The sequence below is a fragment of the Roseospira goensis genome (assembly GCF_014197795.1).
Classification (GTDB): domain Bacteria; phylum Pseudomonadota; class Alphaproteobacteria; order Rhodospirillales; family Rhodospirillaceae; genus Rhodospira; species Rhodospira goensis.
On record NZ_JACIGI010000016.1, the window covers coordinates 1 to 57,671 of the forward strand.

The 57,671-nt window shown below is 71.7% G+C and carries 47 protein-coding genes and 1 tRNA gene (1 of these 48 running past the window's edge); 30 read left to right on the top strand and 18 right to left on the bottom strand.

From position 1 onward, the window contains the following. Positions 1-463: 463 nt before the first annotated feature. Positions 464-3,145, top strand: a complete 2,682-nt coding sequence (locus GGD88_RS10490; protein WP_184435226.1) for a DEAD/DEAH box helicase — start codon at positions 464-466, stop codon at positions 3,143-3,145. A 168-nt stretch (positions 3,146-3,313) separates the two neighbouring features. On the opposite strand, the gene GGD88_RS10495 is transcribed toward GGD88_RS10490, so the two are convergent. Then, positions 3,314-3,577 carry a hypothetical protein gene (locus tag GGD88_RS10495; RefSeq protein WP_184435228.1) on the bottom strand — a complete coding sequence of 88 codons (264 nt, stop codon included), beginning with the start codon at positions 3,575-3,577 and terminating at the stop codon, positions 3,314-3,316. Between the two features lie 167 nt (positions 3,578-3,744). On the opposite strand from GGD88_RS10495, the gene GGD88_RS10500 reads away from it, so the two are divergent. The 3 genes from GGD88_RS10500 to GGD88_RS10510 all read left to right on the top strand — a co-directional run bounded on the left by GGD88_RS10500 (position 3,745) and on the right by GGD88_RS10510 (position 6,841). Next, positions 3,745-4,020, top strand: a complete 276-nt coding sequence (locus tag GGD88_RS10500; protein ID WP_184435230.1) for a hypothetical protein — start codon at positions 3,745-3,747, stop codon at positions 4,018-4,020. Positions 4,021-4,053: 33 nt separating this feature from the next. Further along, positions 4,054-6,015, top strand: coding sequence for a cyclic nucleotide-binding domain-containing protein (locus tag GGD88_RS10505; RefSeq protein ID WP_184435232.1), 1,962 nt, complete (start codon positions 4,054-4,056; stop codon positions 6,013-6,015). Between the two features lie 355 nt (positions 6,016-6,370). Beyond that, entirely contained in the window at positions 6,371-6,841 is a 471-nt protein-coding gene (locus tag GGD88_RS10510; RefSeq protein ID WP_184435352.1) for a cold-shock protein, read from the top strand. A gap of 274 nt (positions 6,842-7,115) precedes the next feature. On the opposite strand, the gene GGD88_RS10515 is transcribed toward GGD88_RS10510, so the two are convergent. Next, complete coding sequence (locus tag GGD88_RS10515; protein WP_184435234.1) at positions 7,116-8,531, bottom strand: FAD-linked oxidase C-terminal domain-containing protein; 1,416 nt, start codon at positions 8,529-8,531, stop codon at positions 7,116-7,118. Positions 8,532-9,160: 629 nt separating this feature from the next. Between GGD88_RS10515 and GGD88_RS10520 the strand changes: the two genes are divergently transcribed. Then, positions 9,161-11,116, top strand: a complete 1,956-nt coding sequence (locus GGD88_RS10520) for a methyl-accepting chemotaxis protein (RefSeq protein ID WP_184435236.1) — start codon at positions 9,161-9,163, stop codon at positions 11,114-11,116. A 114-nt stretch (positions 11,117-11,230) separates the two neighbouring features. Here the strand turns inward: GGD88_RS10520 and GGD88_RS10525 are convergent, their stop codons facing one another. The 7 genes from GGD88_RS10525 to GGD88_RS10555 form a co-directional block, all read right to left on the bottom strand. After that, positions 11,231-13,441 carry a YgiQ family radical SAM protein gene (locus GGD88_RS10525; RefSeq protein ID WP_184435238.1) on the bottom strand — a complete coding sequence of 737 codons (2,211 nt, stop codon included), beginning with the start codon at positions 13,439-13,441 and terminating at the stop codon, positions 11,231-11,233. A 196-nt stretch (positions 13,442-13,637) separates the two neighbouring features. Then, on the bottom strand, positions 13,638-14,993 hold the full coding sequence (locus GGD88_RS10530) for a TRAP transporter large permease subunit (protein WP_184435240.1): 1,356 nt from the start codon (positions 14,991-14,993) through the stop codon (positions 13,638-13,640). Between the two features lie 135 nt (positions 14,994-15,128). Beyond that, a complete protein-coding gene (locus GGD88_RS10535; protein WP_184435242.1) occupies positions 15,129-15,725 on the bottom strand; it encodes a TRAP transporter small permease subunit in 597 nt (198 codons plus the stop codon). 152 nt (positions 15,726-15,877) lie between these two features. Next, positions 15,878-16,975: a TRAP transporter substrate-binding protein gene (locus GGD88_RS10540; RefSeq protein WP_184435244.1), complete on the bottom strand. Its 1,098-nt coding sequence runs from the start codon at positions 16,973-16,975 to the stop codon at positions 15,878-15,880. A 288-nt stretch (positions 16,976-17,263) separates the two neighbouring features. Then, entirely contained in the window at positions 17,264-18,067 is an 804-nt protein-coding gene (trpC, locus tag GGD88_RS10545) for an indole-3-glycerol phosphate synthase TrpC (RefSeq protein WP_343056339.1), read from the bottom strand. Next, entirely contained in the window at positions 18,064-19,110 is a 1,047-nt protein-coding gene (gene trpD, locus GGD88_RS10550; protein ID WP_184435246.1) for an anthranilate phosphoribosyltransferase, read from the bottom strand. Before trpD ends, trpC begins: the two co-directional genes overlap by 4 nt. Continuing rightward, positions 19,110-19,727, bottom strand: coding sequence for an anthranilate synthase component II (locus tag GGD88_RS10555; protein WP_184435247.1), 618 nt, complete (start codon positions 19,725-19,727; stop codon positions 19,110-19,112). The genes trpD and GGD88_RS10555 overlap by 1 nt, the downstream gene beginning before the upstream one ends. 200 nt (positions 19,728-19,927) lie before the next feature. Here GGD88_RS10555 and GGD88_RS10560 point away from each other — a divergent pair, with 200 nt between their 5' ends. From GGD88_RS10560 to GGD88_RS10570, 3 genes are all read left to right on the top strand, one after another. Further along, positions 19,928-22,147, top strand: a complete 2,220-nt coding sequence (locus GGD88_RS10560) for a heavy metal translocating P-type ATPase (RefSeq protein WP_246423700.1) — start codon at positions 19,928-19,930, stop codon at positions 22,145-22,147. A gap of 94 nt (positions 22,148-22,241) precedes the next feature. Beyond that, positions 22,242-22,772, top strand: a complete 531-nt coding sequence (purE, locus tag GGD88_RS10565) for a 5-(carboxyamino)imidazole ribonucleotide mutase (protein WP_184435251.1) — start codon at positions 22,242-22,244, stop codon at positions 22,770-22,772. After that, positions 22,769-23,845: a 5-(carboxyamino)imidazole ribonucleotide synthase gene (locus tag GGD88_RS10570; protein WP_184435252.1), complete on the top strand. Its 1,077-nt coding sequence runs from the start codon at positions 22,769-22,771 to the stop codon at positions 23,843-23,845. The genes purE and GGD88_RS10570 overlap by 4 nt, the downstream gene beginning before the upstream one ends. A gap of 27 nt (positions 23,846-23,872) precedes the next feature. On the opposite strand, the gene GGD88_RS10575 is transcribed toward GGD88_RS10570, so the two are convergent. From GGD88_RS10575 to GGD88_RS10590, 4 genes are all read right to left on the bottom strand, one after another. After that, the gene (locus GGD88_RS10575; protein WP_184435254.1) at positions 23,873-24,586 is read right to left on the bottom strand and encodes a Crp/Fnr family transcriptional regulator; all 714 of its coding nucleotides are present in this window, start codon (positions 24,584-24,586) and stop codon (positions 23,873-23,875) included. Positions 24,587-24,926: 340 nt separating this feature from the next. Beyond that, positions 24,927-26,729 (bottom strand): O-acetylhomoserine aminocarboxypropyltransferase, encoded by a 1,803-nt coding sequence (locus GGD88_RS10580; protein WP_184435256.1) that lies wholly within the window; start codon positions 26,727-26,729, stop codon positions 24,927-24,929. 97 nt (positions 26,730-26,826) lie between these two features. Beyond that, complete coding sequence (gene mltA, locus GGD88_RS10585; RefSeq protein ID WP_246423701.1) at positions 26,827-28,113, bottom strand: murein transglycosylase A; 1,287 nt, start codon at positions 28,111-28,113, stop codon at positions 26,827-26,829. Positions 28,114-28,171: 58 nt separating this feature from the next. Beyond that, positions 28,172-28,885 carry a Tim44/TimA family putative adaptor protein gene (locus GGD88_RS10590; protein WP_184435257.1) on the bottom strand — a complete coding sequence of 238 codons (714 nt, stop codon included), beginning with the start codon at positions 28,883-28,885 and terminating at the stop codon, positions 28,172-28,174. A gap of 440 nt (positions 28,886-29,325) precedes the next feature. On the opposite strand from GGD88_RS10590, the gene GGD88_RS10595 reads away from it, so the two are divergent. From GGD88_RS10595 to GGD88_RS10645, 11 genes are all read left to right on the top strand, one after another. Beyond that, positions 29,326-29,937 carry an FxsA family protein gene (locus GGD88_RS10595; RefSeq protein WP_184435259.1) on the top strand — a complete coding sequence of 204 codons (612 nt, stop codon included), beginning with the start codon at positions 29,326-29,328 and terminating at the stop codon, positions 29,935-29,937. Positions 29,938-30,072: 135 nt separating this feature from the next. Beyond that, positions 30,073-30,582, top strand: coding sequence for a protein-export chaperone SecB (secB, locus tag GGD88_RS10600; protein ID WP_184435260.1), 510 nt, complete (start codon positions 30,073-30,075; stop codon positions 30,580-30,582). A gap of 95 nt (positions 30,583-30,677) precedes the next feature. After that, positions 30,678-30,764, top strand: a tRNA-Leu gene (locus GGD88_RS10605). 229 nt (positions 30,765-30,993) lie between these two features. Continuing rightward, the gene (locus GGD88_RS10610) at positions 30,994-31,605 is read left to right on the top strand and encodes a ribonuclease D (protein WP_184435262.1); all 612 of its coding nucleotides are present in this window, start codon (positions 30,994-30,996) and stop codon (positions 31,603-31,605) included. Positions 31,606-31,681: 76 nt separating this feature from the next. Then, positions 31,682-32,701, top strand: a complete 1,020-nt coding sequence (locus tag GGD88_RS10615) for a KpsF/GutQ family sugar-phosphate isomerase (protein WP_184435264.1) — start codon at positions 31,682-31,684, stop codon at positions 32,699-32,701. A 263-nt stretch (positions 32,702-32,964) separates the two neighbouring features. Beyond that, the gene (lptC, locus tag GGD88_RS10620; RefSeq protein WP_221237103.1) at positions 32,965-33,687 is read left to right on the top strand and encodes an LPS export ABC transporter periplasmic protein LptC; all 723 of its coding nucleotides are present in this window, start codon (positions 32,965-32,967) and stop codon (positions 33,685-33,687) included. Continuing rightward, positions 33,684-34,637: an LptA/OstA family protein gene (locus GGD88_RS10625; protein ID WP_184435267.1), complete on the top strand. Its 954-nt coding sequence runs from the start codon at positions 33,684-33,686 to the stop codon at positions 34,635-34,637. The genes lptC and GGD88_RS10625 overlap by 4 nt, the downstream gene beginning before the upstream one ends. Positions 34,638-34,767: 130 nt before the next feature. Then, positions 34,768-35,481, top strand: coding sequence for an LPS export ABC transporter ATP-binding protein (gene lptB, locus GGD88_RS10630; protein ID WP_246423703.1), 714 nt, complete (start codon positions 34,768-34,770; stop codon positions 35,479-35,481). 95 nt (positions 35,482-35,576) lie between these two features. Then, positions 35,577-37,112 (top strand): RNA polymerase factor sigma-54, encoded by a 1,536-nt coding sequence (gene rpoN, locus GGD88_RS10635; protein ID WP_184435269.1) that lies wholly within the window; start codon positions 35,577-35,579, stop codon positions 37,110-37,112. Between the two features lie 118 nt (positions 37,113-37,230). Next, entirely contained in the window at positions 37,231-38,184 is a 954-nt protein-coding gene (locus GGD88_RS10640) for an MBL fold metallo-hydrolase (protein ID WP_184435271.1), read from the top strand. A gap of 90 nt (positions 38,185-38,274) precedes the next feature. After that, the gene (locus GGD88_RS10645; protein WP_184435272.1) at positions 38,275-39,081 is read left to right on the top strand and encodes a hypothetical protein; all 807 of its coding nucleotides are present in this window, start codon (positions 38,275-38,277) and stop codon (positions 39,079-39,081) included. A 21-nt stretch (positions 39,082-39,102) separates the two neighbouring features. Here the strand turns inward: GGD88_RS10645 and GGD88_RS10650 are convergent, their stop codons facing one another. Beyond that, positions 39,103-39,312 (bottom strand): YdcH family protein, encoded by a 210-nt coding sequence (locus GGD88_RS10650; RefSeq protein ID WP_184435273.1) that lies wholly within the window; start codon positions 39,310-39,312, stop codon positions 39,103-39,105. 292 nt (positions 39,313-39,604) lie between these two features. On the opposite strand from GGD88_RS10650, the gene GGD88_RS10655 reads away from it, so the two are divergent. Further along, on the top strand, positions 39,605-40,714 hold the full coding sequence (locus GGD88_RS10655) for an ATP-dependent 6-phosphofructokinase (RefSeq protein WP_184435275.1): 1,110 nt from the start codon (positions 39,605-39,607) through the stop codon (positions 40,712-40,714). Positions 40,715-40,953: 239 nt separating this feature from the next. Here the strand turns inward: GGD88_RS10655 and GGD88_RS10660 are convergent, their stop codons facing one another. Continuing rightward, positions 40,954-41,550, bottom strand: a complete 597-nt coding sequence (locus tag GGD88_RS10660; RefSeq protein WP_184435276.1) for a UbiX family flavin prenyltransferase — start codon at positions 41,548-41,550, stop codon at positions 40,954-40,956. 148 nt (positions 41,551-41,698) lie between these two features. On the opposite strand from GGD88_RS10660, the gene GGD88_RS10665 reads away from it, so the two are divergent. The 3 genes from GGD88_RS10665 (at position 41,699) to GGD88_RS10675 (ending at position 45,218) form a co-directional block, all read left to right on the top strand. After that, positions 41,699-41,869 carry a YdcH family protein gene (locus tag GGD88_RS10665; RefSeq protein ID WP_184435278.1) on the top strand — a complete coding sequence of 57 codons (171 nt, stop codon included), beginning with the start codon at positions 41,699-41,701 and terminating at the stop codon, positions 41,867-41,869. 641 nt (positions 41,870-42,510) lie between these two features. Beyond that, positions 42,511-44,406, top strand: a complete 1,896-nt coding sequence (locus GGD88_RS10670; protein ID WP_184435280.1) for a propionyl-CoA synthetase — start codon at positions 42,511-42,513, stop codon at positions 44,404-44,406. A 65-nt stretch (positions 44,407-44,471) separates the two neighbouring features. Beyond that, positions 44,472-45,218, top strand: a complete 747-nt coding sequence (locus tag GGD88_RS10675) for a TIGR00266 family protein (RefSeq protein WP_184435282.1) — start codon at positions 44,472-44,474, stop codon at positions 45,216-45,218. 66 nt (positions 45,219-45,284) lie between these two features. On the opposite strand, the gene purD is transcribed toward GGD88_RS10675, so the two are convergent. Next, a complete protein-coding gene (gene purD / locus GGD88_RS10680) occupies positions 45,285-46,580 on the bottom strand; it encodes a phosphoribosylamine--glycine ligase (protein ID WP_184435284.1) in 1,296 nt (431 codons plus the stop codon). A gap of 65 nt (positions 46,581-46,645) precedes the next feature. Here purD and xseA point away from each other — a divergent pair, with 65 nt between their 5' ends. The 5 genes from xseA (at position 46,646) to sseA (ending at position 54,723) form a co-directional block, all read left to right on the top strand. Then, on the top strand, positions 46,646-48,280 hold the full coding sequence (xseA, locus tag GGD88_RS10685) for an exodeoxyribonuclease VII large subunit (RefSeq protein ID WP_184435286.1): 1,635 nt from the start codon (positions 46,646-46,648) through the stop codon (positions 48,278-48,280). Positions 48,281-48,526: 246 nt separating this feature from the next. Beyond that, on the top strand, positions 48,527-49,000 hold the full coding sequence (locus tag GGD88_RS10690) for a YbaK/EbsC family protein (protein ID WP_184435288.1): 474 nt from the start codon (positions 48,527-48,529) through the stop codon (positions 48,998-49,000). Between the two features lie 175 nt (positions 49,001-49,175). Next, complete coding sequence (locus GGD88_RS10695) at positions 49,176-52,679, top strand: AsmA family protein (protein ID WP_184435290.1); 3,504 nt, start codon at positions 49,176-49,178, stop codon at positions 52,677-52,679. Positions 52,680-52,815: 136 nt separating this feature from the next. Continuing rightward, positions 52,816-53,811, top strand: a complete 996-nt coding sequence (locus GGD88_RS10700) for a cysteine synthase A (RefSeq protein ID WP_184435291.1) — start codon at positions 52,816-52,818, stop codon at positions 53,809-53,811. Between the two features lie 57 nt (positions 53,812-53,868). Beyond that, positions 53,869-54,723: a 3-mercaptopyruvate sulfurtransferase gene (gene sseA, locus GGD88_RS10705; protein ID WP_184435292.1), complete on the top strand. Its 855-nt coding sequence runs from the start codon at positions 53,869-53,871 to the stop codon at positions 54,721-54,723. A gap of 188 nt (positions 54,724-54,911) precedes the next feature. Here sseA and GGD88_RS10710 read toward each other — a convergent pair whose 3' ends face one another. Further along, positions 54,912-55,196, bottom strand: a complete 285-nt coding sequence (locus GGD88_RS10710) for a hypothetical protein (RefSeq protein ID WP_184435293.1) — start codon at positions 55,194-55,196, stop codon at positions 54,912-54,914. Between the two features lie 509 nt (positions 55,197-55,705). Between GGD88_RS10710 and metC the strand changes: the two genes are divergently transcribed. Continuing rightward, positions 55,706-56,920 carry a cystathionine beta-lyase gene (gene metC / locus GGD88_RS10715; RefSeq protein ID WP_184435294.1) on the top strand — a complete coding sequence of 405 codons (1,215 nt, stop codon included), beginning with the start codon at positions 55,706-55,708 and terminating at the stop codon, positions 56,918-56,920. Between the two features lies 1 nt (position 56,921). Here metC and GGD88_RS10720 read toward each other — a convergent pair whose 3' ends face one another. Beyond that, positions 56,922-57,410: a GNAT family N-acetyltransferase gene (locus tag GGD88_RS10720; RefSeq protein WP_221237104.1), complete on the bottom strand. Its 489-nt coding sequence runs from the start codon at positions 57,408-57,410 to the stop codon at positions 56,922-56,924. 164 nt (positions 57,411-57,574) lie between these two features. On the opposite strand from GGD88_RS10720, the gene hisI reads away from it, so the two are divergent. Further along, a protein-coding gene (gene hisI, locus GGD88_RS10725; protein WP_184435295.1) for a phosphoribosyl-AMP cyclohydrolase crosses the window boundary here: on the top strand, positions 57,575-57,671 show its 5' portion. It continues 308 nt past the right edge of the window; the window shows 97 of its 405 coding nt (coding positions 1-97); the start codon lies at positions 57,575-57,577; the stop codon falls past the right edge of the window.

The following is a 57,671-nucleotide window of genomic DNA, read 5'->3' on the forward strand; positions in this document are numbered from 1 at the left end:
ATCGCGCCTTGAACGGCCTGACCCCGCTCGCGTACCTTCAAAACGCTCTCAAGGAGCCTTCTCCAGAGTCTCAGGCAGCCTGAACCCATACACGGGTACGGCGCGTCATTGACACGCCGAAGGCGGGGTCTATGATGCGCGAGGCTTGGGATGCGCCCGTGCGGCGGCGTCTTGCCGCCGACGGCGCTCGCGCCGGCCCGGATCCGCCATCGGTGGCGGCCAGGCGTGGCACGTCCGTGCGGGCTCGGCCGCGCCCTCGCGGGCCGCACCGCGCGGTGGGCCGCATCCGGATTCCGCGTGCCGACCGACCATAGCGTTCGCGCGTCCCGACCGGGAGGGGCGCCCGCCGGAAAAGGGCCGGGCGGGCCCCAAGACGGGCACAGCGCCGCGTCGCCGGGAGACGACGGCGCGCCCCTGACGCCCGCTCTCCCGTTCCCTGATCCCGAGGACCGATTTAACCACCATGAAGTTCGCCGATCTCGGCCTTTCGCCGGAGACCCTCAAGGCCATCGAAGAGGTGGGCTACGAAACGCCCACCCCGATCCAGGAAAAGGCCATCCCGCACGTTCTGATGGGCCGCGACGTCCTGGGCATCGCGCAGACCGGCACCGGCAAGACCGCCGGGTTCACCCTGCCCATGATCGAGATCCTGGCCAATGGCCGGGCCAAGGCGCGCATGCCGCGCTCGCTGATCCTCGCGCCCACGCGCGAGTTGGCGACCCAGGTCGCCGAGAACTTCACCATGTACGGCAAGTACCACAAGCTGGACATGGCGTTGCTGATCGGCGGCGAGAGCATGGGCGATCAGATGCGGGCGCTCGACAAGGGCGTGGACGTTCTGATCGCGACCCCCGGTCGCCTGCTGGACCTGTTCGAACGCGGCAAGGTGCTGCTGCGCGACGTCAAGGTGCTGGTCATCGACGAGGCCGACCGCATGCTCGACATGGGGTTCATCCCCGACGTCGAGCGCATCGTCGGTCTGCTGCCGCCGCTGCGCCAGACGCTGTTCTTCTCGGCCACGATGGACAAGGCGATCCGCAAGCTCGCGGACGCCTTCCTGTCGAACCCGCGCGAGATCTCCATTGAGCGCCGCGCCACCGCCGCCGAGACGGTCAGCCAGCACCTCGCCATGGTGCCGCGCATCGACAAGCGCGAGGCCCTGCGCCACATCCTGCGCTCCGAGGGGGTGCGCAACGCCTTCATCTTCTGCAACCGCAAGCGTGACGTCGACGTGCTGAACCGGTCGCTGCGCAAGCACGGCTTCAACACCGTGGCGCTGCATGGCGACATGGACCAGCCGACCCGCAACGAGATGCTGCGCCGCTTCAAGGACAACGAGGCCGACCTGCTGGTCTGCTCCGACGTCGCCGCGCGCGGGCTGGACATCGACAACGTCTCGCACGTCATCAACTTCGACATCCCCACGCACTCCGAGGACTACGTGCACCGCATCGGGCGCACCGGCCGCGCCGGCCGCGAGGGTCAGGCGTTCAGCCTGGCGACGCCCGACGATGCGAAGTACGTGGCCGGCATCGAGAGCCTGCTGGGGCGGACCATTCCGCGCCTGACGCTGGAGGGACTGGACAGCGTCGAGGGCGAGGGCGGCGAGACCGGCGAGGCGGCGGGCGCCGAGCGCGGGACCGCGCGCGACCGCACAGCCCGCAAGCGACGCGGCGGTCGGACGCGCGGCGACCGCCCCGACGTGGCGGCCGAGGCGGCGCCCGAGCGGTCTACCCCCGAGCGGTCTACCCCCGAGCGGCCCACAAACGGGCGCGGTGGCGACGAGCGCCCGGCCCGGCCGACGCGTGGCAAACGGGGCGGCCGGCGCCGCGACGATGACCGCACCGGCGTCCAGGCCATGGCTCACGCCGACGACGTGCTGGCGTTCGGCGACCACATGCCGGCGTTCTTCGCCAACGACAGCCTGGTGCCGATGGGGGCGCCGATGCCGGCGTCCGCCGACGTCGGCGACGACGACGAGGCCGAAGACGAGGCCGACAACGCCGAGCGCGCGAGCCCCGCGACCAAGCGCGGTAAGGCCCGAACCAAGGACCGGACCACCAAGGACCGGACCACCAAGGACCGGTCCAAGGACCGCGCCAAGGAGCGGGCGGCCCCGACCGCGCGCCGAGGCGAGCGCAAGCGCCATGGCCGGCGCGGCGAGGCAGCCGCCGAGGCGCCGGGCGACAGCGCGGGTGAGGCCGTGGCGCCGGCCCCTGAGGCCCCGATCTCCGAAGCACCGGCCCCCGAGGCTCCGGTGTCCGAGGCCCCGGTGTCCGAGGCCCCGGTGTCCGAGGGCGCGGGCGACGCCGCCGCCGACGCCCCGCGCGACTCGGGGGCGGCGAGCCCGGAGGCCGCCGCGTCCGAAGAGCAGGCCGCGCCGCCGCGCAAGCGCCGGGCCACGCGCCGCCGCAAGCCGGCCGCGACGGACGAGACAGGATCGGCGGAGACCGCCCCCGAGCCTGCACCCGAGGTCGCATCGGGGACCGAATCGGGGGCCGCATCGGAGTCCGCATCGGAGGCCGCCGCCCCGACGGCGGACGCCGGGTCGGAGGCCACGCCGGCCGAGGCGGCTGTCACGGCGGAGACGCCGGCGAAGCCCAAGCGGACCCGCCGGACGACGAAAAAGACGGCCAAGGCTCCCAAGACGGCCGAGGCGGCGGGTGAGGAGACCGGTGCCGAGGCCACCGATGCGACCGAGACCGACGCGGCGGCCGAGCCCAAGCCCAAGCCGAAGCGGACCCGGCGGACCACGAAGAAGGCGGCCAGCGCCGCCGAGGCGGTGGAGGCAGAGGCCGAGGCGGGCACGGCTGCGCCGGGGGCGGACGGTGACGGCGCGGAGCCGGCGGCGCCGGCGAAGCCGAAGCGGACCCGGCGCAAGACCGCCAAGGCGGCGGACGAGGCCGGGGACCCCGAGGCGGCGAGCGAGGCGCCCAAGCCCAAGGCGCGCCGCACCCGGAGCCGCAAGACGACGACCAAGGAGGCCGACAGCAGCGACTCCGAGTCCGGCGGCGCGGCTGAGGCGGGCGAACCCGCCGGAAGCGGGTCTGCGGAGGGCGCGGGGCGCGCGGACGACGGTGGCGCCGATGATGGCGGCCCGGTCGACGCCGCCGCCCACCCGGCGGATCACGCCGCCGACGTCTAGGGCGGATCGCACGGCATTGGACCCACGCTTGGATCCCGATGCCGTGCGTGGATCTGCCTTCGGGCGGCGCGGACGGGTCCCGGGACCTCCCGGCGACTCATCGTGCCGGAAGCCGCCGTCCCGGGCCCGGCACGGTCGGATCCGGTCGGGTGGCGTCGGTCCGGCGGCTCAGTCCAGCTTGACCTCGCCGTGGCGGAACGGGATCCAATCCATGTATTCCGGCCGGAACTGGAGCCCGTAGGGCGATTTCAGGAACACCTTGGACAGGGGCTGCCCCCCCTCGGCCTTGGTGCGCTCCACGTCGACCAGCGGCGAGTTGGCGAACACCGGCTCCCAGTAGGCATCCGGTTCCAGGTCCTGGCCGGCCTGTTCCTTGTGCTTCATCGCGGTGTCGATGAGGCCCCAGGCTTCTTCCACCTGCTCGTAACTCATGCGCTTGCCTCCGTGCTCTCGCGTTGGCGGGCGGGTGCGGACGCGACGGTGCCGCGGTATCGGACCGTCGGGCCGCGTCGTCTTTAGACTTTCCGGCCGTCCTGGTAAAGATACGGTGTCCGATCCCGCCAGCCCCTTCCGTTCCAAGCCCCGAGGGAGTCCCGCCCGTGACCGACGGCCGCGAGATGTATCAGGAAATCAATGCTTTGTTGGGCAACCTCGCCACCGCCCTGGCGCTGCCGCCGGAGACGGTGGCCGAGCTGCTGGAACAGGGCGCGCTGACGCTGGAGATGGGGAAAGATGCGGCCGGCAACCATTTCGTGCTGGCGACCCATGGCGACGGCGACGACCAGCGCGTCGCCCGCGTCTACAAGGACAGCATCCACCATCTCGGGGCGCCGCCGCCGGACGGGACGACCGGCGCCTCGGGGATCGGGCGCTGAGCCGGCGCGTCGCGTGACGCCCGGAACCCCGCCATGGCCACCATGAAACCCACGATCCGCCATTTCGATGACGGCGACGTCGTCTTCCGCGAGGGCGAGCCGAGCACGACCGCCTATGTGGTCGCGGCCGGCGAAGTCGCCCTTTACAAGGAATCCGAGCGCGGCCTGGTTCATCTCGCCACGCTGGGCAAGGGCGAGTTGCTGGGCGAGATGGGGGCGGTCGACAACGATCCGCGCGGGGCCACCGCGGTGGCGCGGGGCGAGGTCACGCTGCATGCCTTCAGCCGCAAGGCGTTCGTGCGCAAGCTGGCCGAGGACCCGGACCTGACCCTGCGACTGCTGGTGCGGCTGTCGCGCCGGCTGCGCAACGCCAACGACCGCATCGCCCGGCTGGAGCCGACGGTGGACGTTGCCCTCGAACCGGGCGCCGACGAGGCGGCGCCCGCGGCCCAGGGGCCGGCCCCGCCGGCCGGGTCGACGGCGCTGGTGCCCGTGGGCGGCGGCGGCGGGGGCGGGCGCTCCGAGGGCCTGCTGGCGCGACTCATCGGTGCGCTGCGCGGCGGCAACGGCCCGAAGGGCGCCGACGCGGCCCTGGCCGGGGTCGCGCGGGTGCGGCAACCGGTCCTGCTGGTGGCCGGGTTTCCGGGCAGCGGCGGCGACGAACAGCGGGTGCGGGTGCTGGAGGCGGTGGAACACCTGCCCAACACGCGCGTGCGCCGGCTGGACAAGGCGGTGCCGTACTCGGGCGAACTGGATCCGTACACGGCCCTCGCCGGCGCCGTGACGGCGGCGCGCCCGGCGTTGCGCGAGGCCGGCGCCGACCTGCTGCTGTGGGGCGGCCCCGACGCCGCCGGCCGCCTGGTCGAGATACGCTTTCTCACCCCCTGGACCAGCAAGGAGGTCGAGCGCGTCGGCATGATGTCGCCCCAGAACGCGCTCTACCTGCCGCTGGACTTCGACGAGAGTTGGCACGTGCTGGTGCAGGCGGTGACGCTGTCGGCGATGGAGCCGCGCACGGAGGCCCAGGGCAAGGCGCTGGTGGACACCCTGCCACCGCTGGCCGAGCAGGCCGGTGCCCTGCTGTCCGAGCTGCCCTACGGCCTGAGCGGCCTGGAGACCGCCCACATCGTGGCCTGCTACGGCAATGTGCTGGCGGTGGTGGGCGCGTGGGCCAATGAGCCGGCGTGGCTGGAGCACGCCGCGGCGGCGTTCGAGGAGGCGATTCGCCATCTGCCGCGCGACGCCGATGCCGAATGGGGCGTGTTCCACCGCTCGCTCGGTCTGGTGCAACAGGCGCTGGTGGAGCGCGGCGCGGGCGGCATCGGGCCGCGCCAGGCCGCCGATGCCTTCAAGGCGGCGCTGGAGAGCTTTCACCGCGACCTGTATCCGTACGACTGGGCGGGCCTGAAGCATCGCCTGGGTCTGCTGGCCTACCGCGTGCACATGGCCGAGGGCGACCCGGCCGCGCTGCGCGACTCCATCACCGCCTTCCAGGCCGCCTTGCAGGTATTCAGCCCGGCCGAGACCCCCGACCGCTGGGGCGAACTGATGCACGATCTGGCGCAGGTGCTCCAGGTCTACGGCGGCCAGGAACGCAAGCCGGAGATCCTGAGCCGCGCGGTCGAGGCGGCCACCGCCGCGCTCCAGGTGCGCACCCAGGACCGCACGCCGCTGCTGTGGGCGGCGACTCAGAATAACCTTGGATCTGCTCTGTTCCTGCTGTTCCGCGTGGGGCGCGATCTCGGCGCCCTGCACAGCGCGCGCGAGGCGTTCCATCAGTCCGCCAGCACTTACGAGCTGCACGGGGCCAAGCGTCAGGCCGATATCGTCACCCGGAACCTGAGCCGGGTGGAAAACCTCATCGACCGTCAGGGCGGACGGAGCGCGGTGGAGCCCGAACGGCCCGAGCGCGGCCGCCGGCCGGCCGCGACCGGCGAGGGCGCCGAGACCGGCGAGGACCCGGAAAGCCTGCCCCTCGACGGCGGACTGCCATAGCGCGGATCGCGATCAGTGTCTGCGTCGCGATCGGCCATAAGCGGAGCGGACGGCGCCGGAGTCGCCGGGGACACCGGTCCGGGAGGCGCCAGGCCCCGGGGGCGGATCGGGGCCGCGCCCGACGGTGAGCCAGGCGACGAAGCGCGAGGGTTTCCGATCCTTGTTCTGGTTCAACGCTTTGGCGTTAAGCGAGCGGATAGCCCGGCAACCGGGCGGGCCGGGCACGGCCGCTCACCCGAGGGCGGGACCCGGAAATTTGGCGCCACGGTGCGAAGATGAATTGGCGGCGGAGCCATTTTCGGGTATCCCTGGAACCGTTTTGGGCTATCCACCTTACGAAGGTTTCTCCTCCGCTATGCAGTCTCGGTCTTCGGCCACGGTGAAGTGGTTCAACGCCACCAAGGGCTTCGGCTTCGTCGCTCTTTCGGATGGCACTCCCGACGCGTTTCTTCACATTTCCGTGCTCCAGCGGGCAGGCTATCGGGACGTTCCCGAGGGCGCGACGATCGTCTGTGACCTGTCCATGGGGCAGAAAGGCCCGCAGGTCGCGTTCATTCACGAGGTCGACGTTCCGGAAGGCGCTCAGGCAGCGGGCGGCGTCGGCGATCCCGGCGGCGAGGAGGAGATTGACGGCATCGTCAAGTTCTTCAGCGCCGACAAGGGATTCGGCTTCGTGACGCCGGACAGCGGCGGCAAGGACGTGTATGTCGGCAGCCGGGCGCTGGAGTATTCCGGCCTGACGACGCTCGACGCTGGCCAGCGCGTGCGCATGATGTGCCGCATGGGCAAGAAGGGGCCGATGGCTGGACGCGTCGAACTGATCTAGTCGGGGGTCGAGAGACCGGGCGGCGATCCGCGGCGTGGCGGTGGCGCGCCGGCGGCGCCGGTCCTGGAAGCGTCCGCTGGGCGCACCGTCTGGTGTCAGGACTGGATACGATGACCGGGCGTCGCGGGAGACCGCGGCGCCCGGTTGCGTTTGGCGGGTTCCCCTTGCACGGGTTGCGCAGGTCTCTCCTCACCGGCCGTGCGGCGCCCACGCGGGAGCGTGGGCGCGAGAGGGCGTGTTGTCTCGGCCCCACGCTCCGGCGCGGCCCCGCGCCCTACAGCCGGATGATCTTGCCCGGGTTCATGATGTCGTCCGGATCCAGCGCCCGCTTGATGGCCCGCATCAGGGCGAGGCCCTCGGGGCCGTGCTCCGCCTCCAGAAACGCCATCTTGCCGCTGCCGACGCCGTGCTCGCCCGTGCACGTGCCTTCCATCGCCAGCGCCCGTGCGACGATGCGGTCGTTGAGCGCCTTGGCCTCGGCGATCTCTTCCGGGCTGTCGGGGTCGAACACGAACAGCACATGAAAATTGCCGTCGCCCACGTGGCCGACGATGGTCGTGACGACGCGGGAGGCCGCGCAGTCGGTCTCGGTCTGCTCGATGCAGTCGGCGAGGCGTGAGATCGGCACGCAGACGTCGGAGGAGAAGCCCTTGCCACCCGGCTTCAGGGCCAGACCGGCGTAATAGGCATTGTGGCGCGCCTGCCAGAGCCGGTTGCGTGCTTCCAGCGTCTCCGCCCAGGCGAAGCCCTGCCCGCCGTGCTCAGCCGCAATGGCCTCGACCGTTTCCACCTGCTCGCGGGCGGCGGACTCGCTGCCGTGGAACTCCAGGAACAGGGTCGGCGCCACCGCGTAGTCGGTGCCCGAATAGGCGTTCACGGCGCGCATCTGGTTGGGGTCGAGCAGTTCGATGCGGGCGATCGGGACACCCATCTGGATGGTCTGGATCACGGTATCCACCGCCCCCTTCAGGCTCGGGAACGGGCAGACGGCCGACAGGATGCACTCCGGGATGCCATGCAGGCGCAGGGTCACCTCGGTGATCACCCCCAGCGTGCCCTCGCTGCCGACGAACAGCCGGGTGAGGTCGTAGCCGGCGGCGGACTTGCGGGCGCGCCGGGCGGTCTTGACCACGCGACCGTCGGCCGTGACCACGGTCAGCGCCAGCACCGCCTCGCGCATGGTGCCGTAGCGCACCGCGTTGGTGCCGGAGGCCCGGGTCGCCGCCATGCCGCCCAGGGAGGCGTCCGCCCCCGGGTCGATCGGGAAGAACAGACCGGTATCGCGCAGGTGCTCGTTGAGCTGCTTGCGGGTCACGCCGGCCTGGACGGTGCAGTCCATGTCCTCCGGCCGCACCGCCAGGATGGCGTTCATGCGCGAGACGTCGATGCACACGCCGCCGCGCAACGCCGCCACATGCCCCTCCAGCGAGGTCCCGGTGCCGAAGGGAATGACCGGCACCCGTTGGGCGGCGCAGGCGCGGACGATCTCGGCCACCTCTTCCGAGCTCTCCGCAAAGGCCACGGCGTCCGGCGGGACCGGGGCGTGATAGCTCTCGTCGCGGCCGTGCTGCTCGCGCACCGCGGCGGCGGTGGACAGACGCTCGCCCAGCAGCGGGCGCAGGCGTTCGAGCACGGCGGCGACGGCGTCGGACGGGGCGGCGGCCGCGGCGGCCGTCTGGGGGGCGGTCATGGGCGGTCGGTCCTTATGGGCGGATGACACAGGGTTGAACCCCGAGTCTGTTGTGCCGGGGCGGATCGGGCAAGGGTCTGTCTCGGGGGCCGGCTCAGGGGCACCCCGGGCCGCCGGGTCGCGCGGTCGGCGGGAGCGGGTCGCGCCGGCGGTGACCGCCCGACAGCCAAGGACAAGGGGAAAAAAGGGAAAAAAGTGGCGCAAAAGGAATGAAAGGGGTGGGCACGAGAGCTATATCAATCGTTAGCCGTTGAGCGATAAGCCCGTTTTGGTGAAAAATCTCTACCCAGGGCAGATCGTGATCAATCTGACTCACGACTTGGTTCGGATTGATCGCGTGACTCCGCGCTAAAGGTCTGAATCGCAGCCGATTATCGCGACAGACCGAAACCGCGCCGCGAGTCCGGTTTGTCGCGATCGGCTGTAGGGGCTGGTTCGGTCCGGCGGTCCTGGCCGCTCCCGGTGGCGGTGGCCCGGAGTCCGCGGAGGCCGAGGGACGAACATTTGGGACCTTTTTGAGGTTGGAGGCAAACATGTCCATCAGTCAAAAGATGTTCCTGCCGATCGGGCTTCTTATCCTCATATTTGTGGTGGCGTCCATTGCTCTTCAGCTTCTTGGGTCTCGCATCATGTCCCAGGCCGAGACCGTGCGGACGGTCGAGGTGCCGCGGGCGTCCCTGGCCATGGCCATGGCCGGCAAGCTGCGCGACATGAACTCCGATGCCCTGACGTATCTCCTGGGAAGCGCCTCGGCGGTCGAGTCCTTTCGCCAGAACTATGATGAATTCAATACCTTTCTGTCGCAGTTGATGGATGTTTCCGTTGACCAGGAGGATGTCATATATCTGGAGGAACAGGTGCTCCGGTTCCGGCAGCAGGTATTCGACCGAATCTTTGCAACCTACAACCCGGACGACGAAACCGAGGCCCGGGCGGAAAGCGCCCGTCTGCTGGAGACCGTTGGCGTTCCGCTGGAACGCATCCTGGACGAGGTGGCTCTGAGCGAAAGTCAGGAGGCTGGCCTGTCCCGGGACGTTGATGAAATCCTTAACGATAATATTCCTGGTCTTCAGTATTCTCTTGAGCTCGTTGACGAAGCCGAAGACATGATGTCGGACCTGACGGCCTATCTCGGCGGCGACTCGGGGGCGGCCCAGACCTTCGAACAGGATGCCGACTCGTTCTCCGAATTCCTGGGTCTGTTGCGCCAGCTGGAAACGTCGCCGGACGAGGTGGCGACCCTGGACCGTGTCGCCGACCTGTATCAGGACCTCCTGACCGGCGGACGGTCCATCTTCGCACTGTTCGATCCGGCCGCGAAGGCGGCTGCCATCACGGCCAGTGCGGAACTGAAGCGCGGGCTGTTCTCGGAGCTGGAGGCCCGGCTGGACGCGCTCACCGAGGCTGCCATCGCAGAGGAAGAGGCCGCGCTGCACGATCTTCAGGCCAGTGCCACCCTGTCCTCGAACGTGGTCTGGAGCGTGCTGGTCCTGGCCGTGCTGGTCGGGGCGGCTGTGCTGCTGTTGGTCCACCGCACCGTCGCGCGGCCGCTGACCGCGATCAGCGCGGCGATCGAGCGGCTGGCCGGCGGCGATACCGCCGTGGAGATCCCCTGCACCGGGCGCCGGGACGAGCTGGGCCACGTGGCCGGCGCCGTGCTCGTCTTCAAGACCAACCTGACCCGCACCGCCGAGTTGAGCCGCCAGGCCGAGGAGGAGCAGCGCCAGCGCACCGCCCGCATCGAGCGGCGCGGCGATCTGGTCGCCGCGTTCGATACCCGGGTGCGCGCCGAGTTGCGGACGGTCGGCGAATCGGTGGAGGAGATGCAGGAGACGGCGCGGGCGCTGTCCGAGATCGCCAAGGCCACGAGCGCGCAGGCCACCACGGTGGCCTCGGCGGCCGAGCAGGCCTCGGCCAACGTGCAGACCATCGCGTCCGCCTCGGAAGAACTGGGCGGGTCGATCCAGGAGATCACCCGTCAGGTCGACGCCCAGTCCAACAAGGCCCAGCAGGCGGCGGCCAGCACGACCCGAAACCGGGAGCGGGTGCAGGGGCTTTCGAGCCGGGTCCAGAGCATCGGCGAGGTCATGGACCTGATCACGTCGATCGCGCAGCAAACCAACCTGCTGGCCCTCAACGCCACCATCGAGGCGGCGCGGGCCGGCGACGCCGGCAAGGGCTTCGCGGTGGTGGCCAACGAGGTCAAGGCGCTCGCCACCCAGACCGCGAAGGCCACCGAGGACATCGGTGAGCACATCCGCACGGTTCAGGAGCAGACCCGGGCCACCGTCGAGGAGATTGAAGGGGTGGCGCGCGAGATCGCCGAACTGGCCGACATCTCCGCCGGCATTGCCGCCGCGGTTGAGGAACAGAACGCCGCGACCCAGGAGATCGGCCGCAATGCCACGCAGGCGGCGCAGGGCACGCAGGAGGTCTCGGGCGAGATCACCGCGGTCAACACCGCGGCGGCCGATACCGGGGCGGCGGCGGGGCAGGTGACCACGCTGACCGAAACGCTGTCCGAGCGATCCCGTTCGTTGAACACGCTGGTCGCGCGGTTCCTGGAAGAGATGCAGGCGACTTGATGGCGCCGGTTACAGCCGATTGCGACAAACCGGACTCGCGGCACGATTTCGGGTTGTCGCGATAATCGGCTGTAAAATCAATAATGTAGAGCCGATTCACGTTCGAAATCGGCTCTATCCGGGGCGTCCCGTCCGGCGCCGCCCCTTGCCCGCGTGCGTGGTCACGAAGGTCTGGGCGCCGTGCTTGCGCCCGGTCCGCCGACCCTCGCCGCCGGCGCGGCCGGTGCCGGCGGGCTGGTGCGCGGGCACCAGGTGGCGCTTGCCGGGGCCGATCAGGTCGGCGCGGCCCAGGCGCTTGAGCGCCTCGCGCAGCAGCGGCCAGTTCTCCGGATCGTGGTAGCGCAGGAACGCCTTGTGCAGCCGTCGTTGGCGCAGGCCCTTGGCGGTCGCCACGGCCTCGCCGCCCACGCGGCGCACCGGGCGCAGCGGGTTGCGCTCCGAATGGTACATGGCCGTCGCCAGTGACATCGGCGAGGGCAGGAAGGCCTGCACCTGGTCGGCGCGGAAGCCGTTCCGCTTCAGCCACAGCGCCAGGTTCATCATGTCCTCGTCCGTGGTGCCCGGATGGGCGGCGATGAAGTAGGGGATCAGGTACTGTTCCTTGCCGGCCGCCTTCGAGTACTGCGTGAACAGCTGCCTGAAGCGATCGTAGGTGCCGATCCCCGGCTTCATCATCTTCGACAGAGGTCCCGGCTCGGTGTGCTCGGGCGCGATCTTCAGGTAGCCGCCCACGTGGTGGGTGACCAGTTCCTTGACGTAGGCCGGGGAGCGCACGGCCAGGTCGTAGCGCAGGCCCGAGGCGATGGTGATCTTCTTTACCCCCGGCACGGCGCGGGCGGCGCGGTAGAGCGCGATCAGGGCCGAGTGGTCGGTGTCCAGGTTCTTGCAGATGCTGGGATAGACGCAGGACAGCCGCCGGCAGATGCGCTCGATGTCCGCATTCTTGCAGGCCAGGCGGTACATGTTGGCGGTCGGCCCGCCCAGGTCGGAGATCACGCCGGTGAAACCGGCCGTTGTGTCGCGGACCCGCTCGATCTCGCGCAGGATCGAGCCCTGCGAGCGGCTCTGGATGCGCCGGCCCTCGTGCTCGGTGATCGAGCAGAAGGTGCAGCCGCCGAAGCAGCCGCGCATGATGGTGATCGAGAACCGGATCATGTCCCAGGCCGGGATGCGGGCGTCGCCGCAGGCCGGGTGCGGGGCGCGCGCGAACGGCAGGTCGTAGACCGCGTCCATCTCCGCCGTGCTCAGCGGCCAGGGCGGCGGGTTGAGCCACACCGCCTTGTCGCCGTGGCGCTGCACCAGCGGGCGGGCATTGCCCGGGTTGCTCTCCAGGTGAACGACGCGCGAGGCGTGGGCATACAGCACCGGGTCGGCCTTCACGGCCTCGTAGGCTGGCAGGCGCACGACCTCGCCCCGGTTGGCCGGCGCGGCCGGGGGGGCGGCGCCGGCGGCCGGTTCGGGCGGGGTCTCGGGTGTGGCCCCGTCGGTCGTGCCGCCGTCCTGGCACAGGCCGGCCGGGCGGCCGTCGCGCGCGCCGGTGTCGGCGTAGGGGTTGGCGGGGGCCTCGACCGGCCCCGGGGTATCGACGGTGCTGGAGTCGATGACCGTCCAGCCCTCCGGCACCGCGTCCCGCACCAGGGCGGTGCCGCGGATGCCGGTCATGGTGCGGGGGTGCTCGCCCCGGGCCGCGCGGTGGGCGATCTCGACGATGGCGCGCTCGCCGTTGCCGAACACGAGCAGGTCGGCGCGCGCATCCAGCAGCACCGAGCGGCGCACGGTGTCACTCCAGTAGTCGTAATGGGCGACCCGGCGCAAGCTGGCCTCGATGCCGCCCAGGACGATGGGCACGTCCCTGAACGCCTCGCGCACACGCTGGGCATAGACCGTGGCGGCGCGGTCGGGGCGCCGGCCGCCCTCGTCCCCCGGGGTGTAGCTGTCGTTGTGGCGCCGCCGCCGGTCCGCGGTGTAGCGGTTGACCATGGAATCCATGTTGCCGGCGGTGATGCCGACGAACAGGGCCGGGCGGCCGAGGGCCTTGAACGGTTCGGCGCTGGTCCAGTCGGGTTGCGCCAGGATGGCGACGCGGAAGCCCTGGGCCTCCAGCAGGCGGCCGACGATGGCCATGCCGAAGCTGGGGTGGTCCACGTAGGCGTCGCCGGTCACCAGCAGGACGTCGCAGGCGTCCCAGCCCAGCGCGTCCATCTCGGCCCGGCTCATGGGCAGAAATGGCGCGGTGCCGAAGCGGTGCGCCCAGTGCTTGCGGTACGAGAACAGCGGGCGCGGGGTGTCGGTCGGCAGGGTGGCGGGTGTGGGCACGGCGGTCATGGAACGGGCCTTCCGGACAGGCGGTTGCGCCCCGCACCATACGCCCGTCCGGCCGGCCCGCGAACCCCCGGGCGGCGTCGAGACGCCGGGGCCGGGGGCCGGGCGTGAACCCAACAACAGTGCCCCCGGAACGGTGCCCCCGGAACGGTGCCCCCGCAACGGTGCCCCCGCAACGGTGCCCCCGGCGCTCTGCCCGTCAGTACATCTGATCCGGCAGCCAGAGCACGATGTCGTCGAACTGGAACACCAGGAAGATCCCGATGAGCTGCAGGATCACGAACGGCACCACACCCTTGTAGATATGGGTGATGGTGATTCCCGGGGGCGCCACCCCCTTGAGATAGAAGATCGAGAAGCCCACCGGAGGCGTCAGGAAACTGGTCTGGAGCGTGGTCGCGAACAGAACCGTGAACCAGATCAGGTCGAAGCCCAGCGCGTCCACCACCGGCGCCACCAGCGGCAGGATGATGAGGCTGATCTCCAGCCAGTCCAGGAAGAAGCCGGCGATGAAGGCGATGAACAGGATGGTCAGCACCACGCCCCACGGCGGGAACGGCAGGCCCTCGAGCAGGCCGCCGATGAATTCGTCGCCGCCCAGCGAGCGCATCACCAGCGCAAACGCCGTCGCCCCCAGGAAAATGCCGAAGATGAAGGCCGTGGTCAGCATGGTCTCGCGCGAGACCCGGCGCACCACTTCCAGGGTCAGGCGGCCGTTGGCGGCGGCCAGCAGGGTCGCCCCCAGGGCACCGATGCCGGAGGCTTCCGTCGGGGTGGCGACGCCGAAGAAGATCGACCCCAGCACCGCCAGGATCAGCAGCATGGGCGGCACGATCGACCAGACCACGGCCAGCACGTCCCGCCAGGTGACGGTTTCCGCCTTCTCCGGCGGTGGGGCCATGTCGGGGCGCAGGAAGGCGATGAGGACGACGTAGCCGACGTAGAGCGCGCCCAGGATCAGGCCGGGGAACACGGCCCCCATGAACAGATCGCCGACCGGCAAAGAGAGCTGGTCGGCCATGACTACCAGCATGATCGACGGCGGAATCAGGATGCCCAGGGTGCCGGAGGAGGCCACCACGCCGGTCGCCAGGCTCTTGCTGTAGCGGGCGGCCATCATCGGCGGCAGCGCCAGCATGGAGAGCAGCACCACCGAGGCGCCGACGATCCCGGTGGAGGCCGCCAGCAGTACGCCGATGACGATCACGGTGAGCGCCAGCCCGCCGCGCAGGCCGCGGAACAGCTTGGTGAAGTTGGCCATCAGCCTGTCGGCGACGCCGGAGCGGTCGAGCATCAGGCCCATGAAGATGAACATGGGCAGCGCGACCAGAACCCAGTTCTGCATCTGCGCCCATATTCGGTCGACGATGATGGCGAAGTCGTTCCACTCGTCGAGGAAGTAGGTGTCGACGTTGAACCCGTTCAGCAGCACCAGGCTGATGACCAGATAGGCGAATGAAACCCCACCGAGCACCCAGGCCAGCGGGAACCCGGTGAAGATCAGCCCCATGAAGCTGATCAGCAGGATGATGACGAGGATTTCGTATTCGAACACGGTGGCTCTCCTGGGACCCGTCCGGGGCGGTCCCACCGGGAGCGCGTCCCCGTGCCGCAGCGGCGGGGATGGCTCGACCGGGGATCGCCTCCGGCGGCACCGGCCGGGGCCGGGCGCGGGGCCTGCGCACGGGGATCAGAGGGGACGGGGCCGTTCGAACAGCAGCGCGGTGCACCGCAGGGTGCGCGACAGCGCGGCCAGGAAGATGAGCAGGAAGCCCCAGACGATGAAGGACTTCAGGACCCAGGTGTAGGGCAGTCCGCCCGGCGCGGGAGAGCCTTCGTTGAGCCGGATCGACGTCATCACGTAGGGCACCGCCTCGACCAGGATGGCGACCGAGAACGGCAGCAGCAGGAACAGCATGCCGAGCAGCTCGACCCACGCCCGCGTGCGCGCCGACCACCGGTCCGCGAGGGCGTCCACCCGAACGTGCCGGTCCCAGGTCAACGCGTAGGACAGGCCGATGATGAAGCCGATGGCGTAGAAGTAGAGCTGCAGCTCCTCCAGCCACACGGTGGCGCGGCCGAAGACGTAGCGCAGGGTGACGTTGGTGATGATGCCGATGATGAGCAGCACCCAGATCCACGACGCCGCGTTGCCGACGCGCAGGATGACGCGGTCGATGGCGTTGGAGATGCGGGTGCGGGGCAGCCGGCGGTCGACGGGCAGGCCATCCGGCCCGGTTCCGTCGTCGTTGACGGCGGGCGGGGCGGCCACGGGGGTCTCGCTCATGGAAGGCGTCCTCTGTGACGGCGCGCTGTGTGACGGCGCGGCGGCCGGCGGCGTGGCCGCCGGACCGGCACACGGGGGGCGCCGACCCCCGCCGCGACGCCCGGGCGGGGATCGGCGCGCCCCTCACTCACGCGGATGAGGGCGGGCAGGCGTTACTCGCCGTCGGCCCGGCTCATCCAGTCACGCGGCAGGTAGCCCAGCTCCTTCCACGACTTGTGCTCTTCCTTGAAGGCCTTCATGGCCGACCAGACCTCGTTGAACTCCTCGTCCTTCTCCGAGAACTCGGCCATGACCTCGTCGGTCTTGTCCTGAAGCTCCATCAGGATGTTCTCGGGAATCTGCACGGCGGTCACACCGTGCTCCTCGGTGAAGGTGTTGAGCACGGCCCCCTGCAACGCCTCGGCCCGCGCGATGGACTTGGCGACGCCGGCGGTGCAGGCGGTGCGCAGGATGGACTGCTGCGTCTCGCTCAGGCCGTTCCACTTGTCGAGGTTGATGTAGAGGTACTGGTTGGTCGACGGCTGGTGCCAGCCCGGCAGGTGGTAGAACTTGGCGACCTTGAAGAAGCCGAGCTGCTCGTCCACGGTCGGCAGCGAGAACTCGGTGGCGTCGATCACGCCCTTCTCCAGCGCCTCGAACAGTTCCGAGCCGGGCAGCAGGGTCACTTCGGCGTCCATCTTCTGCATCACCTCGCCGCCGAGGCCGGCGAAGCGGATGCGCATGCCGCTGACCTGATCCAGGCTCTCCAGCGGGAAGGTGAACCAGCCGGCCGCCTCCGGGCTGATCACGCCGCAGTACAGCGGCATGATGTTATGCTCGGCGTAGATTTCCTCCATCATCTGCTGGCCGCCATGCTCCAGCATGAAGGCCATCATCTCCATCGGCTCCAGGCCGAACGGCTGGGCGCCGAACAGGGCGGAGGCCGGCACCTTGCCGATCTCGTAGCCGGCCCAGACGTAGCCCGAGTCCACCTTGCCCTGGGAGACGGCGTCGAACACTTCGGTGCCCTTCACCAGCTTGCCGGGCTCGAACACCTGCAGGGTCATGGAGCCGCCGGACATGGTGTTGACCTGCTCGGCCACCCAGGGGGCGGTGTCGGCCAGGGCGGTCAGGGTCGAGGGGAAGCCCATCGTCATCTGCCAGCGCACGCGGTCCTGGGCCTCGGCCGGTCCGGCGAGGGTGGTGGCGGCCAGCACGGCGGCGACGGCGGCGGCGCCACCCCAGCGGGCGGCGGTCTTCACGGGTGTCATGATGCGGAGTCCTCCCTGATGATCGGATCGGCGCCGTAGACCGGCGCCTGATGGTGGTCCTGATGGCCCGACGAAGCGGCCCGGAGGCGGTCGGGGGGCCGCGCCGTCGCCCGCGTTCGTCCGGGCTTGCTCGGTGCGGATCGGCCGACGAAGACATGGGGGGCCGCGGCGGCCCCGAAAACCCCTCCGCCGGAAGGTGAATCGCGTCGCCATTTCCGATCAACGCAGTCCCCTTTTCAAGCCCTTTTTTAGAGGGGACGGCGCCGGGATCGGCGGACGCGCCCGGCCCTAGGCCGGCGCGGTGAGCAGCGTCCGCACGGCGGCGGCGACATCGGCCTGGCGCATGAAGGATTCGCCGATCAGGAAGCGACGCGCCCCCACCGCCGCCATGCGGTCCAGGTCGGCGCGCGTCCTGAGGCCGCTCTCGCACACCAGATGGCGGTCGGCCGGCACCCCGGGCGCCAGCGCCTCGGTGGTGGCGAGGTCGGTGACCAGGGTCTTCAGGTTGCGGTTGTTGATGCCGATGAGCGGGCAGGGCAGGGCGAGCGCGCGCTCCAGCTCGGCGGCATCGTGCACCTCCACCAGCGCGTCCATGCCCCACTGCGCCGCCGCCGCCGCCAGCTCGCCGGCCAGGCCGTCGTCCACGGCGGCCATGATGATCAGGATGGCGTCGGCGCCCATGGCGCGGGCCTCGGCCACCATCCAGGGGTCGACCATGAAGTCCTTGCGCAGCACCGGCAGATCGCAGGCCGCGCGGGCCGCCCTCAGATAGGCCGGATCGCCCTGAAAGAACGGGGCATCGGTCAGCACCGACAGGCCGGCGGCGCCGCCGGCGGCATAGGCGCGCGCCAGCGCGGCGGGGTCGAAATCCGGCCGGATCAGCCCGGCCGAGGGCGACGCTTTCTTGATCTCGCAGATCAGGCCGTACCCGCCGGCCTGGACCCGGGCGGTGAGCGCCGCCGCGAAGGGGCGCACCGGCGGGGCGGCGGCGGCGTCGGCCTCGATCGCGGTCCAGGGGCGGGCGGCCTTGCGGGCGGCCATGTCGGTGCGGGTGGTGGCGCAGATGCGCGCCAGGACGTCGCTCGTGCTCACCCCTCCAGGTCCTCCAAGGGCGGTTGATGGCTCACCGCGACCAGCTTGGCCAGGGTGGCGCGGGCGGCGCCGCTGTCGATGGCCTCGGCGGCGCGGACCACGCCCGCCTTCAGGTCGCTCGCCTGGCCGGCCACCACCAGCGCGGCGGCGGCGTTGATGAGCACGATGTCACGGTACGGCCCCTTGGCGCCGTCCAGCATGGCGCGGATGACGTCGGCGTTCTCCTCCGGCGTGCCGCCCTTCAGGTCCTCCGGGCGGGCGCGCGCCAGCCCGGCGTCCTCCGGCGCGATGGTGAAGGTCTCGACCGTCTTGCCGTCCCAGGCCGCCACATGGGTGATGTCGGTCGTGGTCACCTCGTCGAGGCCGTCGGCGCCGTGCACCACCCAGGCCCGCTCGGCCCCCAGGCGGGCCAGCACGTGGGCCAGCGGCTCCACCCAGGCCTGGGCGAACACCCCCATCAGCTCCAGTTTCGCCCCGGCCGGGTTGGACAGCGGGCCGAGCAGGTTGAAGATGGTGCGGGTGCCCATCTCGGTGCGCACCGGGGCGACGTGCTTCATGGCGCCGTGGTGGCGCTGGGCGAACATGAAGCCGATGCCGGCCTCGCGGATGGCCTGCTCGATCACCGCCATCGGGGCATCCAGGTTGACCCCGAGCGCGCCCAGCACGTCGGCCGAGCCCGACTTGGACGAGGCGGCGCGGTTGCCGTGCTTGGCGACCGGCACGCCGCAGGCCGCCACCACCAGCGCGGCGCCGGTGGAGACGTTGTAGCTGCCCGAGGCGTCGCCGCCGGTGCCCACGATGTCGATGGCGCCGGTCGGGGCCTGGATCCGGGTCGCCTTGGCGCGCATGGCGCGGGCGGCGCCGGTGATTTCCGCGATGGTCTCGCCGCGCACGCGCAGCCCCATCAGCAGGGCGCCCATCTGCGCCGGGGTGGCCTCGCCGGTCATCAGGATGTCGAAGACGGCGCGGGCCTGCTCCTCGTCCAGCGCCAGCCCGTCGGCCACGCGGTTCAGCAGCGCGCGGAAGGGGGGCGTGTCGGTCATCAGGCGGCCCTCCCGGCCAGCACCGCGTCCAGCGACCGCAGCCCGGAGACGCCGGCCAGCTCCAGGAAATTGCGCAACAGCGCATGGCCGTGCGCTGAAGCGATGCTCTCGGGGTGGAACTGCACCCCGTGCAAAGGCAGCGACGTGTGCGACAGCCCCATGATGATCCCGTCCTCGGTCCAGGCGGTGATCTCCAGGCCGTCCGGCAGGCTGTCGCGCTCGACCACCAGCGAGTGGTAGCGGGTGGCCTCGAACGGGCTCGGCAGACCGGCGAACAGCCCGCTCCCGATGTGATGGATCTGATCGGTCTTGCCGTGCATGGGCGCCGGGGCGCGCACCACGCGCCCGCCCATGGCCTGGCCGATGGTCTGGTGCCCCAGGCAGACCCCCAGCACCGGGACGCGCCCGGCGGCGGCCCTGACCAGGTCGAGGCAGATCCCGGCCCGGTCCGGATCGCAGGGGCCGGGCGACAGCACGATCGCCTGCGGTTCGAGGGCCAGCGCCTCGTCCACCGTGATGGCGTCGTTGCGGTAGACCTCGACCGGCGGACCCAGTTCGCCGATATAATGCCAAAGGTTGTAGGTGAAGCTGTCGTAGTTGTCGATGAGCAGCAGCATGATCCGCCCGAACCCTCGTTCCGCCCGCAAGGCGGGCAGGATTGCAGGGGGCGCCGGGGCGGTCAAGGCCGGTGCGGGGCGTTGACGCTCGGCCCCTGGCAGCCCAGTTGATACCCACACGCAATCTCGACGTTTTCCGAACTCAGATGCGCGGCCGGTCCCTCTGCGCCCGGCCCGACCCGCGGGACAAGGATCGCGCGATGGACACCGAAACGCCCGTGCGCACCGTCGAACTGGAGATCAGCGGCATGACCTGCGCCGCCTGCTCGGCGCGGGTGGAGAGAGTGTTGGGCAAGCGCCCCGGCGTGCGGACCGCGCGCGTCAATCTGGCGACCGAGCGCGCCCATGTCGACGTCGTGGATGGAGCGGGCGATGCGCCCCGTCTCGACGACCTGATCGCGGCGGTGCGCAAGGCCGGCTTCGACGCCAGCGAACACCGCCCGGAGCATGATACTGCGGCGGCGCTGGACACCGATTGGCGCGCCGACCGGCGGGGCCTGCTGGATCTGGCGGTCGGCGTGGTGTTCACCACGCCGCTGCTGGCCGAGATGATCGCCATGTGGGCCGGGCTGCCATTCCATCTGTCGCCGTGGGTCGCACTGGCCCTGGCGACGCCGGTCCAGGTCGTGGCCGGATCGCGGTTCTACGTCGGGGCCTGGAAGAGCCTGAAGGCGGGCGCCGGCAACATGGACGTGCTGGTCGCGCTGGGGACCTCGGCGGCCTACCTGTTCAGCCTGTGGCGGGTGCTGACCGGGCAGGCCGACCAGGGGCTGTACTTCGAGGCCGCCGCCGTGGTCATCACCCTGGTGCTGGTCGGCAAATGGCTGGAGGCGCGCGCCAAGGGCTCGGCGGCCGCGGCCATCCGGGCGCTGATGACGCTGCGTCCCGCCGTGGCGCGGGTCGAACGCGCCGACGGCAGCACGGCCGAGGTGCCGTTGCGGTCGGTGGCGGTGGGGACGGTGGTGCTGGTGCGGCCCGGCGAGCGCGTGCCGGTCGACGGCACCATCGTGGACGGCGACAGCCAGCTCGACGAAAGCCTGATCACCGGGGAGAGCCTGCCGGTCGCGCGCGGCCCCGGCGACGCCGTCATCGGCGGCGCCATCAACGGCGAGGGCCTGCTGCGGGTGCGCGCCACCAGCGCCGGCGGCGAGGGCCTGCTGACCCGGGTGATCCGCCTCGTGGAGGAGGCCCAGGCCAGCAAGGCACCGGTGCAGCGGCTGGTGGACCGGGTGGCCGCGGTGTTCGTGCCGGTCATCGTCGCCATCGCGCTGGTCACCTTCGGGGTCTGGTGGGGTCTGCTGGGCGATAGCGAAACCGCCTTCGTCGCCGCCGTCTCGGTGCTGGTGATCGCCTGCCCCTGCGCCCTGGGGCTGGCGACCCCGACCGCGATCATGGTCGGCACCGGACTGGCGGCGCGGCGCGGCGTTCTCATCAAGGACGCCGCCGCCCTGGAAGGCACCCACCGCGTCGATACCGTGGTGTTCGACAAGACCGGCACCCTGACCGAGGGCCGCCCGGCGCTGGCCGAGATCGCGGTTCTGGATCCGGCCCGGGAGGACGAGGACCGGCTGCTGGCCCTGGCCGCCGGCGCCCAGCAGGGCAGCGAGCACGTGCTGGGGCGCGCCATCCTGGAGGCCGCCGACGCGCGGGGCGTGGCCCTGTCGCCGGTGCAGGGCTTCCAGGCGCTGCCGGGGCGCGGCCTGGCCGCGACCGTGGACGGCCGCCCCCTGCTGATCGGGTCGCGCCGCCTGATGGAGGAGCATGACCTGGTCGACGCCCACACCGATGACCGGGCGCGGGCGCTCGCCGGCGCCGGCCGCACGGTGGTGTGGGTGGCGGCCGAGGGCGGGCCGGTGCTTGGGCTGCTCGCGCTGTCCGACCCGGTGAAGGCGGGGGCGGCCGACGCCGTGGCCGCGCTGAAGGACCGGGGCCTGACCCCGGTGCTGCTGACCGGCGACTCTCGCGCGGCGGCCGGGGCGGTGGCGGCCCGACTCGGCATCGACGACGTGCGCGCCGAGGTGCTGCCGGCCGACAAGGCCGAGGTGGTCCGAACCTTGCGCGCCGAGGGCCGGGTGGTCGCCATGGTGGGCGACGGCATCAACGATGCCCCCGCGCTGGCGGCCGCCGACGTGGGCATCGCCATGGGCTCGGGCACCGACGTGGCCATGGAGACGGCGGGGCTGACCCTGATGCGGGGCGACCCGCGCCTGCTGGTCACCGCCCTGGCGCTGTCGCGCGCCACCTACGACCGGATCCGGATCAACCTGGTGTGGGCCTTCGCCTACAACGTGGCGGCCGTGCCGGCGGCCGCGCTGGGGTACCTCTCACCGGCTATCGCGGGCGCGGCGATGGCGTTCTCGAGCGTCAGCGTGGTGACCAGCTCGCTCCTGCTGCGGCGGAGCAAGGCGGCGCGGGGGTGACCGCGCGGGCGGCGCGGCAGATCCCCGTTTCCCCGACGCCGGACATGGACTAGAGTGCGCCGCTTGCTTCGTGTTCCACCGTTCGCGAGCCGGCATGACCGATCATTCTTCCGCGCCGTCCGACGCCGCCCCGCGCGTCGGACTCATCATGGGCAGCCAATCCGACTGGGCCACCCTGCGCCACGCCGCCGAGACGCTCTCGGCCCTGGGGGTGCCCCACGAGGCCCGCATCGTCTCCGCCCACCGCACTCCGCAGCGCCTGTACGACTACGCCCATGCGGCGCGCGGGCGGGGCCTGAAGGCGGTGATCGCCGGGGCCGGCGGGGCCGCCCACCTGCCCGGCATGTGCGCCGCCATGACGCCGCTGCCGGTGTTCGGTGTGCCGGTGGAGAGCAAGACCCTGAAGGGCCTGGACAGCCTGCTGTCGATCGTACAGATGCCGGCCGGCGTGCCGGTGGGCACGCTCGCGATCGGCCGCGCCGGGGCGGTCAACGCGGCGCTGCTGGCGGCGGCCGTGGTGGCGCTGAGCGATGATGCCGTGGCGGCGGCGCTGGACGCCTGGCGCGCCCGCCAGACCGACGCCGTGGCCGACAGGCCCGTGGACGAGCCGGCGGGGGCCTCATGAGCGTGCTGGCTCCCGGATCGACGATCGGCATCCTCGGCGGTGGCCAGCTCGGCCGCATGACCGCGCTGGCGGCGGCGCGGCTGGGTTACGACTGTGTGATCCTGACCCCGGAGGCCGACAGTCCGGCCGCCCGCGTGGCCCGGGAGGCCATCGTCGCGCCCTACGACGATCCGGCCGCCCTGGTCGCCTTCGCCGCGGCCGTCGACGTCGTGACGCTGGAATTCGAGAACGTACCGGTGGCGGCGCTGGACCGGCTGGCCGACGCGGGCGTTCCGGTGCGGCCCGGCCGGCGGGTGCTGGAGACGGCGCAGGACCGGATTCGCGAAAAGGCGTTCTTCAACACCGTCGGCATCGGAACCGCGCCCTGGCACCCGGTCCGCGATGCCGCCGACCTGCGCCGCGCCCTGGCCGAGGTGGGGACGCCGGCGGTGTTGAAGACCGCGCGCCTCGGCTACGACGGCAAGGGCCAGGTGCGACTGGATGCGGACAGCGATGCGGCCGCCGCCTGGGCGGCGCTGAACACGGACGCCGCCATCCTGGAAGGCTTCGTCGACTTCGCCATGGAGTGCTCGGTGATCGTCGCCCGCAGCCCGGACGGGGAGATGGCGACCTATGACGCGGTCCGCAACATCCACTCCCATCACATCCTGGACACCACCCTGGCGCCGGCGCCGCTGCCCGACGAGACCCGGGCCGCCGCCGCCGACCTGGGGCGGCGAGCGGCCGAGGCCATGGATCTGGTCGGCCTGCTGGCGGTGGAGCTGTTCGTGACCGCGGACGGTGCCCTGCTGGCGAACGAGATGGCGCCGCGCCCGCACAACTCCGGGCACTGGACCATGGACGGGGCGGTGACCGACCAGTTCGAACAGCTCGTGCGGGCGGTCTGCGGCCTGCCGCTGGGCGACCCGGCGCCGATCGGCCGGGCGGCGCGCATGAAGAACCTGCTGGGCGACGAGGCGTTCACCTGGGCCTCGATCCTGTCGGATCCGCGCGCGCGGCTGCACCTGTACGGCAAGCGCGAGGCCCGGCCGGGCCGCAAGATGGGCCACGTGACCTGGGTGGAGCCACGGTAGCGGCCGGGGATCGGCGGGGCGGTCGGGTCACGCCACCTTGGTGGCCAGGCCGCCGCGCAGGCCCTCGACCAGGGCCCCGAGACGGTCGCGGTCCGGGATCGTCAGCGTGCGGCCCTTGCGGATGACGAGACCGTCCTGGGCCAGGTCCAGCAGCACCCGGGCGACCGTCTCCCGGCTGGCGCCGACCCGGCTGCCCAGGTCGGCCTGGGTCGGGATGGGGTGGACGATGAAGGCCCCCGGCACCGCCTGACTGGGCTTGCACAGGGTCAGCAGTTCCTGGCTGACGCGCTGGGTGACGCTCTGGGTCGAGAAGCTCTGCAACCGCTCGTTCGAGGACCGGATCAGCGACGTCAGCCGCACCATGACCCGCCGCGCGATGTCGGGGTGCTGCGCCAGCAGGGCGCGGAAGTGGTCGTCCGGCATCGCCAGCAGCAGGCAGTCGGTCTTGGCGGTCACGGCGGCCGAGCGACGCTGCCCGTCGATGGCCGCGATCTCTCCGAAGTAGTGCCCGGGGCCCAGCTCCGCGAACGCGATCTCGCGGCCGCTGCGGGAGTAGCTGGAGACCGTGACCGTTCCCTCCAGGATGAACATGACGTCGCGCTCGACGCTGTGCAGATCGCAGATAACCTGGCGCGCCGCGAACCTGCGTCGCGCGCAGCATTGGGCGAGGCGACCTCGGGCCTCCGCGTCCAGCCCCTCCAGGAGGGCGAACGGCTCCAGCGGATCGGCATGCGTGGGCAAGGCGGTCCCCCTTCCGCGTCAGCCCCGCGGCCGCAGCCACGGTCGAGTCGGCCTCAGGGTACACGGGATGGCAGGGCGGGAAAAGCACGCCTACGGTGCCGCATGGGTCCGAACACCGGCTGGGGCCGCCGGGGGCCCACGCGGGAGCGTGGGCCTGAGAAGCGGGGTGACAGCCGATAGCGACAAACCGGACTCGCGGCGCTAGCGCCGATCGCTCGAAATCGGAACCACCGGGGTGGGGCCGATTTCGAGCGTGAATCGGCTCTACATTATTGATTCTAGAGCAGATTCACGCTTCAAAATGGGACCGCGGCGCGATTCCATTTTGGCGCGATCTACCCTAGGCGGCCGCCAGCGCCTGCTCCAGGTCGGCGATCAGGTCTGCCGCGTCTTCCAGGCCGATGGACAGGCGGATGACGTCGTCGCCGGCCCCGGCTGCCGCGCGCTGCTCGTCCGTGAGCTGGCGGTGGGTGGTCGAGGCCGGGTGCAGGATCAGGCTGCGGGTGTCGCCGATGTTGGCGAGGTGACTGAAGACATTGACGGCTTCCACCACCCGCACGCCGGCGTCGAACCCGCCCTTGACGCCGAAGGTGAACACCGCGCCCGGTCCTTCCGGCAGGTACTTGGCCGCCAGATCCCGGAACGGCGAGCCGGGCAGGCCGGCATGGGAGACCCAGGCGACCTTGGGGTGGTCCGCCAGGTATGCGGCCACGGTGCGCGCGTTGGCGACGTGCTGGCGCATGCGCAAGGGCAGGGTCTCGATGCCCATGATGGTCAGAAAGGCGTTCTGCGGGCTGAGCGTCGGGCCGAAGTCGCGCAGCGCCACCGCGCGGGCCTTGGTCGTGAAGGCGAAGTCGCCGAAGGTCTCGTAGAAGGTCAGGCCGTGATAGGCCGGCTCGGGCTTCGCCAGAGACGGGAACTTGTCGGACTTCGCCCAGTCGAAGCGGCCCGATTCGACGATCGCGCCGCCCAGCGCGTTGCCGTGGCCGGACAGGAACTTGGTGGTCGAGTGGGTGACGATGTCCGCCCCCCATTCGATCGGCCGGCACAGGTACGGTGTCGCCATGGTGTTGTCGACGATCAGCGGGATGCCGGCCTCGTTGGCGATCTTCGCCACCGCCTCCAGGTCGACCACGATGCCGCCGGGGTTGGCGAGCACCTCCAGGAAGATGGCCTTGCAGCGCTCGGTCAGGGCGCGGCGGAAATTCTCCGGGTCGGTCGGGTCGACGAAGTGGCAGGTCCAGCCCAGCTTCTTGAACGACAGCCCGAACTGGGTCAGGGAGCCGCCGTAGAGATTGCGCGAGGCCACGAATTCGTCGCCCGGCTCCAGCAGGGTGAAGAAGGTCAGGAACTGCGCGGCGTGGCCGGAGGCGGCGCAGCAGGCGGCGCGCCCGCCCTCCAGGTTGGCGATGCGCTCCTCCAGCACGCTGACCGTCGGGTTCGATAGCCGGGTGTAGACGTGGCCGAAGTTGTGCAGGTTGAAGCGCGCGGCGGCCTGGTCGACGTCGTCGAAGACGTAGGACGTGGTCTGGAAGATCGGGGTGGCGCGGGCGCCGGTGGTCGGATCCGGGCTGGCGCCGGCGTGAACGGCCCGGGTCGCGAAGCCGTAGTCGGTCTTGCCGGTCGCACCGGCGCCGCGGCCGGGCGCGGCCTTGGCGCGCGACGAGATGACGCCGGAGTTGACCCCGTACCAGCCCAGCTCACCGCCCAGCCGGCCGTACTCGATCTTCGGGCAGCGGTCCATGATCACCGTCAGGCCGGCGGCCTCGGCCTCGGCCGCCGCCGCGTCGTGACGCACGCCAAGCTGCATCCAGAGGACGCGGATGCCCTTGTCCGCCGCCACCGCCAGGGTCTCGGCGACGATGCCCGGCACCGCGTCGGCGGCGCGGAAGACGTCGACCATGTCCACCGGCTCCGGGACGTCGGCCAGGCGGGCGTGGACGGTCTCGCCCAGGATGGTGTTGCCGGCCTGGGTCGGGTTCACCGGGAGGACGCGGTAGCCCTTCTCCTGCAGGTACTTCATGACGAAGTAGCTGGGCCGGTTGGGGTTCGCCGAGGTGCCGATCATGGCGATGGTCTTCACCTCGGCGAGGATCGACCGGATGTGGGCGTCGGGGTAGGTCAGGGCGGTCTGGTGGGTCATGGGGCGGGCGTCCGTCTGCGGGGAAACGCGGACGCTCATGCAAGCGCGGGACGCGGCGGGGGTCAATGGAGCCGTCGCCGCCGGGTCCCGATCCGCCTCACATCATCAGCGGGTCGGGACCGCGCGGGGGCTTCGGCACCAGCAGGAACAACCGCCCCGGCTGCGCCATCCGCCCGGCCTGCTGGAACGCCGCCTCACCGGCGCCCCAGAACACGTCGCCCCGCACGATGCCCTTAATGGCCGAGCCCACGTCCTGCGCCGCCATCAGCCGTTGCAGCGGGCGGCCGTCCGGGTCGGTCGTGTCCAGCCACACCGGCGCCCCCAGCGGAATCACCGACGGGTCCACGGCCAGGCTGCGCAGCGGCGTGAGCGGCGCGCCCAGGGCGCCGATGGGGCCGTCACCGTCGATCTCGCGGAAGAAGATGTAGCGCGGGTTCTCGCGCATGAGGGCGGCACCGGCCTCCGGGTTCTCGCGCAGCCACGCCCGGATCGCCGGCATCGAGCCGCCGTCGGCCAGGCCGCGCTCGCGCACCAGTTTACCGATGCCGACGAACGGCTGGCCGTTGTTGGCGGCGTAGCCGATGCGGGTCCGGCGGCCGTCGGGCAGGGTGACCTGTCCGGAGCCCTGAATGTGCAGAATATGCAGGTCCACCGCGTCGGCGGCCCAGAACAGGACCGGCGCCGTGCCGTCCAGGGCGCCGTCCTCGATGTCCGCGCGGGTGTGGTAGGGCACCGTCCCCGCCGCCGTCCGGCGCAGGCCGCGGCCGTCGTCCATGACCAGATCGCGAGGTGGTCCGTAGACCGGCACCTGGTAGCGGCCGCCGCGCTCCCGGGTCGCCTCGATGTGGGCTTCGTAGTACCCGGTGAACAGGCCGCGCGCGCTGCGGTCCGTGCTGGTCACGGCGAAGGCACTGAACCGCCGCTCGAGATAGCGCCGCAGGGCGTCCGGGTCGTCCGCCGGGACCCGGGTCAGGGCCGCGCAGGCGGCCTGCCAGTCCCGCGCCGTACCGGCGATGGCCTGAAGGTCGGGATGACCCTGGGGCGCCATCGGCCGGTCCGGCGGTAGCGCGTTGATGCGGGCACAGGAGCGGTCGAGCGCCGGTCTGGCCTGGGTGACGCGATCCGCGCGCCATCCCGGCAAGGTCTCCAGGCCGACCGGGGCATAGAGCGGCTGTGCCGGTGGGGGCACGCGGGGCGCGCACGACAGCGCCAGCAGCCCCAGGCCGCCCGCCATCGCGACGCCGACCGCCACGGTGGCACGCCGCCGGAGCCGCGCCGGTTTCCGCTCCCAGCGATGCAGGGCGCGCGCGGCGGCGACGGCGAGCGCCCGGCCCGCCCGCCGTGCGGCGCGCCCCATCCGGGATGGCGGCCTGAGCGGGAGCATGGGCCGGATCATGGAGCCCCGTCTGATCGTCGTCCTAGTCGTCGTCCTAGTCGTCGTCCTAGTCGTCGTCGGGGGTGCGCGTCGCCACCAGGGTCCAGTTCGGATCCCGCGACCGGGTGTCGCGGGCGAAGGTCCACAGGTCGGTCACCTTGGCGATGCGCTCCGGGTCGCCGTCGATCACGTCCCCGTCGCGGCCCCGAACGGCGTTGACCTGTTCGGTGACGAACTCGACCGTGACATGGGCGATGCCGTCGTCGACCCCGGCCTCGGTGACGGAAATCCCCTTGAAGCCCAGCAACTCGGTCTGCATGACCTCGCCGGCCGCCTCGCGCTCGTCGATGGCACGGGCGAAGCCGTCGTAGACGGCATCGGACAGCAGCGGCCGCAGGGTCTGCTTGTCGCCCTTCGCGAAGGCGTCGACGATCATCTCGAAGGCGGCGCGGGCCCCGCCCAGGAACGATTCCGGCTCGAAGTCCGGGTCGGCGCGGCGCACCGCCTCGACCCCGGACGCCGCGGCCCGTCCCCAGCCGCCCCGGACCTGCGGCTGCGGCTCCTCCTCGGGCTCGCCGTCGCCGTCCTGGCCGCGCCGACCGGGCAGGTCGATCACGTTGTCCTCCGCGTCGCGGCGGTCGGGCGCCTGGGCATCGAACGGCGTGCGCCGGGGCTTTTCGTTGCCCGTGCGCTTGCCCAGGACGCTGCGCAGACGCAGCACCAGGAACGCCGCGATCATGGCGAAAAAGATGATGTCGATGAACTGAAAGCTGTCGCCCATGGTCGATCGAAACTCGCCGGCTTGTCCCGGGCGCGGCGGCGCCACGACCGGGACGTGTTGTGCGCGCCTCGGTTGGCGCGTGTGGGTTCCGTTCGTTCTCGGTCCCGTGTCGGTCTGGCGGGATCCGGCGGCCCCCCTGGACCACGACCGTTCCGGTGGGCTAAACACATCGCCTGCCCGAGCGGACAAACCCCCGGCGGGGTCCCGACCCCCACCAGTTTGAGGCCCACCAGTTTGAGGCCCAACAGTTTGAGGGACGTGTCCGCCCGGATCAACCCACGTTTCCACCCGCATCGTGGCGCATGACCACGGGCAGGCGGGGTCAGCCGCGCCGACGCCGAACCTGCCCGCTAGATAAGGTCCCGGCGGCGCCAGAGCAAGGCGATATCCCCACTGGAAACCGCGGAAAATCCCTGGACCCGCGCAGAAAGGCCCGAGCCATGCCCTTCCTCCTCCTGATCGCATTCATTGGGGTCCCACTCCTGGAGATCGCCGTCTTCATCCAGGTCGGTGGGGTCATCGGCCTGGGGTGGACGCTGGTCCTGGTGGTGTTGACCGCCGTCGCCGGGACTCTGTTGCTGCGGGCGCAGGGCCTGTCGACGCTGAATCGCGCCCGGGCCAGCCTGGACCGGGGCGAAGTGCCGATGCGGGAGGTGTTCGACGGGGCCTGTCTGCTGGTCGGCGGCGCGCTGCTGCTGACGCCCGGATTCGTGACCGACACGGTCGGGTTCCTGCTGCTGCTGCCGCCGGTTCGCGGCGCGCTGCTGGAGCGCCTCAAGGCCAGCGGTCGGTTCAGCGTGCAGGTCTCCGGGTTCGACGGCGGCGGGCCTGGGGGGCCTGGGGGGCCTGGCCGGCCCGGTGGCCCCGGCGCCCCGGGGGGATCGGGCGCGCGCGGGCGCGGCCCGGTCATCGAGGGCGAGTACGAGGAGGTCGGTCCGCCGCGACCGAGCCGCTGGGGCGGCGTCGGCCAGGCGTCCGGCCCTGAAGCGGACGCCGACGGCGACGCGGATCGGGCGGCCCCCGGCTCCGAGGACTCCGACCGCCGCGCGTGATCCTGACGGCCGGCACGGCCGGCGGCGCCGTCCGGTTGTCTGGCCGGGCCGATCATGCTACGGCACCGGCGACCCGGGCGGGGGCGCGGCCGATCCGCGCCCCTGCAGTCCGTCCAGCCCCAGGGGGAGACACCGATGAGTGAACAGACCGACGCCGGCGGCGCCGGCCAGGAGCCGCCGCCGCTGATCATCAATGCCCAGTACGTCCGTGACCTGTCGTTCGAGGTGCCGCACGCCCCGGGCATCTTCACCGAGATGCGGACCTCGCCCGAGATCTCCGTCAATGTGGATGTGCAGGCCAGTCCCGTCGACGAGCAGCGCAAGGTCTTCGAGGTGCGCCTGAAGCTGAACGCCGAGGGCAAGGTGGGCGACAAGTCCGCGTTCATCGCGGAACTGGAGTACGGCGCGGCCGTGACCATCAATGCGCCCGACGAGCAGGTCAGCCCGCTGCTGCTGATCGAGGCGCCACGCCACATGTTTCCGTTCGCGCGCAACATCCTGTCCGACCTGACCCGGGACGGCGGCTTCCCGCCCGTGGTGTTGCAGCCGATCGACTTCATCGCCCTGTTCCGCCAGCGGGTGCAGGCCATGCAGCGCGCGCGTCAGCAGCAGCAGGCGCAGGGCGGCGACGGCGGCGCGGCGTGATTTGGAGGAGCGCCGGCCGGGCGGTGAAAATTCACCGTTGACACCGCCCCGGCGGATGGGTAGAAACCCGGCCTCCGGCGCTCCTTAGCCCCCTTGCCCAGGTGGCGGAATTGGTAGACGCGCAGGTTTCAGGTACCTGTGGCCGCAAGGCCGTGGAAGTTCGAGTCTTCTCCTGGGCACCATTTCATCCGGTCGGGGCGTACCCCGACCCGGATCGCCGGGCGGGCCGGTCCACGCCGCCCGCAACCGCTTATCGGACGTTCGTCGCCGCCTGACCGGGACACCCCGGGCGTGCGGCGTTTTTTTTGGTCGGGGCCGGGGCTGGTTCGGGTGGTCCGGCCCGCCCCGGCCGAACGGAGGGACCCGGCGTCGCGTCATCGCGTCGCGTCATCGCCGGGACGAGAGGAGTGCATGGCCGAAATCCTTCTGCACGAGGGCGACCTGCCCGCCGACGTCGCCTGGGGCGACAGCGTGGCCGTCGACAGCGAGACCATGGGCCTCAACCTGGTCCGCGACCGGCTGTGTCTCGTGCAGGTGTCCGCCGGGGACGGCGTCTGCCATTTGGTGCGCGCGCACCCGCAGCGGCCGGCGCCGGTCCTGACCGCGCTCATGGGCGATCCGGCGGTGTTGAAGATCTTCCATTACGCCCGCTTCGACGTGGCGGTGCTGCTGGCCCGCTTCGGCGTGCTGACCCAGCCGGTCTACTGCACCAAGATCGCCTCCAAGCTCTGCCGCACCAACACCGACGCCCACGGCCTGCGCGCCGTGTGCAAGGATTTGCTGGGGGTCGAGATCTCCAAGCAGATGCAGTCCTCGGACTGGGGGGCGGCGACCTTGACGCCGGAGCAGATGGAATACGCCGCCAACGACGTCCTCTATCTGCACCGCCTGCGGGCGGCGCTGGACGGGCTGCTGGCGCGCGAGGGCCGGGCTGACCTGGCCCGCGCCTGCTTCGGCTTCGTGCCCCATCGCGCCGCGCTCGACGTGGCCGGCTGGGACGACGACGATATCTTCGCGCACTGACACTCGCGCCCCGCCGCCCGGTGCGGCCACCGTGCCGCGCCGCCTCCTGGCCTGTTTTGTGAAAGACGCCTCCCCCATGCGTTCGACCGTGCCAGCCTCTGCCGAGGCGTCCCCGCCCACCGCCGACAGCCCCGGCCCGTCGGCCGTGCTGGCGTCGGCGCGGCGCGTGCTGCGCGAGGAGGGCGCGGCGCTCGATGCCCTGGCCGATGCGCTGGGCGCCGACCTGGACGCGGCGGTTGCCACCCTGCTGGCCTGCCGGGGGCGGATCACGGTAACCGGCATGGGCAAGAGCGGGCATGTGGCGCGCAAGATCGCGGCCACCCTGGCCTCGACCGGGACCCTGGCCCAGTTCGTCCACCCGGCGGAGGCCAGCCACGGCGACCTTGGCATGATCGGGCGCGACGACGTGATTCTCGCCCTGTCGAACTCCGGCGACACCCCTGAACTGGCCGACATCATCGCTTATGCCCGCCGCTTTGGCCTGCCACTGATCGGCATGACGCGGCGCGCCGACGGTGCGCTCGCCCAGGCCAGCAGCGTCGCCCTGGTGCTGCCGCCGCACCGCGAGGCCTGTCCGCTCGGTCTCGCCCCCACCACCTCGACGACCCTGATGATGGCTCTGGGCGACGCGCTCGCGGTGGCGCTCCTGGAGGCGCGCGAGTTCAGCGCCCGGGACTTCCAGGTGTTCCATCCCGGGGGGCGCCTGGGCAAGGCGCTGCTGCGCGTTGGCGACCTGATGCATACCGGGGACGCGCTGCCCCTGGTGGATGGCGATACGCCCATGTCCCGCGCCCTGATCGAGATGTCCGGCAAGGGGTTCGGCTGCGTCGGGATCGTTGACGCGGCCGGCCTGCTGATCGGCATCGTCACCGACGGCGACCTGCGCCGGCACATGGCGCCCGATCTGGTGCAGCGGCCGGCGGCGGCGGTCATGACCCGCGACCCCCGCACCGTCGCCCCGGCCACCCTGGCGGTCGAGGCGCTGCACGTCATGAACGCCGGCGGGCGGCCGATCACCAGCCTGTTCGTGGTGGACGGGCGGCGACCGGTGGGCTTTATTCATATGCACGACCTGTTGCGGGCCGGGGTGGACTAGACCAGCATGGTCTGAGGCCGGCGGCCGCGCTTATCACTCCGGTGGCGGACGGCGCGTCGAGATTGCGGCGTCGAGATTGCGGTGTCGAGATTGCGGCGTCGGGTGCGGGCGGCAGCGTAAGGGCTGGCAAAGCTCGGGGAAAGCTCGGGCAGGGTCCGGCCGACACCGCCGGGCGTCGGCGGCAGCGGCCGGGCCAGGACCACGACAACGCCGGGAGTGGGCGGCGCGGGGCGCCTGCGATGCCGCGAGATGACTGGGCGGCGATGAAGCTGGATCGGACGGACAGAACCGCACGGACGCTGACCGAGGCGTCGACCGCGGTCCCGCGCGCCGAGGGCGGGGACATTCGCGGACGCGGCGGGCGGCCCGCCGGATCGCTGCATGGGGCGCGGCGCTACTCACGATTCGTGCGCCTGATGAAACTGCTGCTGCCGAGCGTGGCCGTGGTGCTGCTCGGGCTGGTGCTGGCCTGGCCGCAGATCCGCTCCCAGGCCGACCGCTTCGCCGTCGGCTTTGCCAGCCTCGATCCGCGCGACGCCAACCCGCGCAGTCTGGTCAATCCGCGCTTTCATGGCGTGGATGCCCAGGACCAGCCCTACACGCTGGTGGCGGAGCGGGCGGTGGAGCAGGCCGGCAACCCGGATCAGGTTGACCTGGAGCAGCCGCAGGGCGACATCCTGGTGTCCGGGGGGCGTTGGGTCGCGGTGCGCGGCAACAGCGGCGTCTATTCCAAGATCGAACGCACGCTGACGCTGGACGGCGACGTGATGCTGTATCGCGACGACGGTTTCGAGTTCCACACCGAGGTGGCCCACGTGGACCTGGCTTCCAACAGCGCCCATGGCGACGCCCGGGTGCGCGGCCGCGGACCCGGCCGCATCATCGAGTCGCGCGGCTTCGAGTTCGTCGATGGCGGACGGGTGGTCCGGTTCACCGGGCAGGCGCGTCTTTTGCTGGAGGACGGCGGCGGAGGCATCGCGCCATGATCCGACGGCGCGCCGGCACGGCCCGGCCGGGGGCGGCGATGCGCCTGGCGGCGGCGTTTGGCCTCGCCGTGGCCATGGGGTTCGGGCCTGGGGTCGGCCCTGGGGCATGGGCACAGTCGGCCACCGTCGGCGGCGGCGAGTCTCCGATCGAGGTGCTGTCCGACGACGGCATCGAGTGGCACCGCGACGACAAGCTGTATATCGCGCGCGGGAACGCCGTCGCCATCCAGGGGGCGGACCGGGTGCGCGGCGATGTGCTGGTGGCGCATTATCGCGAGACCCCGGACGGCGCCACCGAGATCTGGCGCATGGAGGCGCGCGGGAGCGCCCGTATCGAGACCCCCACCCAGACCGTGACCGGGGCCAGCGCCGTCTACGAACTGGACAGCGGGGTGCTGGTGGTGCGCGGTGGCGGGCCGCGCCTGGTCACCGAAACCGAGACCGTGACCGCGACCGAAAGCCTGGAGTACTGGTCCCGGGAGCGCATGGCGGTGGCCCGCGGCGACGCCCGCGCGGTGCGGGCCAACGGCGACACCGTCGAGGCCGACGTGCTCACCGGCTACTTCGATGCCGGCGCGAGCGGGGACGCGGACGGCGGCGCGGCCGCAACCGGGGCCGATCCCGGGCCGGGCGGCGCCGACCCCGCGGCGGTCTCCGGCGGCGCCCTGGACCGCATGGAGGCGTTCGGCGACGTCGTCATCACGACGGCCAAGGAGGTTGTCCGGGGCGACCGGGCAGTCTATGACGTGCCGGCCGGCCTCGCCACCGTGGTCGGCAACGTGACCATCGCGACCGAGTCCGATCAACTCGCCGGGGATCGCGCGGTCATGAACCTGAATACCGGCGTCAGCACGCTGGAAGGCGGCGAGGGCGGAGGGCGCGCCCGCGCCCTCATCACCCCGCAACGGCCCGCGGCGGAGGCGGCACCGCGTGCCCCGTACCGTCCTTAGCCGCCGGCGGCCGGCGCCCGAGGCGCGCGCGGAGGAGGACCCAGTGCAAGGGCTGGTGCAGCGGCGCGAGGCGGGGTTGGCGGCGGCCCCGGAACAGGACTCCCCCGAGCGGGCCTCCTGGCGCGGCACCCTGGCCGCCGAGGATGTGGGCAAGCGCTACCGACGCCGCGCGATCCTTCAGGGGGTGAGCCTGCATGTGCGCCGCGGCGAGGTTGTCGGCCTGTTGGGACCCAACGGCGCCGGCAAGACCACCTGCTTCTACTGCATGACCGGCCTGGTGATGCCCGACTCGGGTCGGATCCTGCTGGACGGCCAGGACGTGACCGGGCTGCCCATGTACCGGCGCGCCCGCCTGGGCATCGGCTACCTGCCGCAGGAGGCCTCGATCTTCCGCGGGCTCTCCGTCGAGGGCAACTTGCGGGCGGTGCTGGAGGTGACGGAGCGCAACCGAGACCTGCGCGAGGAGACGCTGGCCAGCCTGCTGGCGGAGTTCTCGATTTCCCATCTGCGCCATGCTCCGGCGCTGGCGCTCTCCGGTGGCGAGCGCCGCCGCGTCGAAATCGCGCGCGCCCTGGCCACCCATCCGGCCTTCATCCTGCTCGACGAACCGCTGGCCGGCATCGACCCGATCGCGGTCGGCGACATCCGGGATCTGGTCGCCCACCTGAAGGACCGTGGCCTCGGCGTGCTGATCACCGACCATAATGTGCGCGAGACCCTCGACATTGTGGACCGTGCCTACATTCTTCACGAAGGGCGCGTTATGATGGAGGGGCGACCGTCGGACATCGTGGCCCATGAAGGGGTCCGGCGGGTCTACCTGGGCGAGCGGTTCAGCCTCTGAGGCCGGCGGGCGGCTGGCGAGGGCTGGGACGCGCCGAGCCCGGGCGCCGTCCCGGGCGGGACGCGCACGACACCGACTCGCGGGGATGGGGATTGATGGGTCTGGCACCGCGCCTCGATCTGCGGCAGACGCAAGGTCTGGTGATGACGCCGCAACTGCAGCAGGCCATCAAGCTGCTGCAGATGTCGAACCTGGACCTGAACGCTTTCGTTGAGCAGGAGATGGAGCGCAATCCGCTGCTGGAGCGGGACGAGCGCGCCGACTTCGAGGCTCCGCCCGAGCGCGCCGAGGTGCGGCCCGATGCCGAGGCCGCCGTCGTTGTGGACCGCGGCGCCGGCGAGGAGGCGGCCGGGCCGTCGCCGCTCGACCACGACTACAACACCGATCGTGACGAGGCCGGCGCCGGCGACATGGCGGCGGCCGGGGACGCCGGCGGGCTGGATGCCTTGGGCCTGGCGGTGGGCGCCTGGGGCGGCGGCGGGGGGGCACGCGACTTCACCGCCGACGAGCGCGGTCTGGAGGAGACGCTGGCGGGGCCGACGTCGCTGCGCGACCATCTCAGCGCGCAGATGGCGGTGGACCTGACCGACCCGGTGGATCGTCTCGTTGGCGGGCATCTGCTGGGCCTGCTGGATCCGTGCGGCTATCTCACCGCCTCTGTGGAGGAGGTGGCGGCCACCCTGGGGGCGCCGCCAGAGCGGGTGGCGGCGGTGCTGGCCCGCATGCAGGCGCTGGATCCGCCGGGCCTGTTCGCGCGGTCGCTGAAGGAATGCCTGGCGCTGCAACTGGCCGACCGCAACCGGCTCGACCCGGCGATGCAGGCGCTGCTCGACCATCTGGAGCTGCTGGGGCGGCGGGATATGCCGGCGCTGCTGAAGGTGTGCGGTGTCGATGCCGAGGACCTGCGCGACATGATCGCCGAGATCCGCGCGCTCGATCCCAAGCCGGCCCTGCGCTTCGATGGCGAGCCGATCCACACCGTGGTGCCCGACGTGGTCATGCGCCCCAATCCGGAGGGCGGCTGGCTGGTCGAACTGAACAGCGAGACCCTGCCGCGGGTGCTGGTCAACCGGCGCTATCTGGCGCGGGTCAAGCCCGCGGCCGCGGCCGACAAGGCGGTGCGGGCCTTCCTGGGCGACCGGTTGCAGACCGCCAACTGGCTGGTCAAGGCGCTGGACCAGCGCGCGACCACCATTCTGAAGGTGGCCGGCGAGATCGTGCGCCAGCAGGACGCCTTCCTGGCCCACGGCATCCAGCACCTGCGGCCGCTCATCCTGCGCGACGTGGCCGGCGCCATCGGCATGCACGAGAGCACCGTCAGCCGCGTGACCAACAACAAGTACATCGCCACCCCGCGCGGCCTGTTCGAACTGAAGTACTTCTTCACCCAGGCCATCAACAGCAGCGCCGGCGGGGAGGCTCATTCGGCCGAGGCGGTGCGGGCACGCATCAAGGCCCTGATCGACGCCGAGCCGCCGCGCCGGGTGCTGTCCGACGACCGCATTGTCGCCCTGCTGCGCGCCGAGGGGATCGACATCGCCCGGCGCACGGTCGCCAAGTACCGCGAGGCCATGCGCATCCCCTCGTCGGTGCAGCGCCGACGCGAGAAGATGGCACTGGCGGGGGCGTGACGACGCGGCCAGAGACGGCCAGCCCCCTTCAAAATGGTTTCACTTGTAACTAAATGGGCGCTAGACTGCGGCCCGTCGCACGGCCGTGCCGAACCGTCGTTGAGGGAGAGAGCCCGTCATGTCCAGCGCCACCTTCGCCTCCACCGGAGACCTCGGGGAGAAACAGGTCACCTTCGCCAAACTCGGCGAAGGCGCCTATGCCTACACCGCAGAGGGCGACCCCAACACCGGTGTCATCGTCGGCGACGATGGGGTGATGGTGATCGACACCCAGGCCACGCCGCTGATGGCTGAACGGGTGCTGGAGAAGATCCGCACGGTCACCGACAAGCCGATCAAGTACGTGCTCTTGACGCACTACCACGCGGTGCGCGTCCTGGGGGCGGCCGCCTATCAGCCGCAGGCCGTCATCGCCAGCCGCGGTACCCACGAGATGATCGTGGAGCGCGGCCAGGAGGACTACGACAGCGAGGCCGGCCGCTTCCCGCGCCTGTTTCAGGGCATCGAGTCGATCCCCGGGCTGACCTGGCCTACCATCGTGTTCGACGACCGCCTGACCGTCGACCTGGGCAACAAGCGGGTCGAGATCCTGCATGTCGGCAAGGGCCACACCCAGGGCGACACCATCGCCTGGCTGCCCGACGAGCGCGTGCTCTTCTCGGGCGATCTGGTCGAGTACAATGCCACCCCCTACACCGGCGACGCCCACCTGGGGGACTGGCCGGCGACCTTGCAGCGGCTGCGGGCTATGCGGCCGGAGAAGCTGGTGCCGGGGCGCGGCGATGCCCTGATGACGGCCGAGGACTGCGCCACCGCCCTCGACATGACCGAGGCGTTCGTGACCGACCTGTTCGAGGCGGCCAAGCAGGGGGCGGCCCGCAATCTGCCGCTCAAGGACATCTACAAGGGGTGCCGCGCCGCCATGGACCCGAAGTACGGCCACTGGGTGATCTACGACCACTGCATGCCGTTCGACGTCACGAGGGCCTGGGACGAGGCCCGCGGTATCACCCGCCCGCGCGTCTGGACCGCCGAACGCGACCGTGAGATGTGGGCCGCCCTGGAAGGCTAGCGTCGCCCCGGACCGGGCCTGCACCGCCGTCCGGCTGGCGTGTCAGCGGGCCGGGCGTGGTAGCATGGAGAGGTCCTGAGGGAGGCGCCCATGTCCGACGAAATCGCGCAGCCGAGCCCAGCGCCGCCGGTGGGCTGGCGTCGCGACCGCCGGCGCGACCGCGATGCGCCGAAGCAGGGCGGCGAAGAGCGGGGTCCCGTGGATTACGCCCGCGGGGCCGACGCCTACGCCCGCACGGCCGCCGATGGCCTCGACGTCGACGATTCGGTCTCGGTGCAGGGCATTCCCCCGGCCGAACTGACGCCTGCGGTGCGTCGTGCGCTTGGCCATCTGATGGCCGAGATCGAGCGCCTGCGGGCGGCACTGGCGGGACAGGGGGTGGGCGAGGGCGGCGCGGCCATGCCGCCGCATCCGCTGGAGAGCGGGGCCGCCAGGGCCGCGCCGTCCGCCGACGAGCCGCCGGCGCTGCCCGGGCCGGCGGCGCTGCACCGTCTTCTGGACGCGCACCTCGCGGGGATCCCGCTCGGCGGGCCAGGGCCGGCCGTGGTGTTCTTCTACCTGGGCAATCACGAGGACCTGCGCCTGCGCCACGGCCTGGCCGCGGCCGAGGCGGCGACCCGAGCGATGGGCCGGGCGCTGGCGGCGGCGCGCGCCGAGGACGAGGTGATGGGCCTGACCGGGGGCGCCGGCGTGGCCGCCGTACTGCCGTTCGACGGCCAGGTGGACCGGCTGTGGGCGCGGGCGCGGGGGCTGGCGAAGGCCGCCGGCGCGCCGCTGACCTGGCGCGGCGAGACGCTGCGCCCGGCCCTGCTGGTGGGCGTCCACGTCACCCGGCGCGGCGAGCGGGCGGCCGACGCGGTGTGGCAGGCGGAACGCGCGGCGCGCCGGATCGTGTAGCGCCGCAAGGCCGTGCGGCGATCAGGCGATGATGTCCGGGGTCAGCTGGGCCTGAAGGCGCGCGATCTCGTCCTTGAGCGAGAGCTTGCGCTTCTTGAGGCGTTGCAGTTGCAGCATGTCGTAGGGCGCCGCGTCCATCAGCCGGGCGATAACATCGTCCAGGTCGCGGTGTTCCACCAGCAGGCCCTCGAGCCGGCGGCGCAGGGTTTCGGTTTCTTCGTCGTCGATCATGCGCGCTCAAAATCGGGATCAAAGCGGAGACTGGACCGGTCTCGGCTTGCGTCGGGCGGCAAGACGAGGCATGTCCTGCTGTGTGCGGAGGGCAAGGGGCCGGTGTCCGCCGGGCCACCCCACCAGGGTCCCCGCAGCCTAGCAGAAAAGCCGTGACGGCAATACGGTTCATGACCGACGCGCCGGGCGCGTCAGGCGACCCCACACGCTACCCCCGCCGGCCCGGCCGAACGGCCATGCCCCCCGCCGGCGGCCCCATCCACGCAGACGGTTTCGACGACGGAGGGAACGCATGGGCAAGGTTCGACGGCTAGGCGTCCTGACCAGCGGCGGCGACTGTGCCGGCCTGAACGCGGTGATCCGGGCGGTCACCTATCGGGCGGTGCGGAGCTATGGCTGGAAGGTGTTTGGCATCATCGACGGTACGATGGGTCTGATGGAGCGGCCGCTGCGCTACCGGGAGCTCGACCTGGACATGTTCTCGGGCAACATGCTGCGCGAGGGCGGCACCTTTCTGGGCACGGTCAACCGCGGCGATCCGTTCAACTATCCGATGCCCGACGGCAGCCACAAGGACCGCTCGCTCGATTTCGTGGACGGTTTCAACAAGCTGGCGCTCGACGCCCTGATCGTCATCGGCGGCGACGGCTCGATGAAGATCCTGTCGCAGCTCTGCGACCTTGGCGGGATCGGCATGGTCGGCGTGCCGAAGACCATCGACAACGACGTGCACGGCACCGACTTCGCGGTCGGCTTCACCACCGCCGTCAATGTGGTCACCGAGGCGTTGGACCGCCTGCATCCCACCGCCGCCAGCCATCACCGTGTCATGATCCTGGAGGTGATGGGCCGCGACGCCGGGCACATCGCCGTCAACGCGGCCATCTCCGGCGGCGCCGACGTGGCGCTGGTGCCCGAACTGCCGTACCGCCTGGACAGCATCGCCCGCAAGATCGAGGAGGTGATCCGCGAGGGCCGCAACCACGCCCTGATCGTGGTGGCCGAGGGCTGCAAGACCGAGGACGGCACCCCGGCCACCGTGGCCCACTCCCACGGGCAGATGCGCTACGGCGGCATCGGCGCCTATCTGTCCGACAAGATCGCCGCCATGACCGAGCTGGAGACCCGGGTCACCACCCTGGGCCATGTGCAGCGCGGCGGCACGCCGTCGACGCGCGACCGCCTGCTGGCCTCGGCCTTCGGCGTGCATGCCGTCGACATGGTGGCGGAGGGCAAGCTGGGCCGCATGGTGGCCTGGCAGGAGCGCGGGGTGACCGACGTGCCGCTGGAAGAGGTGTGCATCGGTCCGCGCTCGCTGGAGACCGAGGGCACCCTGATCAAGGTCGCGCGCGGCCTTGGCATCTATGTCGGCGAGCCACAGCCCGGAGAGGCGGCGGACTGATCCGGGACCGAGACTGGATCTCTCCTGCGCCCACGCTTCGGCGTGGGCGCCCCGGCTTGGACCGGACATATGGTCCCACGCGGGAGCGTGGGACCGAGGTCTCGGTGTCTGTCTCTCGCACCCACGCTCCGGCGTGGGCGGCCCGGCTCGGACATATGGTCCCACGCGGGAGCGTGGGACCGAGGTCTCGGTGTCAGTCTCTCGCGCCCACGCTCCGGCGTGGGCGCTTGGCGTCCGGCTCAGGCCGTGACGGCGTCCGCGCCGCTGTCGTCGTCGCGCCAGCGCGCCACCAGGCCGGCGTCGATACCGAACAGGTCGAGCACCCGGCCGACGCCGTGGTCAACCACGTCGTCCAGGGTCTGCGGCCGGCTGTAGAAGGCCGGCATCGGCGGCGCCACCACCGCGCCCATCTCCGTGACCGCCGCCATGGCCCGGATGTGGCCCAGGTGCAGCGGCGTCTCCCGCACCATCAACACCAGCGTCCGGCGTTCCTTCAGGGTGACGTCGGCCGCCCGGGTCAGCAGGTTTTCGCCCGCGCCGGCGGCGACCGCGCCCAGCGTGCGCGCGGAGCATGGCGCCACGATCATGCCCCGGGTGCGGAACGAGCCCGACGACGGCGCTGCGGTGAGGTCCTCCACCTTGTGGCACTGCGTGGCCAGGGCTTTGACCTCCGCCACCTTCAACGACGTCTCATAGGCCAGGGTGATCTCCGCCGTCCGGGTCATGACGAGATGCGTCGGAATCCCGAGTCGGCCGAGCACCTCCAGAAGGCGCACACCGTACGCGATTCCTGAGGCGCCGCTGATACCGACGACGAGAGGCAGGGGCGGGGTCATGCAAAAAAATCCTCCACAGTACGGATCCGCAACGGCGGATCAAGCGAAAGTTACGGCGATTTCATCGACTCTTCGCGGAATCCCTTTGCCGCTCCGGCGTGCTTGGGTACACTCAGGGTGTTTCTCACCTGACGAGGAGGGCCATGTCATGGGTCGTGATGCAAGGTTGGATGCGCTGCATAGCCGGCATACCGAACTGGAGGCACTTCTGGAGAACGAGACCACCCGTCCGATGCCGGATTCCAGTCTGATCGCGACGCTGAAACGCCAGAAACTGGCCATCAAGGACGAAATGGCTCGCATGGGGCGCGCCAACTGACGCACCCCCGCTTTGCGGTGTGATCGAATCGACGCCGCGACCGGCCACCGGCTTCCGGCTCCGATACGCCGTTGGCCCGTGACCGGACCAGCGAGGGACCGATCCGCCGCCCCCGAAACCGAACGATAGGACCGCAGATCGAAGGAAAGCCTTTCGAAGCACAGCCTTTCGAAGGACAGCCTTCTTCCCGGGACGACGCAGCGCAAACGGCCCGGGCGTGAACCGGTTCGACAAGACGGGTTCGACACACAGTTTCAACAACAGGATGGACGGGGCGGCCGCAGGGTCGCCCCGTTTTGCATGCCCGGATCCATGCCCGGATCCATGCCAGGATCCATGCCAGGATCCATGTCTGAATCCACGCCTGGATCCAGACCGGGTCCATCGCGGGTCCGCGCCGGGCGGTGTCCACGCCGCCGACCCCCGGCGAGCCCCGGCGACAGCACGGGGGCGGCCGGTCCGCTGTTCGTGCGCTTCTGTCCGGATTGCACCGCTTCGCGCATTCTTTGTTGCTTTTGCAGGCCTGGTGAGCAATTTTTCTTGCCCTTCGACCCGATCGGGTCATCGGGACCGTCTCTGCCGGCCTGCGCGCCGGGGTGGCGCCATCCTTCCCATCCGGCAAACCCAGCGGAGCGTGCGACATGGCCAACGCCTACGACGAAGCCCACAGTCTGTCCCTGCGTGATCCGGCCGCCTTCTGGGGCAAGGCGGCGGAGGACATTCATTGGGTCAAGCGATGGGACAAGGTGCTGGACGATTCCAACCCGCCCTTCTATCGCTGGTTTGCCGGGGGCGAGCTGAACACCTGCTACAACTGTGTCGACCGGCATGTCGAAGCGGGCCACGGCGAGCGCACCGCGATCATCTACGACAGCCCGATCACCGGCACCAAGCGGCAGATCAGCTACGCCGAACTCAAACAGAAGGTGGCCTCCTTCGCCGGGGTGCTGGCGGACCAGGGTGTGACCAAGGGCGACCGCGTCATCGTCTATATGCCGATGGTGCCCGAGGCGCTGGTCGCCATGCTGGCCTGTGCCCGCCTGGGCGCGGTGCACTCGGTGGTGTTTGGCGGCTTCGCGGCCCACGAACTGGCCACCCGCATCAACGACGCGCAGCCGCGGGTGATCGTCGCGGCGTCCTGCGGCCTGGAGCCGGGCCGGGTCATCGCCTACAAACCGCTGCTCGATCAGGCCATTCAGATGGCCAGCCACAAGCCCGAAAAGTGCGTCATCCTGCAACGCGAGCAGAAGACCGCCGAGTTGATCCCGGGTCGTGATGTGGACTGGGCCGAGGCCGTCTCCAATGCCCGCCCGCACGACTGTGTTCCGGTGCTGGCGACCGATCCGCTCTACATTCTCTACACCTCCGGCACGACCGGTCAGCCCAAGGGTGTGGTGCGCGACAACGGCGGCCATGCGGTGGCGCTCAAGTGGACGATGAAGGGGATCTACAACGTTGAGCCCGGCGAGCCCTACTGGGCCGCCTCCGATGTGGGCTGGGTCGTCGGCCACTCCTACATCTGCTACGCCCCGCTGCTGCATGGTTGTGCCACGGTGGTGTTCGAGGGCAAGCCGGTGGGCACGCCCGACGCCGGCACCTTCTGGCGCATCATCAACGAGTACCGGATTCCGGTCCTGTTCACCGCGCCGACGGCCTTCCGGGCCATCAAAAAGGAGGACCCGAACGGCGAGTTCCTCCACAAGTACGACCTCAGCCACTTCCGCACCCTGTTCCTGGCCGGCGAACGCGCCGACCCGAACACCATCACCTGGGCGCAGAGCCACCTTCAGGTGCCGGTGATCGACCACTGGTGGCAGACGGAGACGGGCTGGGCCATCGCCGCCAACTGCATCGGCCTGCATGAATTCCCGGTCAAGCTGGGCTCGCCGACCAAGGCCGCGCCGGGCTGGGACGTGCAGACCCTGGGCGAGGACAAGCAGCCGGTGCCGCCCGGCCAGATCGGCGCCCTGGTGTGCAAGCTGCCGCTGCCGCCGGGCACCCTGCCCACGCTGTGGAACGCCGACGACCGCTTCCGTCAGGCGTATCTCGACGAGTATCCCGGCTACTACAAGACCGGGGACGCCGGCTTCGTGGACGAGGAAGGCTACGTCTACGTGATGACCCGGACCGACGACATCATCAACGTCGCCGGTCACCGCCTGTCGACCGGTGCCATGGAAGAGGTGCTCTCCAACCATCCCGACGTCGCCGAGTGCGCGGTCATCGGCGTGCACGACGACATGAAGGGTCAGATGCCGCTGGGCTTTTTGGTGCTGAAGGCCGGCGTCGGGCGCTCGCACGAGGAGATCGTCGCCGAGGCGGTGAAGATGGTGCGCGACATCATCGGCCCGGTGGCGGCGTTCAAGAAGGCGCTGGTGGTGCCGCGGCTGCCGAAGACGCGGTCCGGCAAGATCCTGCGCGGAACGATGCAGAAGATCGCCGACCACGAGGAATTCAAGATGCCGGCGACCATCGACGACCCCGACATTCTGCCGGAGATCGAAGAGGCCCTGCACGAGATCGGCCTGGCGCGGTAGAACGGAGAGCGGCGGGCGCCTGTCCGCGTCCGCCGTCCCCGGTCCCGCGACAAGGAGCCCGTCCGATGGAGTACAGGATCACCCACGGTCCCGCCTTCGCCCAGCTCGAAATGGACATGGTCCAGGGCGAGCAGGTGACGTGCGAATCCGGCGCCATGGTCTGCATGTCGGCCACCCTCTCGCTGGAGTCGAGCATCGGCGGCGGCTCCGGCGGCGGCGGGGGGCTGCTGGGACGCGCCCTCGGCGGGCTGGCCCGCTCGGCCCTGGGCGGCGAGAGCTTCTTTGTCACCCGCATCACCGCCGACGATGGCCCCGGCTACGTCGCCCTGGCGCCGGCCACGCCGGGCGACATCCGCGACGCCGAGGTGACCCCGGATGTACCGCTGATCCTTCAGGCCGGGTCGTTCCTGGCGTCCGCGCCCGGCGTCGAGATCGACCCGTCGTGGGGCGGTCTGCGCGGCTTCCTGGGCGGCGAGGGGCTGTTCATGCTGCGCGCGACCGGTTCGGGGACCGTGTTCCTGTCCAGCTTCGGTGCCATCACGCGGCGCGACCTGGCGCCCGGCGAACGCTTCATCGTCGACAGTGGCCACATGGTGGCGTACCGCGAGGGCATGGCGATGGAGACCCGCATGGTCGCCGGCGCCGGCGGCTTCTTCCAGCGCATGGTGACCAGCGCCACCAGCGGCGAGGGCCTGGTGATGGAGTTCACCGGCCCCGGCCCGGTGTGGATGCAGACCCGCAACCCGGAAGCGTTCTCGGGCTGGATCAAGACCTTGCTGCCCGACCTGCGCAACCCGTCCAGCGGGCACTAGAGCCGAACGCCCCGGATCGCGGCGATACCGGCCGACGACGGACGCGGGGTCGGTCGTCGGCCGCCGTCACGGTGCCGTCGCCTCGCGGGCGATCGCGCGCCAGCCGATATCGCGGCGGCAGAACCCCTCGGGCCAGTCCAGCGCGTCGACGGCGGCATGGGCGCGCGCCTGCGCCTGGCGCACGCTGTCGCCCAGCGCCGTGATGCCGAGCACGCGTCCGCCCGTCGCCAGCACGGTTCCGTCCGGGCCGGCGCGGGTGCCGGCGTGCACCACCGTGACACCGGCGACGGCGGCGGCGGCGTCGAGCCCGCCGATCACCGTCCCCGTCTCATAGGCCCCGGGGTAGCCGCGCGCCGCCATCACCACGGTCAGCGCCACCTGATCGCGCCAGCGCGGCGGCGCCACCTGGTCGAGGCGGCCGTGGGCGGCGGCGTCCAGCAACTCCAGCAGGTCGCTGTCCAGCCGCGCCAGCAGCGCCTGGCATTCCGGATCGCCGAAGCGGACGTTGAACTCCAGCACCTTCGGACCGGTCCCGTCGATCATCAGCCCGGCGAACAGCACCCCCTTGAACGGGGTGCCTTGCGCCGCCATCGCGTCCACGGTGGGCTGGACGATCTCCGCCATGATGCGCGCCGCCATGGCCGTGTCCACGACCGGCGCGGGCGCATAGGCGCCCATGCCCCCGGTGTTGGGGCCGGTGTCGCCCTCGCCGACGCGCTTGTGGTCCTGGGCGGCGCCGAGCGGAATCGCCGTGGCGCCGTCGCACAGGGCGAAGAAGCTGGCCTCCTCGCCCTGCACCCAGTCCTCGACCACGATCGTGTCGCCGGCGGCGCCGAAGGTGCGGTCGGTCATCAGGCTGTCGATGGCGGCCAGCGCCTCGCCCTCGGTCTCGCACAGCAGCACGCCCTTGCCGGCGGCCAGTCCGTCGGCCTTGACGACACAGGGGGCGCCCCGGTCCTTGATGTGGGCCTTGGCGGCGGCGGCGTCGGTGAACGGGGCGAAGCGGGCGGTGGGCACCCCGGCCTCGGCCAGGACCGCCTTCATGAACGCCTTCGAGCCCTCCAGGCGGGCGGCGGCGGCGGTCGGGCCGACGGCGGCGATGCCGGCCGCCGCCAGCCGATCGACCAGGCCGGCGACCAGCGGCGCCTCGGGGCCCACCACCACCAGGTCGATGGCCCGGGCGCGGCAGGCGTCCAGGAGGGCGTCCAGATCCGTCGCCTTCACCTGGGGCAGGCAGGTTGCCACCGCGGCGATGCCGGCGTTGCCGGGGGCGCACCACAGCCCGTCGCAGCGCGGCGAGCGCGCGATGGCCTCGCACAGGGCATGCTCGCGGCCCCCGCCGCCGACCACCAGGACCTTCATGCGCGTCTCTCCTTTCCGGCCTGTCCTCTTTGCTCGCGGCCGGCTGTGTAGCATACCATCGCGCCATGACCCCAGCCGACACATCGCTTCCCGGCGTGGCCCCGTCGTCCGCCCCCCGCCACAACCTGCCCGAGGTTTCGGTCTCGGAGCTGTCCCAGGCGCTCAAGCGCACGGTCGAGGATGCCTTCGGCCGGGTGCGGGTGCGCGGTGAGATCAGTCAGCCGAAGGTCGCCGGGTCGGGCCACTGTTACCTGCGCCTGAAGGACGACGCGGCGGTGCTCGATGGCGTGATCTGGCGCGGCACCATGGCCAAGCTGTCGCTGCGGCCCGAGGAGGGGCTGGAGGTCATCGCCACCGGGCGCCTGACCACCTATCCCGGCCGCTCCAGCTACCAGATCATCGTCGAGTCGCTGGAACTGGCGGGCGAGGGCGCGCTGCTCAAGCTGCTGGAGGAGCGCAAGCGCCGGCTCGCCGCCGAGGGCCTGTTCGGCGCCGAGCGCAAACGCGCGCTGCCCTTTCTGCCCCGCGTGGTGGGGGTGGTCACCTCGCCCACCGGGGCGGTGATCCGCGACATCCTGCACCGCCTGAACGACCGCTTCCCGTGCCACGTGCTGGTCTGGCCGGTGCGGGTGCAGGGCGAGGGGGCGGCCGACGAGATCGCGGCGGCCATCGCCGGCTTCAACGCGCTGGACCCGGGCGGCGCCGTGCCGCGGCCGGACGTACTGATCGTGGCGCGCGGCGGCGGCAGCCTGGACGACCTGATGGCCTTCAACGAAGAGGTGGTGGTGCGCGCCGCCGCCGCCTCGGTGGTCCCGCTGGTCTCGGCGGTGGGGCATGAGACCGACACCACGCTGATCGACTTCGCCGCCGACCTGCGCGCCCCGACACCCACCGGCGCGGCCGAGATGGTGGTGCCGGTGCGCCTGGACCTGCTGACGCGGGTCGGCGACGACGGCCGCCGCCTGCTGGGCGCCATGGCGCGCCTGCTGGAGGACCGGGCGGCGTACCTGACCGGGCTGGCGCGCGGGCTGCCGGATCTGGCGCGGCGGGTGGAGGAGTTGACCCAGCGCCTCGACGATCGCGCCCAACGTCTGGCGCTGGCGTGGCCGACCCTGCTGGAGCGGCAGCGGGCGGCGGTGGACCGGCTGGCGGCGCGGCTGCGCAGCCCGCGCGAACTGGTGGCGATGCGGGCCGGCGAGTTGGGGCACCTGGGCCGGGCGCTGGACGGCGCGGCGCGGCGGGCGGTGGACGACCGGGCGCGGGCGCTGGACCATCTGGCGGCGCGGCTGCGCCCCGCGCCGCTGCGCCAGGAGGCCGAGCGGCGGGCGGCCGACCTGGCGCGGCTGTCCGGGGCGCTCGATGCGGCGGGCGCGCGCCGGCTGAACGACGCCGGGGCGCGCCTGGACGGCGCCGCCAAGCTGCTGGAGAGCTATTCGTTCCACAAGGTGCTGGCGCGCGGCTTCGTGCTGGTGCGCGACCGGGCCGAGACCCCGGTGACCACGGCGGCGGCCACGGCGGCGGGACAGGCGGTGACGCTGCAGTTCGCCGACGGCCGGGTGGCGGCTACCGTCGCCGGTGCCGCCAGCGACCCGCCGCCGCCCCGGTCCGCGCCGGCGCCGCGCCGGCCGGCCCGCAAACCGGGCAAGTCGGGCAAGCCGGGCGGCGACCGGCGCCAGGGCGACCTGCTGGACGGGTTGTGATCCTGCACCGGTGAGGGGCCGTCCCGCCGGCTTGAGCACACCGTGCGCCGTCTGCCGCGACGGGATCGTGGCGTCCACGAGGGTATGGCGCTTCGTGATGGGACTGTCCCTGACAGAGGATGGACGCCGGTCCCCGCGACACCCAGGCTTTCGGCGGGCCGCCCGACTCCATGATGCCGACTCCATGATGCCGACCCCACGATGCCGAGGCCGGCGGCGCATGACCTCTCGCAGAGGAGACCTCCCATGACCCCGACCGATCCGCCCCCCCGCCTGGCCGACGCGCTGACCGCCCATGGCCTGCCGGCGCGCGTTTACGCCTTCCCGGCCTCCACCCGCACCGCCGCCGACGCCGCCGCGGCCATCGGCTGCGCCGTCGCCGCCATCGGCAAGTCGCTGGTGTTCATGGCGGCCGACAGCGGCACCCCCGTCCTGGTCATCGCCAGCGGCGCCAACCGGGTCGACGAGGCCCGCATCGCCGCCCATGTCGGGGAGCCGATTCGCAAGGCCACGGCCGACGAGGTGCGCGCCGCCACCGGCTATGCCATCGGGGGCGTGCCGCCGTTCGGCCATGCCTCCGCGCTGCGCGCGATCCTGGATGCCGACCTGCTGGCGTTCGATCCGGTCTGGGTGGCCGCCGGTACGCCGCGCACCGTGTTTCCGATCGCGCCCGCCACGCTGCAAGAGGCCAGCGCGGCCGAGACCTTGCCGGTGGCCTGACCCGCCCGGCGGTGCGGACGCGGGGCCGGGTGTGGCCCGCACGATACGGTTTCGCGCACCTGTTGCGTCTTTGCTGCACCCGCTTTTGCCGCACCGGGCGATTCCGGGTACCATCGCGCCCGACGTCGATCTGCGGTAACCCGGATCGCGCGATCCGGGGTGGCGGGAGGTGCCGTTGAAAAAGCTGCTCCTGGTGCTGGCGAGCGTGCTGGTGGTGGCGGTCGTGGTCGCCCTGGTGGCGCCGTCGTTCATCGACTGGAACCGCTACCGGAGCGAGATCGCGGCCCGCATCGAGGCCGCCACCGGGCGCCCGGCCGCCATCGACGGCGCCCTGTCGTTCCGCATCCTGCCGACGCCCGTGCTGTCGGTGGCCGGCCTGCGGCTCGCCAACATCGCGGGCGGGTCGACCGCCGACATGGTCCGCATCGACGCGCTCAGGGTGGCGGTCGACCTGGCGCCCTTGCTTCGGGGCGAGGTTCGGGTCCGGTCGGTGCGGATGATCGACCCGGTGGTGGTGCTGGACCGGCTTGAGGACGGGCGCGCCAACTGGGCCTTCGCGCCCGGCGGGTCGGGCCGGACCGGCGGGGCGGTCGCGGTGCCGGTGCCGGGCATGCCGCCGGCGGCGGAACCGCAGCCGGCCGACGGCCCGGGCATCGGCCTGACGGTGCGGCTGGACAGCGTGCGGGTCGAGAATGGGGTCGTCGTCTACACCGATCTCCAGGTGGGTCGGCGGGTGCGCGCCACGGGCGTGACCCTGGACCTGTCGGCGGACAGCCTGCGCGGCCCCTTCCGCCTGCGCGGCGACGTCACCGTGGCGGACCGTCCGGTCGCCCTCGATCTTGTGACGGGCAGCGTCGGGTCGGGGCGTCCGCTGACGGTGGAAGCCGATGTGTTGCTGCCCGACAGCGGGGATACGCTGTCCCTGGCCGGGACCGTCTCGGGGCCGTGGCAGGCCCCGGCCTTCGAGGGCCGGCTGTCGGTGGCCGCCGCCGATCTCGGCGCCTCGCTGGCGACGCTGCGGCTGCCGCCGGTGCCGGCGCCCGTGGTGCCGCCCGGTGCTGCGACCCTGACGGCCGACCTGTCACTGTCGCGCGCGCGGGCGACCGCTGCCGATCTGCGCCTCGGTCTCGGCGAGGCCGAGGTGGGCGGCCGTGTGGAGGCCGTCTTCGGCGGGGCCGAGGGTCCGGCCCTGGACATCGTGCTGCGCACCCGCGCGGTGGACCTGGACGCCTGGACCGCCGGGGCGGCGGACACCGCGTCGGCGAACGCCGGGGACGCAGACGGGCGCGGGGCGAGCGCCGTGGCGCTGCCCGAGCCGCCGACCGGCTGGCGCGGCCGGCTGGACCTGCGCGCCGACGCCCTGACCTGGCGGGGCGAGGTGGTGCGCCAGGCCGTGGTCCGGGGGCGGCTGGCGCCGGATGGCCGCCTGCACCTGGATGCGGCGCGCGCCAGCCTGCCGGGGGCCGGTACGGTGACCGTGGCGGGTACACTGACCCCGACGCCCGAAGGCGCCGCCCTCTCGGGCACGGTGGAGGCGGAGGCCGGCAACCTGCGCGAGGTCCTGACCTGGGTGCGGCTGCCGGTCGAGCAGGTGCCGGCGGACCGGCTGCGGACTTTCGCCCTGTCGGCCCGCCTGGGCGGGACGGCGCGGACCCTGACGATCTCCGACATCGACCTGACCCTGGACACCACCCGGGCGACCGGCGCGGTGGTGGTGCGTCCGGCGGATCGGCTCGGCCTGGGCCTCAACCTGACCGTCGACTCGCTCAACCTCGATGCCTACCTGCCGCCGTCGGACACGGGACCCGGCGCCGACGCCGGCCCCACCGTGCCCGCGGCGGAGGCGTCCGCGCCGGAGGGCCTGTCCTGGCTGGCCGCGCTGGACGCGAACTTTCGCGTCGCCATTGGCACGCTGACCCTGGACGCGCTGCCGTTCACCGGCGTGCGGGCCGAGGGCTCCCTTGTGCGCGGCGCGCTCTCCCTGTCGAACGCCCGCATCGACGACGTGGCCGGGGCGCAGGTGACGGCCCGTGGCGGGCTGTCCGGGTTCGGGGACTCGCTGCGGGCCGAGGGCCTGACCCTGACCGCCGAGACCGCCGACCTGAGCCGCACCGCCCGCCTGCTGCGGGTGGACCTGCCGGAGCCCTTGCGCGGGCTGGGGGCGGTGACCCAGTCGGTGACGATGACCGGCACCCCGGCGGTGCTCGACCTGATCACCGCGACACGGTTCCAGGGCGGCGGGCTGGACACCAACGGCCGGGTGACGGGGCTCGGTGCGGGGGCGCCGACGGTCGACCTCGCCGTCGACCTGCGCCACCCGGACGCGGTGCGGATGGTCCGGCTGCTGGTGCCGGACTATGCGCCGCGCGGGGCGCCGCTGGGGGCGCTGGCGTTCAGCGCCCAGGCGCGCGGCGACGCCGGCCAGGTGACGTTCGACGATCTCGACCTGCGCCTGGGCGAGATGCGCGCGACCGGTCAGGCCCGGCTGAACCTGGACGGGCCGCGCCCGCACCTGGCGGCCGGGTTGAGCACGACCGCGCTGCAGATCGACGCCGTCCTGCCGCCGCCGCGCGAGGCCCGGCTGGGGCCGGTTCCACAGCCGTGGGAGGCACGGCTGGTGCCGGCGGCGCTGGGCGGCCCGGGCGCCGCCGCCGCCCTCCCGGCGCGGCCGAGCCTGCCGGGGCTGCGGGCGGCGGCGTGGTCGACGGCGCCGCTCGACCTGTCGGCGCTGACCACGGTCGACGCCGACGTGAACCTGCGCGCGGCCGCGCTGCGCTACCGGGATCAGGCCCTGGAGTCGGCCGACATCGCCGCCCGTCTCGCCGACGGGGTGCTGCAGGTGGAACGCCTCAGCGGGCGGCTGTTCGACGGGCAGGTCGGCGGGGCGCTGACCGTGGTGACCGGGGCGCCCGCCACCTACGACCTGCGGCTCACGGTGGACGGCTTCAGCGTGGCGCGGGCGCTCGGCCTCGACGGTCCGGTGGGGGCCGCCGGTACCGGGACGCTGGCCCTCGACATGGGGGCCACGGGGGCGAGCCCGGCGGAGATCGTGGCGGCCCTGAGCGGGGAGGGGACCCTGGACCTGCGAGAGTTGGACGTGCGGGCGGGCCAGGTGCGCGGCACCGCCCTGGCCGGCGTGCTGGAGCCGGTGGCGGCGCTCACCGACCTGACCGGGTCGCTGGTCGGCGATCTGGCGCGGGCGCAGCGGCTGGCCGACCTGGAGGTCAGGTTCGCCATCGACTCCGGCGTGCTGGGCTTCGATCCGCTGCGGCTGACCAGCGCCCTCTACGATGCCCGCTTCGCCGGCGCCGTCGACCTGAGGCACTGGACCATCGACGCCGAGGGCACCGCGGACCTGGCGGAGGGGCCGTTGCGCGAGGCGCTGGCGGCGGTGGTGACGCTGCCCGACAGCATCCCGGTGACCGTCGCCGGCGATCTGGAGGCGCCGACGGTGACGCTGCGGACCGGGCGCCTGCCGGCCGGCCGCGAGGCGCCGGAGGACGCGGCGGCGCGGACCCTGCGCGAGCAGGGGGCGCGGGCGGTGGAGGATCTGGCGCCGGACGCGGCGGGGCGGCTGCGGGAGGTCCTGCCGGGCGCAGCCGATGCGCTGCGCGGCGTGGCGCCGACCGTGCCGGAGGGACCCGGCGACGCCGGCGCGCCGCCCCTTCCGGCGCGGTGAGCGGCGCGGGGGAGGCGGCGGCGTGCTGCGGCGCGTCTTGATCCGCCCGCAGCCGCGCGTTACCTGGAAGGGCGATCCTGCCCGCGCCACGCGACGACTCCCGACCAAGACCCCCAACACCACAAGGCCCCGCGCCATGGACACCCGAGACGGCTTCCTGTCCGCCATCGGCGACACGCCCCTGATCCGCCTGTCCTGGCCCTCGGCCGAGACCGGCTGCCACATCTACGGCAAGGCCGAGTTCATGAACCCCGGCGGCTCGGTGAAGGACCGTGCCGCCCTGGCGCTGGTGCGCGACGGCGAACGCCGGGGCCTGCTCAAGCCCGGCGGCACCCTCGTCGAGGGCACCGCCGGCAACACCGGCATCGGCCTGACGCTGGTGGGCAACGCCCTGGGCTACCGCACCGTCATCGTCATGCCGGAGACCCAGAGCCAGGAGAAGAAGGACACGTTGCGGATGTGCGGCGCCGACCTGCGCCTGGTGCCGGCCAAGCCGTACCGGGACCCCGGCAACTACGTGCACGTCTCGCGCCGGCTGGCGGAGGAGATCGGCGGGTTCTGGGCCAACCAGTTCGACAACGCGGCCAACCGCGACGGTCACCGGCGCACCACCGGCCCCGAGATCCTGCGCCAGACCGGCGGCCGCCTCGACGCCTTCACCTGCGCCGTCGGCACCGGCGGCACCCTGGCCGGGGTGGCCCAGGCCCTGAAGGCGCACGATCCCGCCATCCGCACGGTGCTGGCCGATCCGCACGGCTCCGGCCTGTACGCCTGGATCACCGAGGGCGAACCGCGCGCCGAGGGCGGCTCGATCACCGAGGGCATCGGCCAGGGCCGCGTGACCGCCAACCTGGACGGCGCGCCGATCGACGACGCGGTGCGCATCGACGATGCCACCGCCCTGACGGTGCTGTTCCACCTGGTGCAACACGATGGCCTGGTGCTGGGCGGGTCGTCCGGCATCAACGTGGCCGCCGCCATGGCGGTGGCGCGCGCGCTGGGGCCGGGCCACACCGTGGTGACCATCCTGTGCGACCTGGGCGCGCGCTATCAGTCGAAGATCTTCAACCCGGACTTTCTGCGCGCCCAGGGGCTGCCGGTGCCGCCCTGGATGGAGGGCGCCCCGCCCTGACGCCCGGCCCCGGGCGCGCCATCTCCCCCGACCGTCTCCCTGAAGGAAGGATTGCCCATGGCTTCATCCCGACCCGATCCGCTCGTCACCCCGCAATGGCTGGCCGACACCCTGTCCGCGCCCGACCTGCGCGTGGTCGATGCCCGCCACTTCATGCCGGGCGATCCGCGCGATCCGGCCGAAGAGTATGCCCGCGAACATATCCCGGGGGCGGTGTTCTTCGACATCGACCGCATCGCCGAGCCCGACACGGCATTGCCCCACATGCTGCCGGATCCGGTGCTGTTTTCCGCCCGGGTGCGGGAGCTGGGCCTGGGTGACGGCAACCGCATCGTGGTCTACGACCATGTGGGCGGCGCCTGCGCGGCGGCCCGGGTGTGGTGGATGTTCCGGGTGTTCGGGCACCGCGACGTGTGGGTGCTGGACGGCGGCCTGCCGAAATGGATCGCCGAGGGTCGGCCCGTGGACGATCGCCCGGCCCGGGTCACGCGGCGCCACTTCACTGCCCGGGTGGACTGGTCGCAGGTGGCGCGGGCCGAGGACGTCGCCCGCCACCTGGAACGCGGCAGTGCCCAGGTCGTGGACGTGCGGGGGGCGGAGCGGTTCCGTGGCGAGGCCGAGGAGCCGCGCCCGGTGGCACGCACCGGGCACATGCCGGGGGCCCTTAACGCGCCGTTCGCAGCCTTGCAGACCGGTGCGCACGGGGAGATGGCCGACGCGGCGGCGATCCGCGCGATCCTGACCGACGCCGGCGTCGATCTGTCGCGTCCGGTGGTCACTTCCTGCGGCTCCGGCGTCACCGCCTGCTACACCGCGCTGGCGCTGCACCGGATCGGGCATCCGGACGTGGCCGTCTACGACGGCTCCTGGGCGGAATGGGGGGACCGGTCCGACCTGCCGGTCACGCGGTGAGCGGACGCGTGACAACGACCCGCCGAAACGACACGTCAAAAAGGCCAACCAAACGTTAATAAGGCCAACCAAATAGAACACCGCCCCGGGGCTGACCGGGGCGGTCTCGTCTGGTGGCCGTCACCGCGCAAAGACCATCAGACCGCCGGCGCGGGACCGTTCGCGGTCTTCGCCACCTGTCGATCGGCTCAGCCGGCCGCCAAGTGGTCTTCGTCCTCAAGTTCCATCTTGAGACCGAAGTGGCCGGTGCGCACGCGCGACCCGTCGGGCAGGCGCCACACCGTCGGGGCGCTGCCGCCGGTCAGGGTGCTGGTCGGGGTCTCGGCGACGCCACCGAAGCCGAGAGCGATCTCGTCGGCCATCACGGCGATGGTCTCCGGGGCCACCGCCTCGCGCCACCGCGACCCGTACCGACTTTCCATGGTCAGGGTGAACAGGTTGTAGGCGTGATAGGACGTGGGCGTGTGGGTCATCGTGTCTCAGCTCCACCCTTGGATATTGCGCCAAGGACGTTTCATCAGGGGGATTGGCCGCTTGAGTGGCGGCGCGCCCCGCAGGGCCACGCCAGCCGGCGACTCGCCATCTTATTGCACTGCAACATTATCGCCGTTCCAAGCATCTGTCCAGGGAATTCCGCTTGTCCAAACGGTATAGGTCTTCAAGCGCAATAAAAATCACAACTTTTGACGAAGTACATCGGATAGGGTTTGTAGGTTGCCCTGACCCGATCGAAGGATGAAGTTTCGGCCGCGATATGGTCGTGCGACCCTGGAACGGTCCTTATGCCGGGCTCTGTTCTCCAGAGTTGGTCCTCGTTCGGTCATACCGCAAGAGAAGGGTATGGCCATAGTCCTTATGGATGACGGCCATACCTCGTTCGGAGGGGCGGTGCCGCCGGCCCGCCAGCCTCTCTTGAATCAACACCCGCGATCCCGGAAGGTTCACGCCTCTTCTCAGTCTTGCTTGCGGAGTCCTGCCCTCCATGACCGACTCGCCCCGCTCCGGCGGTTCCCGCACCGATTTCCGCCCCGAGACCCGTATCGTGCATGCGGGCCACGATCCGCGCGATCACCACGGCGCGGTTAATCCGCCCGTCTATCACGCCTCGACCATCACCTTTCCCACCGTGGCGGATCTGAAGCGGAGCTATGCCCGGCGCTTCGACGACGTCTACTACGGGCGGTATGGCACGCCGACGACCCAGGCGCTCGACGCCGCGGTGGCGGAGCTGGAGGGCGGGCGTTGGTGCGTCTCCGTGGGGTCCGGCATGGCGGCCGTCTCGGTGGTCCTGATGGCGCTGCTGAAGGCCGGCGACCACCTGCTGATGGTGGACTCCGTGTATTGGCCGACGCGGCACTTCTGCGACACCCTGCTGGCCGGCATGGGGGTGCGCACGACCTACTATGACCCGCTGATCGGCGCCGGCATCGCCGACCTGATCGAGCCCGAGACCCGGCTGGTCTTCACCGAATCGCCCGGCTCGCTGACCTTCGAGACCCAAGACGTGCGCGCCATCGCCGAGGCCGCCCATGCCGCCGGTGCGCTGGTGGCGCTGGACAATACCTGGGCCACGCCGATCCTGTTCCGGCCGTTCGACAATGGGGTGGACCTCTCGATCCAGGCCGCGACCAAGTACATCGTGGGTCATTCGGACGCCATGCTGGGCACGGTGACGATGACCGACCGCGCCCTGTTCGAGCGAGTCAAGCTGGTCGCCGGTCAGGTCGGCCACGCCGTGGGCGCGGACGAGGCCTATCTCGGCCTGCGCGGCCTGCGCACCCTGTCGGCCCGCCTGCGCCAACAGGGGCCGGCCGGCCTGGAGGTGGCGCGCTGGCTGCAAGGCCGGCCCGAGGTGGCGCGGGTGCTGCACCCGGGGTTGCCGGATGATCCCGGCCATGGCCTTTGGCGGCGCGACTTCGCCGGCGTCTGCGGGCTGTTCGGGGTGCTGCTGACGCCGGGGCCGACGGCGGAGGCGGTGGCCGCCATGCTGGACGGCATGCGCCTGTTCCGCATGGGCTTCAGCTGGGGCGGCTACGAGAGCCTGATCCTGGACACCACCCGCTCGATCACGCGCACCGCCACGCCCTGGACCCACGACGGGCCGTCGCTGCGGCTCCACGTGGGTCTGGAGGATCCGGCCGACCTGATCGCCGACCTGGAGGCCGGGTTCGCCCGTCTGACCGGCGCCGACGGATAGGTTACAACGGCAGCTTCATGCCCACATGGGTGGCCTTGAACCCCAGCCGCTTGTAGAACCGGTGCGCGTCCTCGCGCGAGCCGTCGCTGGTGAGCTGGAGCATGCCGCAACCCTGCGCCCGTGCCAGCGCCACGACGTGCGCCATCAGGGCGGCGCCGATGCCCTGGCCGCGCATGTCGCTGCGCACGTGCACGCTTTCCACCTCGGCGCGGGCCTGGCCGAGGCGGCTCAGGTAGGGGATGACGATGAGCTGGCAGAACGCCACCACGACGCTGCGGCGTTCGGCCACGATCAGGCTGTTGCCGGGGGTGGCCGCGATGGCCTGAAACGCCTTGGCGTAGTCCGGCGCCAGCGGCAGTGTCGGGTTCTCCCGCGCGCGGCCGAGGCGGTCGTCGGCCATCAGGGCCACTAGCACCGGTAAATCGGACTCGCGCGCTTCGCGGAACAGAAGCGTCGTGGCCACCGGATCGACGGGTGTGGTCAGATCCATGCGAGCCTCCCTGGCTGGCATCTCCGGACGTTCGCCTGTACGGTCCGCCCCGGACAGGGGGCCGCGGTCGCGCGCGAGCGGATCCGGACTCGGTCAGCGTAGTCCGCCGCTCTGCGGTCACTCAACCATTCCCGTCAACGGGACTCTGGCAACAGGACTCAGCCATGCAGGCGATACACCCCGTGCTCGATGCCATCCGGTTCACGGCCGACGGCCTGGTGCCCGCCATCGCCCAGCAGCACGACACCGGCGAGGTGCTGA

Coding starts and splice junctions, on each gene's coding strand:
- GGD88_RS10535 (WP_184435242.1), bottom strand. CDS start 15,725: ATGAGCGAGACCCCCGTGGCCGCCCCGCCCGCCGTCAACGACGACGGA.
- GGD88_RS10580 (WP_184435256.1), bottom strand. CDS start 26,729: ATGACCCACCAGACCGCCCTGACCTACCCCGACGCCCACATCCGGTCG.
- GGD88_RS10515 (WP_184435234.1), bottom strand. CDS start 8,531: ATGACCGCCCCCCAGACGGCCGCCGCGGCCGCCGCCCCGTCCGACGCC.
- GGD88_RS10665 (WP_184435278.1), top strand. CDS start 41,699: ATGGGTCGTGATGCAAGGTTGGATGCGCTGCATAGCCGGCATACCGAA.
- GGD88_RS10700 (WP_184435291.1), top strand. CDS start 52,816: ATGGACACCCGAGACGGCTTCCTGTCCGCCATCGGCGACACGCCCCTG.
- GGD88_RS10495 (WP_184435228.1), bottom strand. CDS start 3,577: ATGAGTTACGAGCAGGTGGAAGAAGCCTGGGGCCTCATCGACACCGCG.
- rpoN (WP_184435269.1), top strand. CDS start 35,577: ATGGGTCTGGCACCGCGCCTCGATCTGCGGCAGACGCAAGGTCTGGTG.
- GGD88_RS10510 (WP_184435352.1), top strand. CDS start 6,371: ATGCAGTCTCGGTCTTCGGCCACGGTGAAGTGGTTCAACGCCACCAAG.
- GGD88_RS10670 (WP_184435280.1), top strand. CDS start 42,511: ATGGCCAACGCCTACGACGAAGCCCACAGTCTGTCCCTGCGTGATCCG.
- GGD88_RS10645 (WP_184435272.1), top strand. CDS start 38,275: ATGTCCGACGAAATCGCGCAGCCGAGCCCAGCGCCGCCGGTGGGCTGG.
- GGD88_RS10610 (WP_184435262.1), top strand. CDS start 30,994: ATGGCCGAAATCCTTCTGCACGAGGGCGACCTGCCCGCCGACGTCGCC.
- GGD88_RS10720 (WP_221237104.1), bottom strand. CDS start 57,410: ATGGATCTGACCACACCCGTCGATCCGGTGGCCACGACGCTTCTGTTC.
- GGD88_RS10525 (WP_184435238.1), bottom strand. CDS start 13,441: ATGACCGCCGTGCCCACACCCGCCACCCTGCCGACCGACACCCCGCGC.
- GGD88_RS10540 (WP_184435244.1), bottom strand. CDS start 16,975: ATGACACCCGTGAAGACCGCCGCCCGCTGGGGTGGCGCCGCCGCCGTC.
- GGD88_RS10505 (WP_184435232.1), top strand. CDS start 4,054: ATGGCCACCATGAAACCCACGATCCGCCATTTCGATGACGGCGACGTC.
- trpD (WP_184435246.1), bottom strand. CDS start 19,110: ATGACCGACACGCCCCCCTTCCGCGCGCTGCTGAACCGCGTGGCCGAC.
- GGD88_RS10640 (WP_184435271.1), top strand. CDS start 37,231: ATGTCCAGCGCCACCTTCGCCTCCACCGGAGACCTCGGGGAGAAACAG.
- GGD88_RS10710 (WP_184435293.1), bottom strand. CDS start 55,196: ATGACCCACACGCCCACGTCCTATCACGCCTACAACCTGTTCACCCTG.
- GGD88_RS10655 (WP_184435275.1), top strand. CDS start 39,605: ATGGGCAAGGTTCGACGGCTAGGCGTCCTGACCAGCGGCGGCGACTGT.
- GGD88_RS10660 (WP_184435276.1), bottom strand. CDS start 41,550: ATGACCCCGCCCCTGCCTCTCGTCGTCGGTATCAGCGGCGCCTCAGGA.
- GGD88_RS10690 (WP_184435288.1), top strand. CDS start 48,527: ATGACCCCGACCGATCCGCCCCCCCGCCTGGCCGACGCGCTGACCGCC.
- GGD88_RS10560 (WP_246423700.1), top strand. CDS start 19,928: ATGGACACCGAAACGCCCGTGCGCACCGTCGAACTGGAGATCAGCGGC.
- GGD88_RS10625 (WP_184435267.1), top strand. CDS start 33,684: ATGATCCGACGGCGCGCCGGCACGGCCCGGCCGGGGGCGGCGATGCGC.
- purD (WP_184435284.1), bottom strand. CDS start 46,580: ATGAAGGTCCTGGTGGTCGGCGGCGGGGGCCGCGAGCATGCCCTGTGC.
- purE (WP_184435251.1), top strand. CDS start 22,242: ATGACCGATCATTCTTCCGCGCCGTCCGACGCCGCCCCGCGCGTCGGA.
- GGD88_RS10675 (WP_184435282.1), top strand. CDS start 44,472: ATGGAGTACAGGATCACCCACGGTCCCGCCTTCGCCCAGCTCGAAATG.
- GGD88_RS10570 (WP_184435252.1), top strand. CDS start 22,769: ATGAGCGTGCTGGCTCCCGGATCGACGATCGGCATCCTCGGCGGTGGC.
- lptC (WP_221237103.1), top strand. CDS start 32,965: ATGAAGCTGGATCGGACGGACAGAACCGCACGGACGCTGACCGAGGCG.
- GGD88_RS10520 (WP_184435236.1), top strand. CDS start 9,161: ATGTCCCAGGCCGAGACCGTGCGGACGGTCGAGGTGCCGCGGGCGTCC.
- GGD88_RS10615 (WP_184435264.1), top strand. CDS start 31,682: ATGCGTTCGACCGTGCCAGCCTCTGCCGAGGCGTCCCCGCCCACCGCC.
- xseA (WP_184435286.1), top strand. CDS start 46,646: ATGACCCCAGCCGACACATCGCTTCCCGGCGTGGCCCCGTCGTCCGCC.
- sseA (WP_184435292.1), top strand. CDS start 53,869: ATGGCTTCATCCCGACCCGATCCGCTCGTCACCCCGCAATGGCTGGCC.
- metC (WP_184435294.1), top strand. CDS start 55,706: ATGACCGACTCGCCCCGCTCCGGCGGTTCCCGCACCGATTTCCGCCCC.
- GGD88_RS10595 (WP_184435259.1), top strand. CDS start 29,326: ATGCCCTTCCTCCTCCTGATCGCATTCATTGGGGTCCCACTCCTGGAG.
- secB (WP_184435260.1), top strand. CDS start 30,073: ATGAGTGAACAGACCGACGCCGGCGGCGCCGGCCAGGAGCCGCCGCCG.
- mltA (WP_246423701.1), bottom strand. CDS start 28,113: ATGCTCCCGCTCAGGCCGCCATCCCGGATGGGGCGCGCCGCACGGCGG.
- GGD88_RS10590 (WP_184435257.1), bottom strand. CDS start 28,885: ATGGGCGACAGCTTTCAGTTCATCGACATCATCTTTTTCGCCATGATC.
- GGD88_RS10650 (WP_184435273.1), bottom strand. CDS start 39,312: ATGATCGACGACGAAGAAACCGAAACCCTGCGCCGCCGGCTCGAGGGC.
- GGD88_RS10490 (WP_184435226.1), top strand. CDS start 464: ATGAAGTTCGCCGATCTCGGCCTTTCGCCGGAGACCCTCAAGGCCATC.
- GGD88_RS10555 (WP_184435247.1), bottom strand. CDS start 19,727: ATGCTGCTGCTCATCGACAACTACGACAGCTTCACCTACAACCTTTGG.